The sequence below is a fragment of the Streptomyces griseoviridis genome (genome assembly GCF_005222485.1).
Lineage (GTDB): Bacteria > Actinomycetota > Actinomycetes > Streptomycetales > Streptomycetaceae > Streptomyces > Streptomyces hintoniae.
Map to the genome: position 1 here is coordinate 5554686 of NZ_CP029078.1, position 56776 is coordinate 5611461.

A 56776-nucleotide genomic window follows, 5' to 3' on the forward strand; every position below is an offset into this window, starting at 1 on the left:
CCTCGGCCGCCGCGCGGGCGCCCTCGACGACGAGGTCGCGCAGGGTGCAGGTCTGCACGCCCTCCTCGCCGAGGCTGGGCAGGACGTCCGCCACGTACGCGAGGTAGGGCTGGTGCGGGCCGACGAACAGCACCCCGCCCTTGCGGTGCCCCAGGCGCGGGTCGGAGTAGAGCAGGTGCGCGGAGCGGTGCAGGGCGACGACGGTCTTGCCGGTGCCGGGACCGCCGTCGACGACGAGGGCGCCGCGCGAACCGGCGCGGATGATGGCGTCCTGGTCGGCCTGGATGGTGGCGAGCACGTCCCGCATCCGGGGCGAGCGGTCGCCGCCGAGGCTGGCGATGAAGGCGGACTGGTCGTCGAGGGCCGCGTGGTCCCTGAGGCCGTCGGCGGTGAACACCTCGTCCCAGTAGTCGCTGATCCGGCCGCGGGTCCAGCGGTAGCGGCGGCGGCTGGTCAGGCCCATCGGGTCGGCGTGGGTCGCCGCGAAGAACGGTTCGGCGGCGGGGGAGCGCCAGTCGAGCAGCAGCCTGCGGCCGGTGGCGTCGGTCAGGCCGAGCCGTCCGATGTACACCGGCTCCGAGGTGTCCGCGGGCACGATGTGGCCCAGGCAGAGATCGAGGCCGAAACGGCGCAGGGCGCGCAGCCTGCCGGCCAGCCGGTGCACCTCCAGGTCCCGTTCCATCGCGCCCCTGCCGAGGCCGCCGGGCGCCCGCAGCGTGGCGTCGAGCCGCTCGGTCAGCTCGGCGACGGTCTGCGCGAGGCTCTCCGCGACGGCCTCGAAGTGCCGTTCGTCACGGGCGATCAGCGCCGGGTCCGCCTTGGCGGCGAGCCGCTCGGGCAGGTCGAACGCGCTGGTGGTCAAGGGGTTCATACCGACGGCTCCGATCCGGGGCGGCGCCCGCGGAGACCGGCGCGCGCCCCGCGCGCTCCGGCGTCACGGAAGGATCCATCGACCGACAACAGCGCACGCACGTCGTGAGTCTCCCATTTTTCGTCATTCCTGGTCCGGGCCAGCGATTCTGCGTCACGACGGGGGCCTTGCCGCAAGCCCCCCGGTGCGCTATACGTTGAGAGTGGCAAGGGGCGCGCTCCTTGCCTTTTCTCATGCCCTCGCCCGGTCGCTCAGGGCGCGCTGTGCCAGACCACCGACATGTAGGCGCCGAGGTAGGCGGAGCCGCCGACGGCCGCCGTCAGGACGAGGGCGCGGTGGCGCCGGGAGGCGCGGGCGAGGTGCAGGGCGAGCGGCAGCAGCAGCGGGAAGCCCGGCATCAGGAAGCGGGCGCGCGGGAAGTAGACGCCACCGCTGCCCAGCACGATGACCAGCAGCACCCCCGTGAAGACGAGCAGCGGCAGCGGCTGCCGGTCCGCGACCGCCAGCCCGAACAGCACCGCGGACACCAGCAGCGTGCCCGTCACGACCAGCAGGAACAGCTGCGGTGTCGGGTCGTGGGCGAGCAGCTCACGGAACCGGCGCAGGGTCTCCACCCCGCCGTCCAGGTCGTTGCGCCACAGCCGTTGCACGGCGAAGTAGCCGTCCCAGCGGCCGAGGCGCAGCGCCACCCAGCCGACGTACCCGCACCAGCCGAGCGGCGCGAGGACGACGGCGCCGAGCAGCCGCGGGTCGCGGGGGCGCCGGCGCAGCCGCCACAGCGCCCAGACGGCCACCGCCGCGGCCACCGCCACGCCGGTCGGGCGGGTGAGACCGGCCAGGCAGGCCAGGGCCGCCGCGGTGAGCGGGCGGTCGGTCAGGGCGGCGTACAGCGCCCACGCGGCGAACGCCGTGAACAGCGACTCGGTGTACCCCATCCACTGCACGGGCCCGACCGGCAGCGCGGCCCACAGCACGGTGACGATGATCCCGACCCGGCGCCCGTACAGCCGGTCGCCGACCGCGAAGACCCCCCACGCGGCGGCCACCGACGCGGCCACGGCGATGGCCAGGCCGACCGAGGCGCGGGAGCCGGGCGTGACGGCCGCGACCGCCTTCGTCAGATACGGGTAGAGCGGGAAGAACGCCAGGTTGTTCGAGGAGCGGGCGGTGCCCAGGGTGTGCGCGTAGCCGTGGTCGGCGATGCCGAGGTACCAGTCGGCGTCCCACTTGGTCGCCAGGATCGGCCAGACGCCGTGGTGGCGCCGGTGCGCCCAGAGGCCGAGCAGGGCCAGTCCGAGGCCGCGCACGCCGAGGTAGGCGAGGAGCGCGGGGGCGGCGCGGCGGAGGGGGTGGCACGGTGGCGGGCCGGCGGGCGCGGCGGTCGCGCGGGGTGTCGGCCGGAAGGCGGTCGTGGACACGGCGGCGGCTCCAGGGCGGGCTCGACGGGGACGTTGCCGTCCCACGGTTGCCCGGCGGCCCGGGGCAGACGTGGACCCCCGGTCAAGGGCCCCTCCCAATTCACCCGTTGGGGTGGCAGGGAGGGCCTCACCGACGGCCGCCGTCCCGACCCCGCGACGAGTCGGGGCCGGGCCGGGGCGTGCAAGCCCCGGCCCGGCCCCCGCGTCGACGGTTCTTCCGGTGCCCGCCCGCCGGTCAGATCCCGGCGGCGGCCGACAGGTCCCGCTTGACGGCGGCCAGCAGTTCGGCGCCCCGGGCGCGGGCCGCGGGCAGCTCGGCGTGCGAGCCGACCGGGACGACGACCTCCAGGTAGCACTTCAGCTTCGGCTCGGTGCCCGACGGGCGGACGATGACCCGGGCGCCGTCGAGGGTGTACCGCAGCCCGTCGGTGGGCGGCAGGGTCCCGGTGCCCCGGCTGAGGTCCTCGGCGCGGGTCACGGCGAGCCCCGCGAGCGCCGTCGGGGGCCGCTCGCGCAGCCGCCGCATGGCGTCGGAGATCACCGACAGGTCCGCCACCCGCACCGACAACTGGTCGGTGGCGTGCAGCCCGTGCGTGACGGCGAGATCGTCGAGCAGGTCGAGCAGGGTGCGGCCCGCCTCCTTCAGCTCGGACGCCAGCTCGGCCAGGAGCAGCGCCGCCGTGATGCCGTCCTTGTCGCGGACGCCCTCCGGGTCGACGCAGTACCCGAGGGCCTCCTCGTACCCGTAGCGCAGCCCCTCGACCCGGGCGATCCACTTGAAGCCGGTGAGGGTCTCCTCGTACGGCAGCCCGGCCCGCTCCGCGATCCGGCCGAGCAGCGACGACGACACGATGGACTCGGCGAACGTGCCGACCGCGCCGCGCCGCACCAGGTGCGCGGCGAGCAGCGCGCCCACCTCGTCGCCGCGCAGCATCCGCCAGCCGTCGCCGTCCGCGACGGCCGCGGCGCAGCGGTCGGCGTCCGGGTCGTTGGCGATGACGAGGTCGGGGCGGGTCTCGCGGGCCTGCGCGAAGGCCAGGTCCATGGCCCCCGGCTCCTCCGGGTTGGGGAAGGCGACGGTCGGGAAGTCCGGGTCGGGCTCGGCCTGTTCGGCGACGAGCACCGGCGCCGGGAACCCGGCCCGCGCGAACGCGGCCAGCAGGGTGTCCTTGCCGACGCCGTGCATCGCCGTGTAGACGGTCCGCGCGGTGCGCGGCGAACCGGCGGCCAGCACCGCGTCGGTCCTGGCCAGATAGGCGTCGAGGACGGAGTCGTCGAGGATCTCCCAGCCGTCCTCGGGGCGCGGCACGTCGTGCAGCGACGCGACGGCGTCGATCTCGGCGGCGATCTCCGCGTCGGCGGGCGGCACGATCTGCGAGCCGTCGCCGAGGTAGACCTTGTAGCCGTTGTCCCGGGGCGGGTTGTGGCTCGCGGTGACCTCCACGCCGGCGACCGCGCCGAGGTGGCGTATCGCGAAGGCGAGCACCGGGGTGGGCAGCGGCCGGGGCAGGACGGCGGCGCGCAGCCCCGCGCCGGTCATCACGGCGGCGGTGTCGCGGGCGAAGTCGGCGGACTTGTGCCGGGCGTCGTAGCCGATCACGACGAGCCCGTCGCCCTGGCCCCCCGCACGCAGGTGGGCGGCGAGCCCGGCTGCGGCCCTGATGACGACGGAACGGTTCATCCGCATCGGCCCCGCGCCCAGCTCACCGCGCAGCCCGGCGGTGCCGAACTGGAGGGTGCCGGCGAACCGCTCGGCCAGTTCCGCGTCGTCCCCGGCCTTGATGAGGGCGGCCAGCTCCCCCCGGGTGTCCGGGTCGGGGTCCTCGTCGAGCCAGGCCTGCGCCCGCGCGATGAGTTCGTCGTGCACGTCGGTTCAACCTCCGGTAGAGATCTCTGGGGGACGGACCGTCAGATCCGCTGGAGCACCTGGGCCAGCAGGGACCCCATCCGGGTGGCGGAGTCCCGACCGGCCTGGAGCACCTCCTCGTGGTTCAGCGGCTCGCCGGTCATCCCGGCCGCGAGGTTCGTCACCAGCGAGATGCCCAGCACCTCGGCGCCCGCCTCACGCGCGGCGATGGCTTCGAGGACGGTGGACATGCCCACCAGGTCCGCGCCGATCACCCGGGCCATCCGGATCTCGGCGGGCGTCTCGTAGTGCGGCCCGGGGAACTGGGCGTAGACGCCCTCCTCCAGGCTGCTGTCGACCTCCTTGCACAGCGCCCGCAGCCGCGGCGAGTACAGGTCGGTCAGGTCCACGAAGTTCGCGCCGACGATCGGCGAGGTCGCCGTCAGGTTGATGTGGTCGCTGATCAGCACCGGCTGTCCCGGCCGCATGCCGTCACGGAGCCCGCCGCAGCCGTTGGTCAGCACGACCGTCTTGCAGCCGGCGGCGACGGCGGTGCGCACGCCGTGCGCGACGGCGGCCACCCCGCGGCCCTCGTAGTAGTGGGTGCGGCCGAGGAAGACCAGCGCCCGCTTGTCACCGGTGCGGTACGAGCGGATCCGGCCGCCGTGCCCCTGCACGGCGGGGGGCGGGAAGCCGGGCAGCTCGGTGACCGCGAAGTCGGCCTCGGGCTCGCCGAGTCCGTCCACGGCGGGAGCCCAGCCGGAGCCCATCACGAGGGCGACGTCGTGGGTCTCGGCGCCGGTCAGTTCGCGCAGGCGGGCGGCGGCCGCGTCGGCGGCGCCGTAGGGGTCGCCCTGGATGTCGTCCGGAAGAAGAGATGCGTTCACGGCGTTGAGGGTAGCCGCTTTCCGCCTACGCGCGTAGATGACAGAGCTCACGGGTTGGCGATCGTTGTCTTGTCGTTTCCGACGAAACCTGTGGGACGGGCGGCGCCCGGGTCAGCAGGGGCGCTTGCGCAGCTCCATCACGTAGTCGTGCGGGGCGCCCGCCGACTCCGCCGCGTCGGCGATCTCCCCGAGGTAGCGGGCCGAGGGCAGGCCGCCCTCGTAGCCGTTGAGGACGTACGCCCAGGCCGGCTCCTCGCCCTCCAGGGTGTGCGCCCGCACCCGCGCCCTGCGGTAGATGTCCAGGCCGACGCCCTCCCACCGGTCGAGGGACTCCTCGTCGGCGGGCGCCAGGTCGTACAGGGCGACGAAGACCTGCGACAGCGGGTCCTCGACCAGCGTCGCCAGCGCGCCCTCCCACCCCATGTGCTCGCCCCCGAAGGTCAGCCGCCACCCGTTCAGCCAGCCGGTGGCGCGCATCGGCGAGTGCGGGGCGCGGCGGGTCATCAGCCGCGCGTCGAGGTTGCCGGCGTACGCGGCGTAGAGCGACATGGCTCCGAGGGTACGGCAGTCGGCTCACCCGTCCCTCCCGTCGCACCGGGGGCGGCGCGGACCTGCCCGGAGGAGCCCTTCGCGGGCCCCGCGCGTCGCCCGCGCGGCCCCCGTGCGGTGTCACCTTGAAGGGTGCGGGACAATGGGGTACGTGACTCGGATCGTGATCATCGGCGGCGGACCTGGCGGATACGAAGCGGCGCTGGTGGCCGCGCAGCTCGGCGCGGAGGTGACCGTCGTCGACTGCGACGGCCTCGGCGGGGCGTCGGTACTGACCGACTGCGTCCCGTCGAAGACCCTCATCGCCACCGCGGAGGTGATGACGACCTTCGACTCCTCCTACGAGGAGCTGGGCATCATCGTCGCCGACGACACCCCGCCCGCCGAGCAGGCGGCCCGGGTGGTCGGCGTCGACCTGGGCAAGGTCAACCGACGGGTGAAGCGGCTCGCGCTCGCCCAGTCCCACGACATCACCGCGTCCGTCACCCGGGCGGGCGCCCGCGTCATGCGCGGCCGGGGGCGGCTTGAGGGCATGCAGTCCCTCGACGGCTCCCGCAAGGTCGTCGTCACCGCCGCCGACGGCAGCGAGGAGACCCTCGTCGCCGACGCCGTCCTGATCGCCACCGGCGCCCACCCCCGCGAGGTCCCCGACGCGCAGCCGGACGGCGAGCGCATCCTCAACTGGACCCAGGTCTACGACCTCACCGAGCTGCCCGAGGAACTGATCGTCGTCGGCTCCGGTGTCACCGGCGCCGAGTTCGCCGGCGCCTACCAGGCCCTCGGCTCTAAGGTCACCCTCGTCTCCTCCCGCGACCGGGTGCTGCCCGGCGAGGACCCGGACGCCGCCGCCGTCCTGGAGGACGTCTTCCGCCGCCGCGGCATGAACGTCATGGCCCGCTCCCGGGCCGCGGCCGCCAAGCGGGTCGGCGACCGGGTCGAGGTCACCCTCGCCGACGGGCGGGTCATCACCGGCTCGCACTGCCTGATGGCCGTCGGCGCCATCCCCAACAGCGAGGGGCTCGGCCTGGAGGAGGCCGGCGTCAAGGTCCGCGACTCGGGCCACATCTGGACCGACAAGGTCTCCCGCACCACCGCGCCCGGCGTGTACGCGGCCGGCGACGTCACCGGCGTCTTCGCGCTGGCGTCCGTCGCCGCCATGCAGGGACGTATCGCCATGTACCACTTCCTGGGCGACGCGGTGGCCCCGCTCAACCTCAAGACGGTCTCCTCGAACGTCTTCACCGACCCCGAGATCGCCACCGTCGGCTTCACCCAGGCCGACGTCGACGCCGGCCGGATCGACGCCCGGGTCGTCAAACTGCCGCTGCTGCGCAACCCGCGCGCCAAGATGCAGGGCATCAGGGACGGCTTCGTCAAGCTGTTCGCCCGCCCCGGCACCGGCATCGTCGTCGGCGGCGTGGTCGTCGCGCCGCGCGCCTCGGAACTGATCCATCCGATCTCGATCGCCGTCGACAACAACCTGACGGTCGAACAGATCGCGAACGCGTTCACCGTCTACCCGTCTCTTTCGGGGTCGATCGCCGAGGTCGCGCGACAGCTGCACACCCGCAAGACCGCGGGCGAGGTCTGACGGCCTGAACCGACTCCCCGCTGGTCACGGTGAGTTGTCGAGCATGCGTGCGGCATAGTCGGGCCGGATCGGCCTTATACCACCTGACGTGCCACGGTGCGAACAACTTCGGTTATCCGGCGCATACTGCTGAAAGCAGACGGTCGTTGGGGTTACTGTCAGTTTCGTGTTCGCTGCAGAACGTCGCCAATTGATCCTCGAAATGGTGCGAGCGAACGGGGCCGTGTCGCTCCGTGAGCTCGCCCGCGTCGTCCAGACCTCAGAAGTGACCGTACGGCGGGACGTGCGCGCACTGGAGGCAGAAGGACTCCTCGACCGCCGGCACGGCGGTGCGGTACTGCCGGGCGGGTTCACGCGGGAGTCCGGCTTTCCGCAGAAGTCACATCTCGCGACCGCCGAGAAGACGGCCATCGCCGATCTCGCCGCGGGCCTCGTCGAAGAGGGCGAGGCCATCGTGGTCGGGGCGGGTACCACCACCCAGGAGCTGGCCCGCCGGCTCGCCCGGGTGCCAGGACTGACCGTCGTCACCAACTCCCTGCTGGTCGCCCAGGCGTTGGCCCATGCCAACCGCGTGGAGGTCGTGATGACCGGCGGCACCCTGCGGGGCTCCAACTACGCCCTGGTGGGCAGCGGCGCCGAGCAGTCCCTCCAGGGGCTGCGGGTCTCGCGGGCCTTCCTGTCCGGGAGCGGGCTGACCGCCGAGCGCGGGCTGTCCACGTCCAACATGCTGTCGGCGTCCGTCGACCGGGCGCTCGTGCAGGCCGCGGCCGAGGTCGTCGTGCTCGCCGACCACACCAAGCTCGGCTCCGACACCATGTTCCAGACCGTGCCCACCGACCTCATCACCCGGCTCGTGACCGACGAGCCGCCCGCCCACGACGACCGCGCCGGGACGGAGTTGCAGGCCCTGGCCGACCAAGGGGTGCAGATCGCTGTCGCGGGCGGGGCGGGAGAGCATCCCGGTGCCGCGCCCGCGCCCCGGCAGCAGCCTGCCCGCCGGGACGTGCCGGTGCCCGGTCCCCGACGCGGGGTGCCGGGGGCGGGGCCAGGGCTCCGGTCCGCGACGGTGCTGGGGGACGCGGGGGGCGGGGGGCGTGTGGCGGATATGCGACGACGGTGAAGCGCGGCTGTTGACCGGGGGTGCCGTTCGGGTTGGTGGCGGTGGGTTGGTGCGGGTGGGTTGTGGCTCGGTGCGCCGTTCCCCGCGCCCCTGAAGGGCTGCGCCCCTGAGAGGCTGCGCCCCTGAGAGGCTGCGCCTCTCGTGGCCTGTCGCGCCGTTTCCCGCGCCTTCGGGACGGCGCCGTCGGGGTTGTGGTGGTGGGTCGGTGCTGCGCCGTTGTGGCTGGTCGCGCAGTTCCCCGCGCCCCTGAAAGGCTGCGCCTTTCATGGCTCGTTGCGCCAGTTCCCCGCGCCCCTGAAAGGCTGCGCCCCTGAAAGGCCGCGCCCCTGAAAGGCCGCGCCCCTGAAAGGCTGCGCCCCTGAAAGGCCGCGCCCCTGACGGCCGCGCCTCTCGTGGCTGGCGAAGTTGGAGCCTCAGGGTTGGGTGTTCTTCAGGCCTTTCAGGGTCAGGGTCAGGAGGCGGTCGGCCAGGGTGGGGTCCGTGGGGGACTCCTCCGCTGCCAGGGCGATGGCGTGGGTCAGTTGGAGGAGGTCCGTGATGGTGACGTCCGGGCGGATCGCCCTCGACTCCTTGGCCCTCGCCAGAAGCGCCCCGCCCGCCTCGCGGATCGGGTCGCCGCAGCGGGACGCCAACGTGGACGTCGTGTCCGTCGACATCGTCATCAACGCCCGTGACAGGCCCCGGTACTCGCCCGCGTGCCTGACCATCTCGCGCAGCCAGGTCACCAGCGCCGTGCACGGCTCGGGGGCCGAGAGCAGTTCGCGGGAGCGGGTCAGCAGGTCGCCCACCGCGTCCTCGAAGACCGCGCTCAGCAGGGCGTGCCGGTTCGGGAAGTGCCGGTACAGGGTGCCGATGCCGACCCCCGCGCGGCGCGCGATGTCCTCCAGGGACGCGTCCGCGCCGTGCGCCGCGAAGACCGCGCGGGCCTCGGTGACCAGCCGCGCGTGATTGCGCCGCGCGTCCGCCCGCATGGTGCGCGCGCCGGTTCCCGGTGCGCCAGGCAAGGCCGTGTCCGGCATGACTTCCACCCGCCCTCTCTCGGCCGCGACGTCCCTCCAGGATGCCATCCGGGCCCTGGTGCGAGGGACGGCCCTCGGAACGCGGGACGCCCGGCACCCGGGCTGTTCTGCCGGGTGCCGGGCGTCCGCCGGGAAGTGCGGTGCGGGTCAGTCCTTGATCTCGCAGATCGCCGCGCCCGAGGTGACCGACGCGCCGATCTCCGCCGCCAGGCCCTTGATCGTGCCGGCCCGGTGCGCGTTCAGCGGCTGCTCCATCTTCATCGCTTCGAGGACGACGATCAGATCGCCCGCCTCGACCGTCTGGCCCTCCTCGACCGCGACCTTGACGATCGTGCCCTGCATCGGGGAGGCGAGGGTGTCGCCCGACGCCATCGGGCCTGACTTCTTCGCCGCCCGGCGCTTGGGGCGGGCCCCGGCCGCGAGGCCGGTACGGGCCAGCGACATCCCGAGGGACGTCGGCAGCGACACCTCGAGACGCTTGCCGCCGACCTCGACGACGACCGTCTCCCGGCCGGGCTCCTCGTCCGTCTCACCGTCCGCGGGAGCCGAGAACGGCTTGATCTCGTTGACGAACTCCGTCTCGATCCAGCGGGTGAAGACCGTGAACGGCTCGGTGGAGCCGGTCAGTTCGGGCGCGAACGCCGGGTCCTTGACCACCGCGCGGTGGAACGGGATCGCCGTCGCCATGCCCTCGACCCGGAACGCCTCCAGCGCGCGCGAGGCCCGCTCCAGGGCCTCCTTGCGGGTGCGTCCCGTGACGATCAGCTTCGCCAGCAGCGAGTCCCAGGCCGGGCCGATGACCGAGCCCGACTCGACACCCGCGTCGAGGCGCACACCCGGACCTGACGGCGGCTCGAAGAGGGTGACGGTGCCGGGCGCGGGAAGGAAGTTGCGGCCCGGGTCCTCACCGTTGATGCGGAACTCGAAGGAGTGGCCGCGCAGTTCGGGGTCGCCGTAGCCCAGCTCCTCGCCGTCGGCGATCCGGAACATCTCACGGACCAGGTCGATCCCGGCGACCTCCTCGCTGACCGGGTGCTCCACCTGGAGACGGGTGTTGACCTCGAGGAAGGAGATCGTGCCGTCCAGGCCGACGAGGAACTCCACCGTGCCCGCGCCGACGTACCCGGCCTCCTTCAGGATGGCCTTCGACGACGCGTACAGCTCGTCGAGCTGCGCCTGCGAGAGGAACGGCGCGGGCGCCTCCTCCACCAGCTTCTGGTGCCGGCGCTGGAGCGAGCAGTCGCGCGTGGAGATGACGACGACGTTGCCGTGCGAGTCCGCGAGGCACTGGGTCTCGACGTGCCGCGGCTGGTCGATGTAGCGCTCCACGAAGCACTCGCCGCGCCCGAAGGAGACGACGGCCTCGCGCACCGCCGACTCGTACAGCTCCGGCACCTCTTCGAGGGTGCGGGCCACCTTCAGGCCCCGGCCGCCACCGCCGAACGCGGCCTTGATGGCGATCGGCAGGCCGTGCTCCTCGGCGAACGCGACGACCTCGGCCGCGCTGTCGACGGGGTCGGGCGTGCCGGCCACCAGCGGGGCACCGGCGCGCTGCGCGATGTGCCGGGCGGCGACCTTGTCACCGAGGTCGCGGATGGCCTGCGGCGGCGGGCCGATCCAGATCAGACCCGCGTCCAGGACCGCCTGGGCGAACTCGGCGTTCTCCGAGAGGAATCCGTACCCGGGGTGGACGGCGTCGGCCCCGGCCTCGCGGGCCGCGTTCAGGATCTTGTCCATGTCGAGGTAGCTGGTCGCCGGGGTGTCACCGCCCAGGGCGAACGCCTCATCCGCGGCGCGGACGTGCAGAGCGTCCCGGTCGGGCTCCGCGTAGACGGCAACGCTCGCGATCCCCGCGTCCTGGCAGGCCCGGGCCACGCGGACAGCGATTTCGCCACGGTTGGCGATGAGCACCTTGCGCACGATTGAGGCTCCCTCCTTGAAACAAGCCGATTTTAGGGACTGCCGACACGGCGTATCGACCCGTCCCCTGAGGTGAGCTTGCCCACACGGAGTGTGATACGGGGTCGCTCATCCCGTGAAATCCCTTGTCGCACCAAGGTACGAAGGACTCCTCCCGAAAACCCTAGTCCTCCGATGTGGTGGAGGTCTCTGTGAGGCCGCGCTGCGGGCCGCCGGGTTTCTTTGTGGAGTCCCTACTAATGGCCCAATGATTCTTTGCCCTCGGCCGAACCCTTGTCCCGAGGTTTACTCGTTAGTAACGTTCGCGATGTCTCGAACGTGCTCAGGGAGACCGAAGCCTTGTCCGGTCGCCTCGGGCGTCAGTCGAAAGTGGGTGGGGGCCGGTGACGCGCAGGCCGGTGGCGTGGATCGTGGCGGTCGTGCTGTTCGGCGAGGCACTCTTCTTCGCGGCGTTCAACTGGTTCCTCGGGGTGGTCGTCGACCGCCAGAAGATGTCCCTCGCCGGTCTCGACCCTGAGGTGATGGCCCGCGCCTCGAAGATCGGCGGAATCGTCTTCGGCCTCTACTTCGCGCTCTGCGGCCTGGTCGCCCTGCTCGTCGCGGTCCGCGACCGGCAGCCCGCGGGGCTCGGCCGGGTCCTGCTGATCAGCGTGGCCGTCGTGCACGGGCTGCTCGCCGCGTTCGCGTGGGGACCGATCGGCCCGGCCGTCTTCCTCGGCCTGCTCGTCGTGCTCGCGCTGATCGTGCTGCTCCTGGTCAGCTACGACCGCGCGCCCCGCACCCCCGGGCGCTCAGGACCGGGCGACGGCGGCGGCGACGCGCCCGTCACCCCTGGTCCCGCGCCCACAACTCCGTGATCCCGACGCCCAGTTCGGCCAGCAGCCGGCGCAGCAGCGGCAGGCTCAGGCCGATCACGTTGCCGTGATCGCCGGCGATGCCGTCGATGAACGGCGCCGACCGCCCGTCCAGCGTGAACGCCCCCGCCACGTGCAGGGGTTCGCCCGAGGCGACGTACGCGGCGATCTCCGCGTCCGACGGCTCACCGAAGCGGACGACCGTGGACGCCGTCGCCGACACGTGCCGCTCGCTCGCCGTGTCCCACACGCAGTGCCCGGTCTGGAGGGTCCCGGCCCGGCCGCGCATCGCCTTCCAGCGGGCGGTGGCCTCCTCGGCGTCGGCGGGCTTGCCGAGGGCCTGGCCGTCCAGGTCGAGGACCGAGTCGCAGCCGATCACCAGCGCGCCCCTGACCTCAGGGCGGGCGGCCACCACGGACGCCTTCGCCTCGGCCAGCGCGAGGGCCAGCTCGGCCGGGGTGGGGGCGGTGACGGCGTCCTCGTCGAAGCCGCTGACGATCACCTCGGGGTGGAGGCCGGCCTGGCGCAGCAGGTTGAGCCGGGCGGGGGACTGGGAGGCGAGGACGAGTCGGCGCATGGCGCAAGGGTAGCCGCGGCGGGTCACCTCAGTCCCAGCACGATCATCGCGACCAGCATGGCCAGCGCGAGGAAGAGGCCGAGCCGTCTGAGGGTCTCCTGCATGTCGCGGAGTTCCTTCGGCGGCTCGTTCTCGGGATCGGACCACAGCATGCTTCCCAGCGTGCGCCGGGCCGGTGCGGGACGCCTGAGTACGCGTACTCAGGTTTCCCGCCGACCGGCCCGCGCCCCCGCTCCACCTGGCTGACCAGCCGCCAGGCCGGGCCCGCTCAGCCCGGCCAGTACGTGCGCGCCCAGGACGTCGGGCCCGGCTGCGGCAGCCGCCCGGACGCGATCCTGGCCGGGTCCGACCAGGAGTCCCGGGGCGCCGCGGGCGCCGGCGGCAGGCTCGCCGCCGCGGCGCGCGCCCTGACCACCGCGACCGCGGCCGCCAGCTCCTCCGGGGTCGGGTTGCCCCGCACCACCTTGATGTTCATGACGGCTCCCTTTCGGTCCTGGACGTGCGGTCCTGAACGGGCTCTAGAGGGGGATGTTGCCGTGCTTCTTGGGCGGCAGCGACTCCCGCTTGGTGCGCAGCTGCCGCAGCCCCTTGACGATGTGCGCCCGGGTGTCCGACGGCAGCACCACGGCGTCCACATACCCGCGCTCGGCCGCCACGTACGGGTTCAGCAGCGCGTCCTCGTACGCCTGGATCAGCTCGGCCCTGGTCGCCTCCGCGTCCCCCGTGGCGGCCGCGTCCGCGATCGTGCGGCGGTGCAGGATGTTGACGGCGCCCTGCGCGCCCATCACCGCGATCTGCGCCGTCGGCCAGGCCAGGTTGAGGTCGGCGCCCAGGTGCTTGGAGCCCATCACGTCGTAGGCCCCGCCGAACGCCTTGCGGGTGATGACGGTGATCAGCGGGACCGTCGCCTCCGCGTACGCGAAGATCAGCTTGGCGCCGCGCCTGATGATCCCGTCGTGCTCCTGGTCCACGCCCGGCAGGAAGCCGGGCACGTCCACGAAGGTGACCACCGGGACGTTGAACGCGTCGCAGGTCCGCACGAACCGGGCCGCCTTCTCGGACGCCTTGATGTCCAGGCAACCCGCGTACTGCATCGGCTGGTTGGCGACGATGCCCACCGGACGCCCCTCCACCCGGCCGAAACCGGTGAGGATGTTCGGCGCGTACAGCGGCTGCGTCTCGAAGAACTCCGCGTCGTCCAGGACGTGTTCGATCACCGTGTGCATGTCGTACGGCTGGTTGGCGCTGTCCGGGACCAGCGTGTCCAGCTCGCGGTCCTCGTCGGTGACGGAGAGGTCCGCCTCCTCGGGGAACGCCGGCGGCTCCGACAGGTTGTTCGACGGCAGGTACGACAGCAGCTGCTTGACGTACTCGATGGCGTCCTTCTCGTCACCCGCCATGTGGTGCGCCACACCCGAAGCGGAGTTGTGGGTGCGGGCGCCGCCCAGCTCCTCGAAACCGACGTCCTCACCGGTCACCGTCTTGATGACGTCGGGGCCCGTGATGAACATGTGCGAGGTCTGGTCGACCATCACGGTGAAGTCGGTGATCGCCGGCGAGTACACCGCACCGCCTGCGCACGGCCCGACCACCAGGCTGATCTGCGGGATCACCCCGGAGGCGTGGGTGTTGCGGCGGAAGATCTCGCCGTACGCGCCGAGCGAGGCCACCCCCTCCTGGATGCGGGCGCCCCCGGAGTCGTTGATGCCGATGACCGGACAGCCCGCCTTCAGCGCGAAGTCCATCACCTTGGCGATCTTCTGCCCGTAGACCTCGCCGAGCGCCCCGCCGAACACCGTGAAGTCCTGCGAGAAGACGGCGACCGGACGGCCGTCGACCGTGCCGTAGCCGGTGACCACACCGTCCCCGTACGGACGGTTCGCGTCCAGGCCGAAGTTGTTCGAGCGGTGGCGGGCGAACTCGTCCAGCTCGACGAACGACTCCTCGTCGAGCAGCAGCGCGATCCGCTCACGGGCCGTCAACTTGCCCTTGGCGTGCTGTTTCTCGACCGCGCGCGCCGACCCCGCGTGCGACGCCTCGTGGACGCGCCGTCGCAGATCCGCGAGCTTCCCCGCCGTCGTGTGGATGTCGATCTCTTCGTGCGCTTCAGGCATTTCCGGCTCGGACATCGGGATGCGGCTCCCTGCCTGCTCAAAAGGGGGGACGGTTACTCATCCGTAGAGTAGTGCTGCGCCTACCGATCGGCAGTGCGGTCTTCACCACACCTAGGGTGGAGCGCATGACCCCGCGAGACGCCTCAGACGACAGCCGCTGGTCCGACCTGGAGCGGCCGCCCCTCAACGCCGGCGCGCTGCGCCGCGCGCTGGTGCGGGAGGGCGGGCTCTGGTCGGACGTGCGGGTCGTGCAGAGCACCGGCTCCACCAACACCGACCTGGTCGCCCGCGCGCGCTCGGGCGACGCCGCCGAGGGCGCCGTCCTGGTCGCCGAGGAGCAGACCTCGGCGCGCGGCCGTCTCGACCGGCGCTGGAGCGCCCCGGCCCGCTCCGGGCTGTTCTTCTCCGTCCTGCTCGCCCCGGGCGTGCCGGTCGCCCGCTGGGGCTGGCTGCCGCTGCTGACCGGCGTCGCCGTCGCCACCGGGCTCTCCCGGGCCGCGGGCGTCGACACGGCACTCAAGTGGCCCAACGACCTGCTGGTGACCGTCGACGGCGCGGAGCGCAAGACCGGCGGCATCCTCGCCGAGCGGGCCGGGGACGACGCGGTGGTCGTCGGCGTCGGCATCAACGTCACCCTCAAGGAGAGCGAGCTGCCGGTGCCGGCCGCCGGATCGCTGGCGCTCGCGGGCGCCGCGGGCACCGACCGCGACCCGCTGCTGCGGGCCGTCCTCCGGTCCCTCGAGCAGTGGTACGGACGCTGGCGCGACGCCGAGGGCGACCCGGCGGCCAGCGGCCTCCAGGAGACCTACGCGGCCGGCTGCTCGACCCTGGGCCGCACCGTCCGCGCCGAGCTGCCCGGCGGGCGGGCGCTGATCGGGGAGGCGGTCGCCATCGACGGCGACGGGCGTCTGGTGCTGGCCACCGAGGCCGGTGTGCAGGAGCCGGTGGGCGCGGGCGACATCGTCCACCTGCGGCCCGTCTGAGAAAAACGGGCCCCGCGGGCGTTATGGAGGTCAGGGCCACCGTCGGCGTCACGGGAGTGAGCTACCGCACACCTGCCGTAGAGTTGTGGCCGGTCTATACCTGACCGTGGCAGATCGGAAGGGCAGCAGGCGTGACCGTCGACGACACGGGCTCCGGCACGGGCGCGCACGGCCGGGTGGACCCCCAGGACGCCGATACCGGCGAGGACCCGCTCGCCCTGCGCCTCGAACAGCTCATCCTCGGCGCCGAGCGCCGCTACACCCCCTTCCAGGCCGCCCGCAGCGCCGGTGTCTCCATGGAGCTGGCGTCGCGCTTCTGGCGGGCGATGGGCTTCGCGGACATCGGCCAGGCCAAGGCGCTCACCGAGGCCGACGTGCTGGCCCTGCGGCGGCTCGCGGGCCTGGTGGAGGCGGGGCTGCTCAGCGAGGCGATGGCCGTGCAGGTGGCCCGCTCGACCGGTCAGACCACGGCCAGGCTCGCCGAATGGCAGATCGACTCCTTCCTCGAGGGCCTGACCGAGCCGCCCGAGCCCGGGATGACCCGCACCGAGGTCACGTATCCGCTGGTCGAGCTGCTCCTGCCGGAGCTGGAGGAGTTCATCGTCTACGTCTGGCGGCGCCAGCTCGCCGCCGCGACCGGGCGGGTGGTGCAGGCCGCGGACGACGAGGAGATGGTCGACAGGCGGCTCGCCGTCGGCTTCGCCGACCTGGTCGGCTTCACCCGGCTGACCCGGCGGATGGAGGAGGACGAGCTGGGCGAGCTGGTCGAGGCCTTCGAGACCACCGCCGCCGACCTGGTCGCCGCGCACGGCGGCCGGCTCATCAAGACCCTCGGCGACGAGGTGCTGTACGCGGCCGACGACGCGGGCGTCGCGGCGGAGATCGCGCTGCGGCTGATCGAGACCATGGCGAACGACGAGACGATGCCCGAGCTGCGCGTCGGCATCGCCTTCGGCACGGTGACCACCCGGATGGGTGATGTCTTCGGGACGACGGTGAATCTCGCCTCCCGGTTGACGTCGATAGCGCCTCGTGACGCGGTCCTCGTCGACAGCGCCTTCGCGGAGGAGCTGATCCGCACGGCCGAGGCGCCGAGGTCCGAGGCGGAGGCCGCGGAGGCGGCCGAGGCGGCGCGGAAGGCGGGCGAGGCCCCGCCGACGCACCGCTTCGCCCTCCAGCCGATGTGGCAGCGCCCGGTGCGCGGGCTCGGCGTGGTGGAGCCGTGGCTGCTGGCCCGCAGGGACGGCACGGACCAGACGGCCTGAGCGACCCGGGCCACCTCAGACGACCTCGTCTCAGCGCAGCCCCACACACAGCTTGACGACCGGCAGACAGATCCTGTGACTGGCCGACCCGGCAGATCCGGGTGATCCGGCAGATCCGGGTGATCCGGTCGGCTGCGGCGTGGACGGCGCGGGCGTCGGCGTCGGCCGTGACGGGCGCGGGGTGCTGTGACCGCCGGGCCGCTGGCCCGTGCCCGAGGCGCCGTCCGACGACGTCGACGGCATCGGAGCCGCAGGCTCCCGCGCGGACGGTGCGGACGGCCTGGCGCGGCCGGAGCCGGTGGGCCCCGGGCTCGCGCCTGCCCCTTCGGACGCCCGGCCCGCGCGCCCGCCGCCCGGTGCGGTGCTCACCCCGCCCGGGGCGGAGGTCGCCGACGAACGCGCCCGAGGGGCGGCCGGGAGACCGCCGTCCGACCGGCCGGGGGTGGGCCGGGCGCCGGCCACCTCCGAGGGAACGTTCCGCCCCTGGGCCCGGTCCCCGCCGACCCCGGCGTCGGGCGTGAGCCGCACCAGACTCAGCACACCGGCGGCGACCACCACCCCGACGGCGGTCAGCAGCACCTTGCGCGGCCGAGGCCGGCGGTGGCGCCCACGAGGACGGGACCGGGGGTGGGTCAGGGCCCAGGGGCGCGGGCGCGTCGGCAGGGAGCGCGGGGTGGGGGACGTGGGCGCGGTGGAGGGTCTCGCTCCGTGGGGTGGTGGGTTGCGGGCGGGTGGTGCGGTCGGGTCGTCCCGCGCAGGCGTCGGCCTGGTCCGTGTCTCGCTCATGGCGGCCCCTCCCCGGTACGCGCTGGCGGACGCACGCTATGCGCGGGAGCCGGGCGCCGGTCGGGTGAAGCCGTCGGACATCACTCGAACGAGGTGTTCGGGCGAGGTGCGGGAACTGACAGCTGTGCGATGCGCCCCCTGATGCGGTCACGTGGTCGAACGGCCTTTCCCGGCGCGGCCCCGGCTGCGATGATCGGGGCGGACAGTTAACCCGCGTTAACCGGAGGGCGTCATGAGTGAGGAACGGTTCGGGGAGTTCGTCGTGGTGCGGCGGGCCGGGGACGGGCATGTCGCCGAGCTGGTCCTCGACCGGCCGAAGGCCATGAACGCGGTGTCGTCGGCGATGGCCCGGTCGATCGCCGGGGCCTGTGCCGCGCTGTCCCGCGACCCGGGGGTCCGGGTCACCGTCCTGACGTCCACCCACGAGCGCGCCTTCTGCGTCGGCGCCGACCTCAAGGAGCGCAACGCCCTCAGCGACGCCGACCTGCTCAAGCAGCGGCCCGTGGCGCGCGCCGCCTACGGCGGGGTCCTCGACCTGCCCATGCCGACGATCGCCGCCGTGCACGGCTTCGCGCTGGGCGGCGGCTTCGAACTGGCGCTGTCCTGCGACGTGATCGTCGCCGACCGGAGCGCCGTCGTCGGGCTGCCGGAGGTCTCCGTCGGCGTGATCCCGGGCGGCGGCGGGACCCAACTGCTGCCCCGCAGGGTCGGCGCCGCCCGCGCGGCCGAGCTGATCTTCACCGCGCGGCGCCTCGACGCGGCGGAGGCGGCGGATCTCGGCCTGGTCGACCAACTGGTGGACGTCGGCAGGGACCGGGACGAGGCGCTGGCGCTCGCCGCCCGGATGGCCGCGAACTCCCCGGTCGGCCTGCGGGCGGCCAAGCGCGCCCTGCGGCTCGGACACGGCCTCGACCTCCCGTCCGGCCTGGAGATCGAGGACGCGGCCTGGCGCACGGTGGCTTTCTCGGGGGACCGCGCGGAGGGCGTGGCCGCCTTCAACGAGAAGCGCGAGCCCCGGTGGCCGGGCGAGTGACCCGCCGGCGGAGGCGGCCCCGGTCGCCCCGGTCACCCCACCGCACCGTCAATGTCCCGGATCGCCCGAAAACTCCCTAGCCTGGAGCGATGGGTGAGGACAGGCGGCTCACGGCGGTCGTCGCGCTGGCGCAGGGCATGGCTGCCGCCCAGGGCCCGCGCGAGGCGTGGCGGGCGGCGGCGGCCGGCGCCTGTGACGCGCTGGGCGGCAGCTTCGCCGCCCTCTCCGTGTGGGAGCGGGAGCGGGGCAGACTGCGGGTCCTCGCCAACGTGGGGGAGCGGGCGGCGGGGGAGGAGGAGTTCCCCGAGGACGAGTCGTACCCGGTGCACCAGTTCCCCGAGATCGCCGAGTTCCTGCACGAGCGCTGGGCGGGCGGCGGCGAGCCCAACGCCTGGGTCGAGACGGCGGCGGGTCCCGCCGCGGGCAACCGGCCCGGCTACGTCCACCAGCGGGTCGCCGCCCTGCGCCGACGCGGCCGGGGTTCGTGCGTGGTCGCGCCGATCGTGCTGCACGGCAGGGCGTGGGGCGAGCTGTATGTCGCCCGCCCGGCCGGCGCCCCCGTCTTCGGCCGGGCCGACGCCGACTTCGCCACCGTCCTGGCCGCCGTGGTCGCCGCCGGCATCGCCCAGACCGAACGCCTTGAGGAGGCCACCCGGCTGGCCTTCACCGACGCCCTGACCGGCCTCGCCAACCGCCGTGCGGTGGACGGCAGGCTGGACGAGGCCGTCGAACGGCACCGCGTCGAGGGCGCCGTCGTCAGTCTCGTCGTCTGCGATCTGAACGGGCTCAAGCGGGTCAACGACACCCTCGGGCACGCCGTCGGCGACCGTCTCCTGGAGCGGTTCGGGTCCGTGCTCTCGCTGTGCGGGGCGATGCTGCCCGGGGCGCTCGCCGCGCGGCTCGGCGGCGACGAGTTCTGTCTGCTCGCGGTCGGCCCGCCCGCCGCCGACGTGGTCTCGGCCGCCGGTGAACTGTGCCGCCGCGCGGCCGAGTTGGAGTTGGGCGAGGGGGTGGCCTGCGGGGTCGCGAGCACCGGCGACCCGATCGGTCCGGTGCGCTCGGCCCGCCGGCTGTTCCGGCTCGCGGACGCCGCCCAGTACCGCGCCAAGGCGCTGCGCGCCACCGGCCCCGTGGTCGCAGGGCGCGAGGGCCCCGACGACCCCGTGATCAGGCTCGCCGACGAGCCGCCGCCCGAGGGCGCGGAGGGCGCGGAACGCCGCCGCTTCCGGGGGCGGCGGGGCTGAGCGGGCGGGGTGGTGGCTTCTGGCTTCTGGCTGGTGGCCCGTGACCCGGCCGTCCGGTGGTCCGGCGGCCTGGTCGTCCGGCGGCCCGGTCATCCGTTCGTACACGATCCGGACGTGCGCCGCCGATCACGTCCGCCGGGTTACTTCGCCGTGCCGTCGAACGTGTCGGGCCCCGCTCCTCAGTCGTGCCGTCGAATGTCCCGTTCTTGGTGTGACGAAGCGGTAAGGGGTGGACCCCCGGCCCACTGGTGACATCGTCGAATTCACTGCGTACGCTCCTGAATATGGATATGCACACTGTGGTGGTGGGGACGTCCGGGGTGACCGCGTCCGACGTGCTCGCCGTGGCGCGCGGCGGTGCCAGGGTCGAGCTGTCGGGGGAGGCGGTCGCGGCCCTCGCCGCGGCCCGCGAGGTCGTCGAGGCGCTGGCCGCCAAGCCGGAGCCGGTCTACGGCGTCAGCACCGGCTTCGGCGCCCTCGCGACCCGGCACATCAGCCCGGAACTGCGCGCGACGCTCCAGCGCAACATTGTCCGCTCGCACGCCGCGGGCATGGGAGCGCGCGTCGAGCGCGAGGTCGTCAGGGCGCTGATGTTCCTGCGCCTGAAGACCGTCTGTTCCGGCCGCACCGGTGTCCGCCCCGAGGTCGCGCGGACCATGGCCGACGTCCTGAACGCCGGTATCACCCCGGTCGTGCACGAGTACGGCTCGCTCGGCTGCTCCGGCGACCTGGCCCCGCTCTCGCACTGCGCCCTGACCCTGATGGGCGAGGGCGACGCCGAGGGCCCCGACGGCGTCGTCCGCCCGGCGGGCGAGCTGCTCGCCGAGCACGGCATCGCGCCCGTCGAACTGCGCGAGAAGGAGGGGCTCGCGCTCCTCAACGGCACCGACGGCATGCTCGGCATGCTGGTCATGGCCCTCGCCGACCTCGACACCCTCTACAAGACGGCCGACGTCACCGCGGCCCTCTCCCTCGAAGCCCTGCTCGGCACCGAGAAGGTGCTCGCCCCCGAGCTGCACGCCATCCGACCGCACCCGGGCCAGGGCGCCGCGGCCGCCAACATGCTGGCCGTGCTGAAGGGCTCGGGCCTCACCGGACACCACCAGGACGGCGCCCCGCGCGTCCAGGACGCCTACTCGGTGCGCTGCGCCCCGCAGGTCGCGGGCGCGGGACGGGACACCCTCGCGCACGCCCGGCTGGTCGCGGAGCGCGAGCTGGCGTCGGCCGTGGACAACCCGGTGATCCTGCCCGACGGGCGCGTCGAGTCCAACGGCAACTTCCACGGCGCCCCGGTGGCGTACGTCCTTGACTTCCTCGCCATCGCCGCCGCCGACCTCGCCTCCATCGCCGAGCGCCGCACCGACCGGCTGCTCGACAAGAACCGCAGCCACGGGCTGCCGCCGTTCCTCGCCGACGACGCCGGTGTCGACTCCGGTCTGATGATCGCCCAGTACACGCAGGCGGCGCTGGTCAGCGAGATGAAGCGGCTGGCCGTCCCGGCGTCGGCCGACTCCATCCCGTCGTCGGCCATGCAGGAGGACCACGTCTCGATGGGCTGGTCGGCCGCCCGCAAGCTGCGCACGGCCGTCGGCAACCTCGCGCGCGTGCTGGCCGTCGAGCTGTACGCGGCCACCCGCGCCGTCGAACTCCGGGCCGGCCTCGACCCGGCGCCCGCCTCGCGGGCCGTCATCGACGCGGTGCGGGCCGCGGGCGTCGGCGGCCCGGGGCCCGACCGCTTCCTGGCCCCGGACCTGGCCGCCGCGGACACGTTCGTCCGCGCCGGGGGAGCGGTGGCGGCAGCGGAGACGGTGACGGGACCGCTGCTGTAGGGCGGGCCGCGCACGCCGCGGGCGGGGCCCGGCCGGTCGGTACGGCCGGGCCCCGCCCGCGATGGTGCTACTTGAGCTTGGCCTCCTGGGCCGTGACGATCTCCGCCGGGATGGAGATGTCGGCCTTCTTGCCCGACAGGGCCGCCAGGTTGAGCGAGTAGTACGTGGCGACCGTCGAGCCGTGCCGCACGACCTCGGCGTTCACCTGCGTCTCACCCTCGTCGGTCTTGCCGTTGACCGTGTAGGCGATCGACTCGTCGCCCGACCCCGTGGACTTCCCCGCGGTCACCTTGGTGAACCGCTGGGTCTCCTGGCCCTTCGCCGAGAGCGTGAAGCCGCTCGCGCAGCTGGTGGTGACGGCGTCCTTGACGGCCTTCATGGTCCGCTGCGCGCCGTCCCCGTCGTACGAGGAGAGCGAGACGATCGTGATGGTGGAGCCGAGCAGGTCCATCGCGGCGTCCAGGTCCTCGTCCGAGCCGGCCGACGGGGCGGACGTGGGCGCCGCCTGGGTGGCGACCCGGTTGACGTAGGCGCTCTCGTCGCCGGGCGCGAACCCGGTGAGGACGTAGGCGAGCGGCTCGCACGCGGCGTCCTTCACCGTCAGCGCGTCCTTCGACGGGACGATCTGCTGGGCGGCGCCGGCCGGCTTGACGTCGTAGCCCTTCAGGTCGGCCTTGCCGACGATCAGCTTCTCCAGCTCGGCCGCGCCGAGCGCCTTGGCCGTGGCGGCCGGTGCGGACGGCTTGTCCGCGGTGTTCTTGGTGTCCTTCGCGTCGGTATCCCCGCCGCACCCCGTGATGAGGGCGAGCGACAGCGCACCCACGGACATCGTGGCGGCAGCGCGGGCCCTCGATGATCTCTTCATGAGCGGACTATGAAGTTAGGGTCAAGTGATCGTCAAGTCGATTCAGAACCCGAGGCGTTCGCGGCGCACCGAGTAGACGACGAAGCCCGCTCCGAGCGTGAGGAAGAGGGTGCCGCCGACGACGTACGGAGTGGTGTCGAAGCTGCCGGTGTCGGCCAGTTCGACGTCCCCCGTGCCGTCCTCGGCGGCCGACGCCGTGTCCGACGTCCCCGACTCCTGGGAGAGCGCCCTGGCCTGCGTCGTCGAGGTCGCCGAGGGCCGGTCGGCCCCCGAGGTCCCCGGGGACGCGTTGGCGGACGGGACGAACCACAGGGCGCCCAGGAGGGTCCCCGCGGCGGTGGCGGTCAGCAACGAACGGCGAGCGGATGACACGGAATATCGATCCCCTTGTGGCGCTGGTGAATTGGCCGTGTGGGGCGATGTTAGTGAAAGGCGCGGGTCACGGGAAAGTCACGGGCGCGACGGGCCGTACTCTCCGGGCATGAGCATCGAAGAGACCCCGCGATATGTACGGCTTCGGGTGGAAGTCGTCCTCGAAGTGAACGACGTCGACGCCGTCACGCAGGCCGCGCTGCGCAGGATCACCGACGACGAAGGTGTACCCGACGGCGAGCGGGTACACGCACAGAGTGCTGTGACGGAAGACACCGCGGAGGCCCTCGCCCATCTCGTCGACCCGTTCGACCTGGTCAGCGAGGTGCCGGGGGTGGAACTCGCGCAGGCCTCGTGGTCGAGCGAGGAAATCGAGTACGACCCCGACGCGCCCGACTGGGAGCTGGACGAGGATGATGAGACGGCGGAGTATCCCGAGGACGCCGAGGGCGCCGAGGGGGCCGAGGAGACCGAAGAGGCGGTGCAGGGCGTCCGTTGAGGCGTCCGGGGAAAAACCTGGCCCCGGACGGCAACCGCCGTCCGGGGTTCTCGCGTCTCAGAGATGCACACCGACCGACCGCCGCACCACGCGTTCCCCGGCGACGTGGCGTGCCCCACATGTCCGCGGATCGTGGAACGGGACGCAGCGGTCGTAGCGTTGAAGTGCGTTAACGGGGACTGTTGGGGTTCTGGGTTCGGCAACGATGGAGAAGCGTGTGATGACGGACAGTAAGCGGCGCAGGGGCCTGATGGCCGCGTCCGCTCTGCTCGGCGGTGTGCTGGTGCTCTCGGCGTGTTCGGGCAGCGACGACGCCTCGGGCGGCGGGGGCAAGGACGCCTCGCAGGCCCAGGCGGACGAGGCGGCGGCCAAGAAGACCTCGGCGGCCGATATCAAGATCACGCCGAAGGACGGTTCGGACAACGCCTCCATCAACAACTCGGCCGCGGTCACGGTCAGCAAGGGCACGCTCACCAGCGTCGCCATGAAGACCGCCGAGGGCGCCGCCGTCGCGGGCGAGCTGTCCGCCGACAAGACCAGCTGGAAGCCGACCACCCAGCTGGAGCGCTCCACCACCTACAAGGTGACGGCGGCGGCGAAGGACGCGGACGGCCGGGTCGCGCACGAGAACGCGTCGTTCACGACCGTCTCCCCGACCAACAGCTTCATAGGCAACTTCACGCCGGAGAACGGTTCCACCGTCGGCGTGGGCATGCCGGTGTCGATCAACTTCGACAAGGCGATCACCAACAAGGCCGCGGTCCAGAAGGGCATCACGGTCACCTCCAGCAGCGGTCAGGAGGTCGTCGGGCACTGGTTCAACGCCAACCGCATCGACTTCCGCCCCGAGGAGTACTGGAAGGGCAACTCCACCGTCACGCTGAAGCTCGCGCTCGACGGTGTCGAGGGTGCCTCCGGCGTCTTCGGCGTCCAGCAGAAGACGATCACCTTCCACGTGGCCCGCAACCAGGTCTCCTACGTCGACGCGAAGACCAAGCAGATGAAGGTCACGCAGGACGGCAACACCATCAAGACCATCCCGATCTCCGCGGGCTCCCCGGACAACAAGACGTATGAAGGCGTCATGGTGATGTCCGAGAAGTTCAAGGAGACGCGCATGAACGGCGCGACCGTCGGCTTCACCGACGACGACGGCAAGGGCGAGTACGACATCAAGGACGTGCCGCACGCCATCCGGCTCACCAACTCCGGCACCTTCATGCACGGCAACTACTGGGGCGCCAAGTCCATCTTCGGCAGCGTGAACACCAGCCACGGCTGTGTGGGCCTGTCCGACACCAAGGGTGCCGACGACACCGGCACCCCCGCCTACTGGATGTACAGCCACTCGCTGGTCGGTGACGTCGTGGTCGTCAAGAACACCGGCGACAAGACCGTCGCGCCGGACAACGGCCTCAACGGCTGGAACCTCAACTGGGCCGACTGGAAGGCCGGTTCCGCCGTCTGACGCACCCTCACCCCACAGACTTCCGATGCCGCCCCCAGGGGCGGCATCGGTGTTTGCGGGGTGGTCCACAGCCTTCTCATGATTCTCTTATGCGGGCCTTATCGAGTCGTCACGGTCTGTCCCTACCTTGCGGCCATGTTCTTCACCTACCTGAGGCGCGAACTGCGCCGCCGCAGAAAGGCGGCGCTCGTCGTCGCCTCCGGTCTCGCGCTCGGTATCGCCCTGGTCATCGTGGTCACGTCCGTGTCGTCCGGCATGGGCAAGGCGCAGGACAAGGTCCTCCAGTCGCTGTACGGACTGGGCACGGACATGACGGTCACCAAGGCGGCGGCGCCCTCGACGAGCGCGTCGCAGCGCCCGCGCTTCCAGTTCGACGCGCGCGGCGACGACTCCGACGAGGAGCAGAGCAGCGACCGCGTCATGGTGCAGGGCTTCCAGACGCTGTCGACGGCGACCGTCTCCAAGGTCGGCGCCCAGCACGGCGTCTCGGACGCGGCCGGCGGGCTGAGCCTCCAAGTCATCAAGATCAACGGCCAGTTCACCCGCGGCCAGTTCCAGCAGGACCAGAACGGCGGCGGCCGGCAGGGCGGCCCGGGTGGCGGCAGCGGCCAGCCGCAGGGCGAAGTCCGGGGCGGCGGCGCCGACTTCGACGTCAACAACTACTCCGTCTACGGCACCGACGTCAGCAAGCCCGCCCTCGGCCCGCTGACCTCGTCGAAGATCAGCAGCGGCCGCACCTTCACCACCTCCGAGACCGACGCGAAGGTCGCCGTGGTGGACTCCGCGTACGCCAAGGAGAAGAAGTACAAGGTCGGTTCGTCGATCACCGTCAAGTCCACCAAGTTCAAGGTGATCGGCGTCGCGACCGCCGACAGCGGTGACGCGGCCGCCGACGTCTACATCCCGCTGAAGCGGGCGCAGACCCTCAGCGACTCGAAGGACAAGGTCACCACGGTCTACGTCAAGGCGACCGACTCGCAGCAGATCTCCACCGTCAAGTCCGCGATCCAGAAGAACGTCTCGGGCACCACCGTCACCACCTCCGCCGACCTCGCCTCCACCGTCTCAGGATCGCTCTCCACCGCCTCCTCGCTGGCCACCAGCGTCGGCAAGTGGCTCTCCATCGCCGTGCTGGTCGCCGCGTTCCTGGTGGCCGGGCTGCTGACCTCGTCGGCGGTCTCCCGCCGGGTCCGCGAGTTCGGCACCCTCAAGGCGCTGGGCTGGAAGTCCGGCCGGGTCACCGGGCAGGTGGTCGGCGAGGCCATGGTCAACGGGCTCCTCGGCGGCGCCCTCGGTATCGCCCTCGGCCTCGCGGGCGCCTACGTCGTCACGGCCATCTCCCCCACCCTGAGCGCCCAGTTGGGCGGCGGCGGCGGTGGCGGCGGGGGCGGCATGGGCGGCCCCGGCGGCGGAGGAGGCGGCGGCTTCGGCGGCGGTCCCGGGCGGGCCGCGGCCAAGACCCTGGAGGTCACCCTGACCGCCCCGGTCAGCGTGACGACGGTGGTGACCGCGGTCGCCCTCGCGGTGGCCGGCGGCCTGATCGCGGGCGCCTTCGGCGGCTGGCGGGCCTCACGGCTGCGCCCGGCGGACGCCCTGCGCCGCGTCGAGTAGCCGTCAACTCCCGCCCCGACCACGCACCTTCCAGGAGTCACCGTGTACGAACTCAGAAGTGTCACCAAGCGCTACACCCGAGGCAAGGACACCGTCACCGCGCTCGACGGCGTCGACCTGACCATCGCCGACGGCGACCGCCTCGTCATCCAGGGCCCGACCGGCGGCGGCAAGTCCACCCTGCTCCAGATGCTCGGCGGCCTCGACCGGCCCACGTCGGGCGAAGTCGTCCTGGACGGCACCGACATGGCGAGACTCTCCGAGGGCAAGCTCACCGCCGTGCGCAGCGCCACCATCGGCTTCGTCTTCCAGTCGTTCAACCTGATCCCCACCCTCACCGCGCAGGAGAACGTGGAGACCGCGCTCGTCCCGCTCGGCGCCAAGGCCAAGGAGCGCCGCGAACGGGCCGCCGAGGCGCTGCGCTCGGTCGGTCTCGGCGAGCGGCTCGGGCATCTGCCGTCCGAGATGTCCGGCGGCCAGCAGCAGCGGGTGGCCATCGCCCGCGCGCTGGTGAAGCAGCCGAAGGTGCTGCTCGCCGACGAACCCACCGGCAACCTCGACGAGTCGATGCGTGACGAGATCATGGAGGTTCTGGAACGGATGTGGAAGGAGCTGGGGTTGACCTTCATCATGGTCACGCACGACTCCGCGATCGCGAAGAAGGCGCCGCGGCTGGCGACGATCCGCAAGGGCCGGATCACTGTCAAGGAGAACGCGGGCGCCTGACCCGGCGATCATGTAACAGCCACCCGGCGGTCGCGTAACAGTCGGCGCGAACCACCTCTTACCCTCCTCTCACCTCTTGAGACGGCTGATCGCCCCCCGGCATACTCCAGATCCGGGGGGACGATCGCGCATGTGTACGACAGACCCCTCGGCCGGGTGAACGGGAGGACCGCACCCGGACCTTCGGCGAGGGGGAGTTTTGCGCAGACAAGTCAAGAGAGCGTGCGCGGGCACGATCGCGGCCGCGGCGGCCGTCGCCCTCGCGGCGGGCATGACCAGCCCGGCGCAGGCGAGGACGGAGCGGACGGCCGGTGACCCGGCCGCCTCCGTCAAGGCGAAGCACCGCGTCACACTGATCACCGGCGACCGCGTCGCGGTGGACGCCAAGGGCCGCGTCGTCGGCCTCGAACCGGCCGCGGGCCGGGCCCACATACCCGTGCAGATCCGCAAGGCCGGCGGCCACACCCTGGTCGTTCCCGCCGACGTCTCCCGCATGATCGCGACCGGCAAGGTCGACCGCAGGCTGTTCGACGTCACCGAGCTGAACAAGGCCGCCAACCGCAAGGCCCAGCAGCAGGGCCTCAAGGTCATCGTCGGCTACCAGGGCACCGCGCGGACCGTGAAGGCCGAGGTGCGCGGCGCGGGCAAGGTCCGCCGCAGCCTCACCGCCCTCAACGCGGACGCCGTGCAGACCCCGAAGAAGGACGCGGCCGACCTCTGGTCCGCGGTCACCGACGGCGCCACCACCGCCTCCGGCATCGCGCACATCTGGCTCGACGGCGTCCGCAAGGCCAGCCTCGACAAGTCCGTGCCGCAGATCGGCGCCCCCACCGCGTGGGCCTCCGGCTACGACGGCAAGGGCGTCAAGATCGCCGTCCTGGACACCGGCGTCGACGCGACCCACCCGGACCTCAAGGGCCAGGTCACCGCCGCGAAGAACTTCTCCACCTCCACCTCCGTCACCGACAAGTACGGTCACGGCACGCACGTCGCGTCCATCGCGGCGGGCACCGGCGCCAAGTCGGGCGGCAAGTTCAAGGGCGTCGCCCCTGGCGCCCAGCTGCTCAACGGCAAGGTGCTCAGCGACGACGGCTACGGCGACGACTCCGGCATCATCGCCGGCATGGAGTGGGCGGCCGAGCAGGGCGCCGACGTCATCAACCTCAGCCTCGGCGGCAGCGACTCCCCGGGCATCGACCCGCTGGAGGCCGAGGTGAACAAGCTGTCCGAGCAGAAGGGCATCCTGTTCGCCATCGCGGCCGGCAACGAGGGCGAGTACGGCGACGCCACCGTGGGCTCGCCCGGCAGCGCCGCCGCCGCCCTCACCGTCGGCGCCGTCGACGACAAGGACAAGCTGGCCCCGTTCTCCAGCCGCGGCCCGACGGCCGACGGCACGATCAAGCCCGACGTGACCGCGCCCGGCGTCGACATCACCGCCGCCGCGGCCCCCGGCAGCGTCATCGACAAGGAGGTCGGCCAGAACCCGGCCGGCTACCTGACCATCTCCGGTACGTCGATGGCCACCCCGCACGTCGCGGGCGCCGCCGCGATCCTCAAGCAGCAGCACCCCGACTGGGGTTACGCCGAGCTGAAGGGCGCCCTCACCGGCTCCACCAAGGGCGGCGCGTACACGCCGTTCCAGCAGGGCACCGGCCGCATCCAGGTCGACAGGGCCATCAAGCAGACGGTGATCGCCGACCCGTCGTCCGTCGACTTCGGCACCCAGCAGTGGCCGCACACCGACGACACCCCGGTCACCAAGCAGGTGACGTACCGCAACCTCGGCACCGAGGACGTCACGCTGTCGCTGAAGGCGACCGGCACCAACCCCAAGGGCCAGGCGGCCCCGGCCGGCTTCTTCACGCTCGGCGCGACCACCGTCACCGTCCCGGCGGGCGGCACCGCCTCGGTGGGCCTCACGGCCGACACCCGGCTCGGCGGCACCGTCGACGGCGGCTACTCCGCCTATGTGACGGCGACCGGCGGCGGCCAGAGCGTCCGCACGGCCGCGGCCGTGCAGCGCGAGGTGGAGTCCTACGACGTCACCCTGAAGTTCCTCGGCCGCGACGGCAAGCCGACCAAGAAGTACGACGCCTCCCTGTTCGGGATCTCCGGGCTCGCCCAGGACGCGATGCTCGCGCCCTACGACCCCTCCGGGACCGTCAAGGTCCGCCTGCCCAGGGGCGGTTACACCCTCAGCTCGTTCGTGCTCGTCGACCCGGACAACTGGAACAAGGGCGCCGACTGGCTGGCGCAGCCCAAGCTGAACGTCACCAAGAACCAGACGATCACCCTGGACGCCCGCACCGCCAAGCCGGTCAGTGTCACCGTGCCCGCCACCGGCACCAAGCAGGTGCTCGCCTCGGCCGAGTTCGACGTCGAGACCAGCAACTCCCTCTTCGGCTTCGGCTATGTCGCGGACAGCTGGTCCGGGTTCCGCAGCGCCCACCTCGGCCCGCAGATCACCGACGGTTCGCTGACCCAGCAGTGGCAGACGGTCCTCACCAAGGGCGGCAAGGAGGAGTACAACACCACCAGCGGCGGCCGGGTCAAGCAGCTCGCCACCGGCTACACCAAGAAGTACAAGACCTCCGAGCTGGCCACCGTGAAGGTCGCCCTCGGCGCGGCGGCCGGCGGCAAGAAGGCGTCGATCGGCGCCCTCGGCTGGCTGCCCAACGGCAGCGGCGGCTGGTCGGTCGGCATCCCGCAGGCCACGCCGAGCACCCGCACCCTGCACCTGTCGACGCCGGGCGGCGCCAAGTGGTCGCTGGACTTCGAGCAGTACGGCGGGGTCGACGCGACCGGCTTCCCGATCGTCGACGCCGCGTACACGCTGGGCGCACCGCAGACCTTCAAGGGCGGCAAGAGCTACAGCAAGACGTTCAACACCGCCGTCTTCGGACCGCACCTGAACGCCGACTTCGGCCTCTTCCGCGACGGCAACAGCATCGTGGGCTACGTCCCGCTGTTCTCCGACTCCAACACCCACGCGGGCTCCAGCCTGTTCACGTCGGCCACCACCACCCTCTACCGCAACGGCACCAAGGTCGGCTCCAACCACGACCCGCTCTTCGGCGACGAGGAGTTCAAGGTCCCGGCCGGTGACGCCGAGTACCGGCTGACGACGTCGGTGAAGCGCAGCGCCAAGGTCTCGGCGGCCTCCACCCGCATCGACGCGAGCTGGACCTTCCGCTCGAAGAAGGTCTCCGGCACGGCCAAGCTGCCCGCCTCCATGGCCCGCTTCAAGGCGGTCACGGGTCTGGACAGCAAGGTCGCGGCCGGCAAGACGGTCAGCGTCCCGGTGGTCGTCGAGGGCCCGGCCAAGGGCGGCAACCTCAAGTCGCTCGCGGTGTACACCTCCTACGACGGCGGCAAGACCTGGAAGAAGGTCACCGTCTCCGGCGGCAAGATCAAGGTGAAGAACCCGGCGAAGGGGAAGTCGATCTCCTTCAAGGCGAAGATCACCGACAAGAAGAAGAACACGTCGACGGTCGCGATCTACAACGCCTACTACGGCAAGTAGCGGAACGGCTCGACCAGTTCACAGGGCGGGGCCCGACGGAAGCGGTGACGCTCCCGCCGGGCCCCGCTCCATGTATGTGTGGCGGTGGCTGTGGCTGCCGGGGGGGGGCGGCTGTGGGGGTGGTGGCTGTGGTGTGGGGGTGGCGGTGGTGGCTGTGAGGGTGCCTGTGGCGGCTGTGGTGGCTGTGGCGCTCGGCGCCTTCCGAGCGGACCGGCCCCGATGACCCCGTCGGCTACGACGGCCCCGACGCCTGCGCCGAGGACCCCGCCCGGGTCGCGTCCGCGCCCCAACTCGCCAGCAGCCGCAGCGCCTCGGCCGACGCCGAACCCGGATCCGCGTGATACGTCACCAGTGTCTGGTCGTTGCCCTCGGCGAGGTGGAACGACTCGTAGTTCAGGGCCAGTTCACCGACCAGCGGATGCCGCAGATGCTTCACCCCGTACGTCTTCTCCTTGACGTCGTGCGTCGCCCACAGCTTCCGGAACTCCGGGCTCTTGACGGACAGTTCACCCACCAGCGCGGAGAGCCGGGGATCGTCAGGATGGCAGCCCGCGTCCATCCGCAGGACGCTGACGATGTCGGACGCCTTCTGGTCCCACTCCACGAACAGCTCCCGGTACTCCTCGTTCAGGAACACCAGCCGCGCCCAGTTCCGCTCCGCCGCGGGCAGCTCCGCCCAGTCACCGAAGACCGCCGCCGCCATCCGGTTCCAGGCGAGGATGTCCCCGCGCCGCCCGGTGAGGTACGCCGGCACCGACTCCATCGAGTCGAGCAGCAGCCGCAGCGCGCCCCGCGCCTGCTGGACCCGGGCGGTCTGCTTCTTCCGGTGCTGCTTCGGCTTCGCCAGATGGGTCAGATGCGCCCGCTCGGCGTCGGTCAGCCGCAGCGCCCGCGCGATCGAGTCGAGGACCTCCGCCGACACGTTCCGTCCGTTGCCCTGTTCGAGACGCGTGTAGTACGCCACCGACACCCCGGCGAGCTGCGCCAGCTCCTCCCGCCGCAGCCCCGGCACCCGCCGGTGCCGCCCGAAGTCGGGCAGGCCCACGTCCTCCGGCTTCAGCCGGGCCCGCCGGCTGCGCAGGAACTCACTCAGCTCCGCCCTCCGGTCGAGCGAGGCCGCGGAAGCCGCAGACATGTCATCCATACGACCAGTATTCACCGTCGTACGCCGATCAGTCTGTCCCCGCCAGTGGTAGGCACAGCGAACGTACGCAAAGGCGTGGGATGGGTGGACGCGGCGTTTCGGAGCAGGCTGGAGGCCATGCCCGGCCGACAAGCAGCCGGGTCCGTCCCCCACCGCACGAGGAGAGCCACGGCATGACCACCGTCGCCGCTTACGCCGCACCCGCCGCCAAGGCTCCGCTGGAGCGCACCACCATCGAGCGCCGGGCGGTCCGCGAGTTCGACGTCCTGATCGACATCGAGTTCGCCGGCATCTGCCACTCCGACATCCACCAGGCCCAGGAGGGCTGGGGCAAGGCCATCTTCCCGATGGTCCCCGGCCACGAGATCGCGGGCGTCGTCTCCGAGGTCGGCCCCGGCGTCACGAAGTACCAGGTCGGCGACCGAGTGGGGGTCGGCTGCATGGTCGACTCCTGCCGCGTCTGCGAGAACTGCCTCAAGGGTCTCGAGCAGTACTGCCTGGACGGCAACACCGGCACCTACAACGCCATAGGCCGGGACGGCGAGCCCACCTACGGCGGGTACTCCCAGAAGGTCGTCGTGGACGAGAACTTCGTCGTCCGCATCCCCGACGGCATCCCGCTCGACGTCGCCGCCCCGCTGCTCTGCGCCGGCATCACCACCTACTCGCCACTGCGGCACTGGAACGCGGGCCCCGGCAAGAAGGTCGCCGTGGTCGGCTTCGGCGGCCTCGGCCACCTCGGCGTCAAGATCGCGCACGCGCTGGGCGCGGAGGTGACCGTCCTCTCGCAGTCCCTGCGCAAGCAGGACGACGGCCTGAAGCTGGGCGCCGACCACTACTACGCCACCAGCGACCCGAAGACCTTCGAGGAGCTGCGCGGCACCTTCGACCTGATCCTCTCCACCGTCTCCGCCCCGCTCGACCTCGGCGCCTTCCTGTCGCTGCTGCGCACGGACGGCGCGCTGGTCAACGTCGGCGCCCCCGAGGAGCCCGTCTCCCTGAACCTGTTCTCGGTGATCGGCGGCCGCAAGACCCTCGCGGGCTCCGGCATCGGCGGCATCCAGGAGACCCAGGAGATGCTGGACTTCTGTGCGGAGCACGGGATCGGCGCCGAGATCGAGCTGATCTCCGCGTCCGAGATCAACGAGGCGTACGACCGGGTCCAGTCCAGCGACGTCCGCTACCGCTTCGTGATCGACACGGCGACGATCTGAGCGCGTTGTCGATCGGGACGGCGGGGATCGTCTGGGGCGCTTGAGGGGCGGGCGTCGGCCGTCTGGGGCGTTTGAGGGTCGAGGTGTCGGCCCTCTGGGGCGCTTCGAGTTCGGGGCGTCGACCGTCTCGGGCTGAGGTTCTTCGGGTTCGGGGCGTCGACCGTTTCGGTCTGAGGCGCTTCGGGTTCGGGGCGTCGGCCGCCCGAGGTTCTTCCGGCTCCTTCCGGCTCCTTCCGGGGCCTCCCGGATCCTTCCGGGGTTCTTCCGACGTTCCTCGGGATCGGCAGGGCGCACGGCCCCGTCGGCGTGGTGCTGTCGCCCGCCGGCGGGGCCGTGCGCCGTGTCAGAGCTGTCTGCGGCCGCCGCGTCCCAGCAGCCACAGCAGATAGGGCCCGCCGACCAGTGAGGTGAGGGCGCCGACCGGCACCTCCAGCGGGGGCACCAGCGTCCTCGCGGCCAGGTCGGCGCCCACCAGCACGACCGCCCCCGTCAGCGCCGAGGACACCAGCGGCAGCTGCGGGGTGCGGGTCAGCCGCCTCGCCAGCTGGGGCGCGGTCAGCGCGACGAACCCGATGGGCCCGGCGGCGCCGGTCGCGCAGGCGGCCAGGACCACCCCGAGGACGGTCAGGCCGAGCCGGGTCCTGTCCACCCGGACGCCCAGCGCGGCGGCCGTCTCCGGGTCGAGCCCGAGCGGCCTGGCCGCCCGGCCCGCCCACACCAGCGCGGGCAGACTCAGCAGCAGGACGACGGCCAGCGGGCCCGCCTGCTCCCAGCCCCGGCCGTTCAGGCTCCCGGTCAGCCAGAGCTTCACCTGCTCGGCGGCCTCCAGCTCACTGTCGGTGAGATAGAGCTGCACGATCGCCGAGAGCGCCACCCCGATGCCGACGCCGGTGAGCACGAACCGGCTCGGCTGCATCCCGTGCCGCCACGCCAGCACGTACACCAGCCCGGCGGCGGCGAGTCCCCCGGCGACGGCCACCAGCGGCACCGCGCCCGGCGAGGCGACGGCCCCGGTGGCGAGCGCCAGCACGGTCGCGGCGGCGGCACCGTGCCCGACCCCGATCACGTCGGGACTGGCGAGCGGATTGCGGGTGACGGTCTGCACGAGGGCCCCGGCGAGCCCGAGCGCCGCGCCGACCAACGCCCCGAGCACGATCCTGGGCACCCGCAGCTCGTTGACGACCAGGTCGTACGGGGTGCTCTGGCCGCGCACGGTCCGCCAGACCTCCCCGGGCGCGACGAAGGTCTGCCCGACACAGGCGGCGAGGCCCATCAGCGCGAGCAGCAGGACGAGCAGCGCGACGGCGGTGCGGAGGGAACGCCGGTGCAGCAGGAGGGAGAGCCGGGGGGTGGGCCGCAGCAGCAGGGAGTGGACCGAGGGAAGATCCGCCCCACCCGGACCCTGACTCCCGCGAACCTCGACGCCCTCTGGAATCCCGCTCTTCTCCCGAACCCCGCGCCTCTCCAGAACCTCGCCCTTCTCCCGAACCTCGTTTCTCTCCTCAACCTCGCCCTTCTCCCGAACCCCGCCGCCCTCCCAAGCCTCGCCCCTCTCCCAAGCCTCGCCCCTCTCCCGAGCCTCACCCCTCTCCCGAACCCCGCTCAATTCACGGCCCCCCTGCGTCGCACCAGCACCACCAGCACCGGGACCCCCACCAACGCCGTCATCACCCCGGCCGGGACCTCCGCCGGGGCCCGTACCACCCGGCCCGCGACGTCCGCGGCGAGCAGCAGCCCCGCGCCCAGCAGCGCCGACAGCGGGAGCACCGCCCGGTGCCCGCCGGAGGTGACCAGTCGGCGGGCGAGATGCGGCACCGCGAGGCCCACGAACGCGATCGGCCCCGCGGCGGCCACCGCGGCGGCCGTCAGCAGGGTCGCGCCGAGGGCCGCCGTCACCCGGAGGAGCCCCACCCGGTGCCCGAGCGCCCGCGCCGTCTCGTCGCCGAGGGCCAGCGCGTCGAGGCCGCGCGCGCAGGCCAGCACCAGGACCGCCCCGGCCAGCAGGAACGGCAGCATCCGGCCCACCGTCCCGGCGTCCCGTCCGCTCAACGCGCCGACCTGCCAGAACCGGAACTGGTCAAGGGTGGCCGAGCTGGAGGTGAGGACGACCGTGGTGCCGCCCGCCGTCATCGCGGACAGCGCGGTCCCGGCCAGCGCCAGCTTCACCGGCGATGCCCCGCCCCGCCCGCGCGCGGCGATCCCGTACACCAGGCACGCGGCGACGACGGCCCCGGCGAACGCGTACCAGACGTAGCCGGCGAAGCCGCTCGCGAGGCCGGACGCGATGGCGAGGACGACTCCGGCCGCCGCGCCCTGGCTCAGCCCGAGGATGCCCGGGTCGGCGAGCGGGTTGCGGGTGACGGCCTGGAGCGCCGCCCCGGCCACGCCGAGCGCGGCGCCCGCGGTGAGCCCGACCTCGGTCCGCGGCAGCCGCAACGACCGTACGACCAGCGCGTCCGGTGAACTCCCGCCGTGCAGCAGGGCGTCGAGGACGGCGGCGGGCGGCACCGGGCGGGTGCCGACGGCGAGACTGAGCAGCACGGCGACGGCGACGGCGGCGACCGCCGCGGGCCAGGCGAGGCGTCGGCTCACGTGCCCAGGTGCTCGGCGAGCTGGCGTACGACAAGGCGGGCGGCGGTGGGACCGGCGTTGAGGTACCAGGGGTCGTCGTCGACCTTGACCGCGTGGTCGGCCGCGACCGCCTTCATCGACTTCCACAGCGGCCCGGCGAGCACGCTCGACGCGTCGGTCTTGGAGGCGTCGCCCTGCACGGAGTAGAAGATCCAGTCGGCGTCGGCGGTGTCGATGCTCTCCGAGCCGATGTCCTCCGAGATCGCCTTGAATTGCTGCGACTTGGGCCGTTCGAGCCCCATGTCGACGGCGATGGAGCCGGTGAAGGAGGAGACGCCGAACATCCGGGTGCGGTCAGGGGTGAACCGCACCATGGAGACGGTCGGGCCGCCGAGGTCGGCGCCCTTGGCACCGGCGTCGGTGACGATGTCGTCGAGCAGCTTCCTGGCGGCCTCGCCCTTGCCGACGGCGTCGCCGACCAGCAGCAGGTCGCGCTTCCAGTTGACGCCGTTGCCCGCGGTGATCACGGTGGGGGCGATCTTCGACAGCTTGGGGTAGAGGTCGCCGAGCGAGTCGTTGGCGAGGATCAGGTCGGGCTTGGCGGCGGCGAGGGTCTCCAGGTTGGGCGCCTGCCGGGTGCCCGCGTCGGTCATCTTGGCGAGCTTCCCCTTGTACTGCGGGAAGGCGTCGCCGAGGTAGCCGGGGACGAGGCCGGCGTTGTCGGCGCGGGTGGTGGCGGCCGGGACGACACCGAGGGAGAGCAGGTCGTCGAGCTGACCGGTGCTGAGCGCGGCGATCTTCAGGGGCGCGGCGGCGAGGGTGGTCTTGCCCTCGAAGTGCGTGACGGTCCGAGGAAACGTTCCGTCCTTGGCCTCGCTCGACCCCATCCCGGCGGCGAGGTCACTGGGCGCGGCGGACGGGCCCTCGCTGGCGCCGATGACCTGGTTGCGCCCGGCGGCGGACTTCCCGGAGCCCTCCGTGCCGCTGCCGCTGCCGCCGTCCGAGGACGAGCAGCCGGCCAGCAGCCCTCCGACGACCACGACGGCCAGACCGGCCTTCACACCCACAGCACGCACAACGACTCCGATCATCGACTAAGGCAAGCCTTACCTTAACCGGTCGGGGTTGGGGTGGGATATGGCGGGTGATGGGGGGAGGGGAGGCAAAGGGAGGGGAGGGGGCGGGACCCCGGGGCCGGCGGGGGGCGGGGGCCCCGAGGCCGGCTGACGGGTTGGCGGGACGACGGGTTGGCGGGTTGGCGGGTTGACGGGCTGGCCGGACCCTCACGGACCGTCGAGGAACTCGCCCGCCGAGAAGGACCGCACGAGAACGCCCGCGCGCCCGCTGCCGCCCTCACTCTCGTTGCCGTTGCCGTTGCCGCTGCTGTTCCCGTTCCCGTCGCCGTTCCCGTTCGTCAACAACCTTACGGAGTGGGCGCGTCCGAGCCCCGCCACCCGGGCCCGTCCGTCAGGGCCGACCTCCAGGAGGGTGTTCTCGTCGACGGCGACCGCGTGCGCGAGCCCGAACCGGGGTACGGCGGCGGTGAGTCGGGCCAGGGTGCCCCACTGGGCCGCGTGCACGTCCACCGCGAACGGGACGAGCCCGAGCCCGTCCCGCACCTCGATCTCCCCGAGGTCCTCGGCGCTGTCCTCCGGGCAGACCGGCGTCCCGCCGTCGAGCCACCCGCCGACGACGGCCCGCCGCGCGGCGACGGCGGCCCCGGCGGAGAACCCGGCGTAGGGAATCCCCGACTCCCGCACCCAGGCGCCGATGCCGACGCCCGCGAACGACTCCTGGTAGGCGGGCGTCAACCCGCCGCAGACCAGCAGCCCGTCCAGATCCCGCAGCGGTCCGACGTCGAACCGCTCGCCCAACGGCACGAGCAGCGGCACGGGTTCGCAGTCGCCGACCGAGCGCAGCACGGCGTCCCACCGCGCGAACTGCTCGCCCCCGTCCCCTTCGTCGACGACGACACAGCCGACCCGAGGCGCACCGACACCCCGCACGGCCGAGGCGGCACGCAGAAAGGGCCCGTGCACGACGGGAGCGGCGGCGGGGTCCCACCCACCCCCGACAAGAAACACCGACGCGGCACTCATCCGAACTCCCTTGCTCATAAACACAGTCGGGACGACCACCGCACATCACGTGCACAGCCCGTCTGCTGCAGCGTCCCGTGGGTACCGTCGCATGGACGGCGTCGCGGGCCAAGGAGTGGGGACGGGCATGCCATCTACTGCGTCCGGAAGCAGAGGAGCCGGCTTCACGGCGGCCCGCGCGGCGGAGGTGCTGGAGCGGGCCTGCCGACGGGCGGGTCTCGCCGGGGACGGCGCCCGCCTGCTCCGGCTGGGCGAGAACGCGCTGTTCCGCCTGGCCGCGCACCCTGTGGTGGTGCGGATCGCCCGCTCCACGGAGTACTTGGAGTCGGCGCGGGGCGAGGTACAGGTCTCGCGCTGGCTGACGGGCGAGAGCTTCCCGGTCACGCGGGTGATCGACGACCTCGAACAACCGGTGGTGGTCGACGGCCATCCGGTGACGTTCTGGCACCTGATCGAGGAAGGCGACCGCAAGGCGACGTACGGAGAACTCGGCGGGATACTGCGCGACCTGCACGTGCTGAGCCTCCCTGACACGCTGACGCTGCCGCCGTACCCGGTTCTCGACCGGACGGACCGGCGGATCGACGCGGCCGTTGGGGTGTCGGAGGACGACCGGGCGTTTCTGCGCAAGCGCGCGCGTGAACTGCGGGACCGGGTGGGATGCCTCCGCTTCGACTCCGCGAAGGGGCCGGTGCACGGGGACGCCCATGTGCAGAACCTCATGGTGGACAGGGACGGCCGGGTGATCCTGATCGACCTGGAGAGGTTCAGCCACGACGTCCCCGAGTGGGATCTGATGGTCACGGCCACCGAGCACCACAGCCTGAGGTGGCAGACCCAGGAGGAGTACGGGGCCTTCGTCGGGGCGTACGGACGGGATCTGCGCGCCTGGCCGGGATTTCCCACGCTGCGGGCGGTGCAGGAGTTCAACATGACGACATGGCTCATGCAGAACGTCGCCCAGGGCCCTGGGACAGCGGCCGAGTACGCCCGCCGCATCTCGTCTCTCCGGAACGACGACGCGCCACGCAACTGGAATCCGGGCTGACCGATGGCTATTCGTCGTCCAGGTGCTCCAGCGCCTCCCGCACCTGCCCGTTCAGCTGCTGGACGATCGGAAGCGCCCCATGGACGGAGACCTCGCGCTGGAAGTCGCGCACGTACCGCTGGAACCGGGCGGACTGGAGAGCGTCTCCGTCCTCGACCGCACGACGGGCGGTCGTCACGGCGGCGTCGAGGTCTCCGTCGAGCAGGTGGCTCTGAGCGAGGACCATCCGGCAGAAGCCGAGCGTACGGGCGTACTTGGGGTCGGTCAGCGCCACGGCGCGCTCGGCGAACCGCACCGCATCGGAGCCCTGCCCGAGGTCCCGGAAACAGTGGCAGAACTCACCGACCAACTCGGCTTCGTCCATGTAGGCGAGCCATTCGGGGTCGTCGGCGCCGTCAGCCTGCTCGAAGTACCTCTCGGCGTCGTTCATCGCGCGGGCGACGCCCTTGTGGTCCCGCGCGGTCGAGAGCGCGCGAGCCTCGTGAGCGGAGAAGAGGGCCATGGCCCGTGGGGTCGAGCTGCTTCTTCCACCCTCCACTGACGCACGGGCGAGCGTGACGGCCCGGGACGCTCGGCCCAGATAGTTGGCCTGGTGGCTCATGTTGGCGAGGATGCGCGCGCCCATCATGCGGTCGCCGGACACCTGTGTCAGACGCAGTGTCGCCATCAGATAGCGGTCGGCGAGCGCGTGGTTTCCGCAGTCGTACGCGCTCCAGGCGAGCAGCTGCGCCATCTCGGACGCCGCAGCGAACAGCGCGTTCCCGACCTTCGTGCTGTAACCGGCCCCGAGGAGCGGCAGTACGTCCTCGCGGAAGTAGTGGCGGAACGCCTTGTGTCCGTGGCCGCCGCCGAACCGGAAGTCGAGTTGCATGAAGAACCCGACGGCGGTACGGATCGCGGCGACGTCGCGCATGCTGACGCGGCGGGTGGCGAGGGTATCGGTGGGAAGACCGTCCGGACGGGACACCAGCCACGACAGAGCCGCGGCGTGAACATCACTGTCCGGGAGCGGTGGTTCATGCCCGGGACCGTCCTCCGGGCGTTGGAGGGTCAGGCTGTCGAGGGCGTCGACCGCCTCGGCCAGGGAACCGGCGTGAGTCGGCCCGACCACGGATCGGGGAACAGGTGCCGTAGCGGGGAACCCCAGATCCCTGGGCACGATTCTCCTGCCCAGCTTCCCGCTCAGCGCTTCGGCGACGAACAGCGCCGTCTGACGCTGGATCCCGCCCCCGTTCAGCCAGCGCTGCACAGCGACATGCGTGGTCCCCACCTGCTCGCCGTGACGCCGCGCGACCTCGCGGACGCGCTTGGCCAAGCCCTTGTTCGAGGAGCCTGCCTCCGCCATCACGGCGGCCAACCGATGGTTCGGCTCTCTGCCCACGTCCCGCCGACACCTCCAACATCACGCCAAGCGTTCATCGTGTCACAGACGGTGTCGAAGGTGAGGGGGTTCGCGGTGAACCCCCCCTGCCCACACCGGTGAACCCACGTGTGCACGTGCACCCCTCCATGGACACTGCCGCACGGACGGAGAGGCCCGTTGACTGTCGGGACAAGACACCCCGGTGGCGCGTGACGGCACCCCCGGGGCATGCCCCACCTGGGAAAGCAGGTAGACATGCGGAACCCCGTCGCCAGGATCTTCACGAGGCCGCCAAGACAGCCGCTGCCCGCCCCGAGCCGTGCCGCCCACCGGACGGCGGTGGTCCGATGAGCGAGAACCCGCGCCTCCTGCCGTGGCCCGGCCCGGCCGGACAACGCTCCTACCTGGTCACGGACGGCGGCGGCAGGAGCCGCCTCTCCCGACTCGCCGACCAGTTGGAGGAGGCACAGCTCCAAGCCGGTGACATCCTCCTCGGCCACGCGGCGGACATGCTCAAGGACGTCGACGTCAACCCGTGGGAACTGCGCTACCTGAGCGCCTGTCTGCACGAGGCGCTGCGTGACGCGCTGCGGGTGGCGGAGAGCAGGGGCGACCGGCTCCCCGTTCCCGAGGACGACGACACCGACAACAACGGCACTTCGCCGCATGCTGAGGAGGCGGCCTCATGAGGCGCACCGCGCACAAGACACCCGAGTGGCAGATCGAACGGGCAGCGGACCGCCCCGTCACCCGAGATCAGGACGGCACCCTCACCGTGCCCCTGCGCCTCGCCCACTTCGGCGAGCACATGGCCAGCCCTTCGCTGCTCCTGACGGTGGCCGAGGCCGAGAATCTCCATGCCTCGCTCTGCTATGCCCTCGACGGCGAACCCGCGCCCGACGACGCCCCCGACTGCCGCAAGCCCATCCAGTACCCGGGCGGCCGACAGCGCTTCTGACCTGAGAAACAGCCGACCACCTCTCGAACCAGTGCGGGCGACGGGCGGTCCGGCTGAGAAGAGCACACGGACAAGCGTGCCGTGCAGGCCCGACGGTGCCGGGCCTGCACGGCACGACGTCACACCGCGCGAACTGCCCTGCCCTGCCCGCCTCGTGGGCGACGGCACACCCGCCCCGAGGCATTCATGCGAACTCCCCTGTTCGCGGGATCAGTCGGGACGACAGTTCGTCCGCGAGGGGATGAGGCCGCTCCGGCGGCAGCAGCCGGGCCGTGGCATCGAGGTCGATCGGCGTGCACACCACGGACCAGCCTCGACAGGCAGGTGTGCCGCAACGCTCACTCGAACCCGTCCCGGGTGATCTCGGCGGCGAGCACCGTCTCCTGCCGCGTCCACAGACCTCCGACCGGTGTCCGTCCGCACGAACCGGGTCCGTCGCCGCTCCGCATGGGTGATGCCTGTCGCGCAGACCGAGGTCCCTCAGGAGCTGTCTCCGGAGGGGCTCGCGGTCTCCGGAGGGGCCGATCGCGAGGCGTGGGAGGCGGCCGGTGCGCAACTGTCCGGCGCTGTCGCGAGTCTGACGACGAAGGAAAGCACACCTGCGAAAAACCGTCCGTCCGCCCGCGCTTCGACAGAGGTTCTCTCCATGCCGTTGCTCCCGCACAACCGTCGCGCCTCCCGAGCCGCTGTCGCCGCCCTCGGCGCTGCCGGCCTCATCGCGCTGGCCGGGTCCCCCGCCGCCCTCGCCGACGAAACCGCACCCGAACTGGTCGTCGGAGGCATCGAGCCGGTCGACGGGCTGAAACCGGGGGGCACCTTCGAGCTGCCGGTCACCGTGGCGAACAAGGGCACTGCGACCGCCGGGAAGACATGGATCTACTACGGCGTCACCCGCGGACTCGACTTCGCGGACGTGCCCTCCAACTGCCGTGCGCAGTACGTCCGTTCCTATGACGAGATGCCCGAGCTGTGGACCGTGGTGTGCGGGTTCGACCAGGCGGTGGAGCCGGGCGCCGTCTACACGCCCGACAGGCCCCTCGTCGTCAAGGTCCTGGACCGCGCGCTCGACGACGAACTGCGGGTCCGTGTCCTGGAGAACGACCCGGGGGAGGACGAGAACGGCACCGCTCCGGTGGCGGGCACCGGACCGGCGGTGAAACTGGTCGAGGGACGGGCCGGGGACAAGGGGTCCGCGCCCGTCGTCCATGTGCCCGTCACCTCCGTCAACACGGCGGACTTCCAGGTGAAGGGCGCCGCCTTGAAGGGCCGCATCGGTGAAACGGTGCCGATGGAGGTGGAGTTCACCAACGCCGGACCCGCCTGGGTCATGGGCAGGCTGAAGTCCGACTCCGTCAGTGTCGTCGTCACCCCGCCCGCCGGAACGTCGGTCGTCAAGACCGCCACGTTCTGCAAGGCCAAGGGCGGAGCGTACCGGTGCGGCATGCTCGCGGGGGCGCTCGACGAGGGCGGCCGACAGCCCTACACCTTCAGGCTGAGGATCGACAAGCGCGTCGCGCACGCCACGGGCACGGTGGCCCTGACCACCGAGGCGCGGCCGTTCGACCCCGATAAGGCCAATGACAGGGCCGACATCACGCTGGACGTCACCGGCGCGGAGCCGACCGGTTCGGCCACCGGCTCTGCCACCGGTTCGGCCACTGGCTCGGGCGGACCGACCGGCGGGTCGTCGACCGGCGGATCGTCGTCGACTGGTGGGTCGTCGTCGATCGGTGGGTCGTCCTCGACCGGCGACGCGGGGAGCGCGGCGTACGGAGGTCACCTGGCCGAGACCGGGTCCTCGGCGCGGGGGACCACGGCCGTGGCCGCCGCCGCGGTGGTGACGGGCGCGGGCGTGCTGGTCATCGTGCGCCGCCGCCGGGCCCACCACCGCGGCTGACGTCTCTCCGTCGCGCGCGCTCACCGGTCCCGGACCACGGGCCCGGGACCTCCGCCGCTTTCTGCCTCAGCGCGCTCCGTGCCGCGGCGCGCTCAGTGCGGCAACGACGCCGGGGTGCCTCCGTTCGCCTCGTAACCCGCCACCGCCAGCGCGCGGTACACCGCGAACTCCGCCGCCGGGTCCGGGGACAGCGTCCACGGCAGGGCGCCGACGTGGCCGTCGATGTGCACGAGCTGGCTCATCGCCTCCGACCAGCGCTCCGCCCGGACCAGGAAGAAGATCAGCAGGTGGCGGACGTGCGCCAGCATCGGGTCGTCCGGGCGGGCCGCCTGCACCGCGAACAGGGCGCCGTGGATCGCCTTGCGCACCACCTCGCTCTGGTAGAACCCGCGCACCAGGTTCACCTCGGGGAGGTGCTCGAAGACCGCGAACAGGGGCATCGCCGCGAGCAGCGAGCCCTGCGGGGCGCGGGCCGCGGCGGCCTCCGCGAAGGAGTTCGCCAGCTCCCGGGAGCCGTGCCACTTCTCGCACCAGTAGTGCAGCGCCGCCAGATGCGCGCCCATGTGCGCCGGCGCGCGGTCCAGGATCTTCAGCCAGAGCTGCTCGAACTCCTCGCGCGGGTACGCCAGTCCGCGCGCCACCGACAGCTCCACGATGTACGGGATCGGGTCACCGGGGGCCAGCAGCGCCGCGTCACCGCACGCCGATCTGGCCTCCTCCATGATGATCCGGAAGTCGTCGGTGCCCGGCGTCGCCGTCCGCCACGCCTGCTGGACCAGGAACTCCGCGTGCACCGCCGCGCCCCCCGCGTCCTTGGGGTGCTCGGCACGCCACACCCGCAGCCACTGCCCGCCGGGTGACTCGCTGACCCCGCCGGGACGCTGCGCCAGTTCGAGCGACGCGGCGCCCGCGAACGCCTGCACGCGCTGCCAGCGCAGCTCGCCCGCCGCCTCGGTGCCGGCCAGCAGCTGCGAGGCCGCCCGGTAGTCCTGGGAGCGCTGGACCACGTCCAGGACGTCCAGCAGGTCCTGGTCGGGGCCCGGCATCCGGACGTCCAGCTCCTCCTGCGGCGTGAAGCCGTAGTTCGCCGGGTCCGCCGCGTCCGGGTGGCCGGGCGGGACCTGCTCGATCATGCCCCGGCGGCGCCGCATGACCGGCAGCAGCACGAAGCCGATCATGACCAGCGCGATCAGGACCCACAGAATCTCCATGCGACAAGCGTTCCAGACACCGCCGACAATTGGCCAACCCGGTCCCCGAACCTGTGGAAAACCCCGCACCGAACAGGGCGGGAGCCTGTGGAAAACCTCGTCCGCATGGTCGTCGGCCGGTCGGACGTCCCACGGCGTCCGGCACCACCCCGCCGGGCACACTACGCTCGGTGCCCATGAGCGACAGGCACACCAGTCAGCACTTCGAGACCCTCGCGATCCACGCGGGCAACACCGCCGATCCCCTGACCGGCGCGGTCGTCCCGCCGATCTACCAGGTCTCGACCTACAAGCAGGACGGCGTCGGCGGACTGCGCGGCGGCTACGAGTACAGCCGCAGCGCCAACCCGACCAGGACCGCCCTCGAAGAGAACCTCGCGGCCCTCGAAGGCGGCCGCCGGGGTCTCGCGTTCGCGTCAGGACTGGCGGCCGAGGACTGCCTGTTGCGTACGCTGCTCAGCCCCGGCGACCACGTGGTCATCCCGAACGACGCGTACGGCGGCACGTTCCGGCTGTTCGCGAAGGTCGTCGCCCGCTGGGGCGTGGAGTGGTCGGTCGCCGACACCAGCGACCCCGCCGCCGTGCGGGCCGCCCTCACCCCGAAGAGCAAGGTCGTCTGGGTGGAGACCCCCTCCAACCCGCTGCTCGGCATCACCGACGTCGCGGCCGTCGCCCAGGTCGCCCGCGAGGCCGGCGCCCGGCTGGTCGTCGACAACACCTTCGCCACCCCGTACCTCCAGCAGCCGCTGGCGCTCGGCGCGGACGTCGTCGTGCACTCCCTGACCAAGTACATGGGCGGCCACTCCGACGTCGTCGGCGGCGCCCTCGTCGTCGCCGACCAGGAACTCGGCGAGGAGCTGGCCTACCACCAGAACGCGATGGGCGCGGTCGCGGGACCGTTCGACTCGTGGCTGGTGCTGCGCGGCACCAAGACGCTCTCCGTGCGCATGGACCGGCACAGCGAGAACGCCGGGAAGGTCGCCGAGATGCTCACCCGGCACGCGCGCGTGACGCACGTGCTCTACCCCGGTCTGCCCGACCACCCGGGCCACGAGGTCGCCGCCAAGCAGATGCGGGCCTTCGGCGGCATGGTGTCGTTCCGGGTGCAGGGGGGCGAGGAGGCGGCCGTCGAGGTCTGCAACCGCGCCAAGGTGTTCACCCTGGGCGAGTCCCTGGGCGGCGTCGAGTCCCTGATCGAGCACCCCGGCCGGATGACGCACGCGTCGGCGGCGGGCTCCGCCCTGGAGGTGCCCGGCGACCTCGTCCGCCTCTCCGTCGGCATCGAGAACGTCGACGACCTGCTGTCGGACATCCAGCAGGCGCTCGGCTAGCCGACGCCCGCGCTCACCAGCCGGTGAGCGGTGGAGTCGTCTGCGAAGGCGGCTCCACCCAGGGGCGCGCGGTCAGCGCCCAGACGGCGAAGGCGAGCGCCGCGGTCAGCAGGAACAGCCACAGCAGCCGGCGCGCGGCCCTGCGGCGGCGCAGCATCCGGTCACCGCGCCGCACGGCGTCCCCGTACAGCCCGGACGGCACCGTCGGGGCCCGCCGCTCCATGATCTGCCGCACGGCGGCCTCGCGCTGGCTCCGGTTCACCGGCGGCCCCCGCGTCCCGTGGCGGCCCCGGCCCTCATGACGGTGCCACCTCGGCCGTCGTCGACGCCGGTACCCGGGGCGGGTGGAGCAGGGTGGCCGTCGCCCGGTCGCAGACCGCGCGGACGTGTTCCACGGGGAGCCCGAGCAGGGCCGCCGTCTGCTGCTCGGCGACGCCCTCGTAGAGCCTCAGCACCAGGATCAGCCGCTCCCGCGGAGTCAGCGGGGCCAGCGGGCCGGCCGGGCGGGTGCGGGAGCGGACGACTCCGCCGTACCGGTACCAGGCGCCCCGCGCGAAGCGGGCGGCCAGATACCGGCGGGCGCCGTCGTAGGGGTCCTCGCCGCGCGCCAGGTCCCAGCACGCGTACGTGTGCGCGAGGGCGAGCGTCAGCAGCCGCCGCGCGCGCGGGTTGCCGTCCGGGGGCTCGGCGGTGAGCAGCGTGGCCGTCTGCAACAGCCGTCCCGCGGCGCCCGCCACGAACGCCTCGAACTCCCGTGCCCGGCGGGCGTCCCGAGACGCTTGCCGTGTACGCACCGCGCCTCCCTCCTGACGCGCCCCAGCCTCCCCGGCGACAGGGCCGGGTCTTCATATGAGGGCAGCGGCGACCCGTCGGTCAAGAGTTCGCGCGGTACGCGCGCGTACCGCGCGGGAAGCCGCAGGAGAAGACGGCGGCCGTCAGGGCCGAACGGGAGAGCGCCCCGGGCGGACGGCTCAGGAGGCGGACGGCGTCTCGTCCGGGCCCGCCCCGCCCTGGGTGGACATCCGCGCGGACAGCCCGGTGTTGAAACGGGTCAGCAGCGCGCAGAACGTCTCCCGCTCCTCGGGCGTCCACCCCTGGGTCAGCTCCGCCATCAACTGGCGCCTGGAGGACCGCACTTCATCGAGGCGGGCGAGCCCGCGCGGGGACAGCTGGAGGACCACCGCGCGGCCGTCCTCGGGGTGCGAGGTCCGCTTGACGAGCCCGGTGTCCACGAGCGGCGCCACCTGGCGGGTGACCGTGGACGAGTCGATGCCCATGCTGGCCGCGAGCGCCTTGACGCCCATCGGGCCTTCCTTGTCGAGACGGTTGAGCAGCAGGTACGCGGCGCGATCCATGGAGTTGCGCACCTGGCCGACCCCGCCGAGCCGGGTCTGTTCGGCACGGCGGGCGAAGACCGCCACCTCGTGCTGCAACGTGTCGAGGAGACCGGTGTCACCGAGAGTCGTCATGTCCATCGACATTTCAGGTGTTGTGGGCATGGCCGGAGGCTCGCTTCATGAAGGGGCTGCTGGGATGGGGGACAGGGTACGCGGCCGGGGGGCGGGCCGTACCGGCGCTGCGCAAACCAGTCTCGGGGACTGGTCACACAGGCGGCGCCCGGGAGTGAACTGCGATGCTGGAGTCATGAGCTACAGCACGGCCGACCCCCTGCGGCCCGTGACCCTCGACGACGTACGAGGCGCGGGGAAGATGCTCGCGGGCGTGGCGCGGGTGACGGCGATGGAGGGCAGCAGGCACCTGTCCCAGCTGGTCGGGGCGCCGGTCCACCTCAAGTGCGAGAACCTCCAGCGGACCGGTTCGTTCAAGCTGCGCGGCGCCTATGTGCGGATCGCCGGGCTGCTGCCCGAGGAGCGGGCCGCCGGGGTGGTCGCGGCGAGCGCGGGCAACCACGCGCAGGGCGTCGCCCTCGCGTCCGCGCTGCTCGGCGTGCGGGCGACCGTGTTCATGCCCATCGGGGCGCCGCTCCCCAAGATCAGCGCCACCCGCGACTACGGCGCCGAGGTGCGCCTGCACGGCCAGGTCGTCGACGAGACACTGGCCGCCGCCCAGGAGTACGCGGCCGAGACCGGCGCGGTCTTCATCCACCCCTTCGACCACCCGGACGTCATCGCGGGCCAGGGCACGGTCGGCCTGGAGATCCTGGACCAGTGCCCGGAGCTGCGCACGCTCGTGGTGGGCATCGGCGGCGGCGGGCTCGCGGCCGGCATCGCGGTCGCCGTCAAGGCGCTCCGGCCCGACGTGCGGATCGTGGGCGTGCAGGCGGAGGGCGCCGCGGCGTACCCGCCGTCGCTGACCGCCGGGCATCCGGTGTCGATCGCGCACCCGGCGACGATGGCCGACGGCATCAAGGTGGGCCGCCCCGGCGAGGTGCCGTTCCGGATCGTCGCCGACCTGGTGGACGAGGTCCGCACGGTCAGCGAGGACGAGCTGTCGGCCGCGCTGCTGCTCTGCCTCGAACGGGCCAAGCTGGTGGTGGAACCGGCCGGGGCGAGCCCGGTGGCGGCGCTGCTCGCCAGGCCGCGGGAGTTCGAGGGCCCGGTCGTGGCCGTGCTGTCCGGGGGCAACGTCGACCCGCTGCTGATGCAGCGCATCCTGCGCCACGGCATGGTCGCGCAGGGCCGCTACCTGGCCGTCCGGCTGCGTCTGACGGACCGCCCTGGGGCGCTGGCCTCGCTGCTCGGGGCGTTGACCGTGGTCGACGCCAACGTCGTCGACGTGAGCCATGTGCGGACCGACTCCCGGCTCGGGCTCACGGAGGCCGAGGTCGAGCTGCACCTGGAGACGAAGGGCCCCGAGCACTGCGCCGAGGTGGGCCGGGCCCTGCGCGAGGCCGGGTACACGATCATCGCCTGAGGCAGGGGGCGTGCCGCCGCCCCCGGCCCTCCGGCCCTCCGGCCCTCGGCTCTCTGGCCCTCGGCTCTCTGGCCCTCGGCTCTCCGGCGCCCGGCCGCCCGGTCCCGGCCTGCCGCTCCCCGGCCTGCGGCTCCCCGGCCTGCGGCTCTCCGGCCTATGGTTCCCCGGCTCCCCGGCCCCCGGCCTGCCGCTCTCCGGATCTCGGCGCCCGGCCCCCCGGCGCCCGGCCCCCCGGCGCCCGGCCCCCGGCGCCCGGCCCCCGGCCCCGCGGCCCCCCGGCCCCTCGGATCTCCGCCACTTCGTCCCGCCACTTCGTCCCGTCACTCGTTCGGGGAAATCCGTTGAGGGACGCGATACATCGCGTTATGGTGTGTCTCGCGTCACTCGCAAGCGGGGCAACCCGTGCAAACTGGCCTTTTCCCGACGACGTGGAGACAGATATGCCGGGCGCCATCTATGCCGAGGCTCTGGTCAAGACCTTCGGTGACGTAAGGGCACTGGACGGCGTCGACCTCGATGTCCCCGAGGGCACGGTCCTCGGCCTGCTCGGGCCCAACGGCGCGGGCAAGACGACAGCCGTCCGCTGCCTGACGACCCTCCTCCGCCCGGACAGCGGCAGAGCCGTCGTCGCCGGTATCGACGTGCTGCGCCGGCCCAACGAGGTACGGCGCTCGATCGGCCTGTCCGGCCAGTTCGCCGCCGTCGACGAATACCTGACCGGCCGCGAGAACCTCCAGATGGTCGGCCAGCTCTACCAGATGCGGTCCAGGGCGGCGAAGGCGCGCGCCGTCGAACTGCTCGACCAGTTCAGTCTCACGGACGCCGCCGACCGCCCCGCCAAGACCTACTCGGGCGGGATGCGCCGCCGCCTCGACCTCGCGGCGGCCCTGGTCGTCTCCCCGCCCGTGATGTTCATGGACGAGCCCACCACCGGGCTCGACCCGCGCAACCGCCAGCTGCTGTGGGAGGTCATCAAGGGGCTCGTCTCCGGCGGTACGACACTGCTGCTGACCACCCAGTACCTGGAGGAGGCCGACCAGCTCGCGCACGACATCGCGGTCGTCGACCACGGCCGGGTCATCGCCCGCGGCACCTCGGACGACCTCAAGGCCCGCACCGGCGGCGAGCGCGTCGAGGTCGTGGTGCACGCGCGCGAACACCTGACGGACGCCGCCGAGGTCCTCCGCGGCTACGGCAAGGGCGCCGTCTCCGTCGAACAGCACACCCGCAAGCTCACCGTGCCCGTCACCGGCGGCCCGAAGCTCCTCGCCGAGGTCATCCGCGACCTCGACGGACGCGGCATCGAGATGGACGACGTCGGGCTGCGCCGCCCCACCCTCGACGACGTCTTCCTCTCCCTCACCGGACATGCCACCGAGGACGGCGAGCCGGCGGCCGACACGGCGGACGGCGGCACCCCGCAGCACCCCAAGGCAGGCAGACGCGGCCGGGGCAGGGCCCGCGGCCCGCAGAAGGAGGCAGACCAGTGAGCGCCGCCACCGAACCCGCACCCGCCCCCGCGCCCCCGCCCGCCGCCACCGGCAGCGCCCTCGGCCAGTCGGTCCGCGACTCCATGGTCGTCGCCAGACGGAACCTGATCCGGATGTCCCGGATTCCCGAGATGCTGCTGTTCGCGGTCATCCAGCCGGTGATGTTCGTGATCCTGTTCACCTACGTCTTCGGCGGCTCGATCCAGGTCGGCGGCTCCACCAGTCCCGACGTCTACAAGAACTTCCTGATGGCCGGGATCTTCGCCCAGACCGTCACCTTCGCCACCGCGGGCGCGGGCGCCGGGATCGCCGACGACATGCACAAGGGCCTCATCGACCGGTTCCGCTCACTGCCCATGGCGCGCGGCGCCGTCCTCACCGGGCGCACGGTCGCGGACCTCGTGCAGACCTCCATCACGCTGGCCGTCCTCGCGGTCGTCGCGCTGATCGTGGGCTGGCGCCCCGGCTACGCGGAGCCGACCAACCTCGGCAAGATCCTCGGCGGGTTCGGCCTGCTGCTCCTGCTGGGGTACGCCTTCACCTGGATCGGCGCGCTGATCGGCCTGTCCGTGCGCACCCCGGAGGCGGCGACCTCGGGCGGCCTGGTCTGGCTGTTCCCGGTCACGTTCATCTCGAACGCCTTCGTGGACTCCAGCCGGATGACGCCGTGGCTGCGGCACATCGCCGACTGGAACCCGTTCAGCGCGACCGTCCAGGCGTGCCGCACCCTCTTCGGCGACCCCGGGGTCTCCACCTCCACGGCCTGGCCCATGCAGCACCCGGTGTGGGCCTCGCTGATCTACTCGGTGCTGATCGTCGTCGTCTTCCGGACGCTGGCGGTGCGCAAGTACCGTTCCGCGACCGCCTGAGCCCCACCGGACATGACGAAGCCCCCGGCGTCCAGGACGCCGGGGGCCCGCCAGAGGCGTGCGGAACATCGGCCCGGACGGGGCCGGGCGCGGGTCAGCCGTTGTACGGCTCGGCCTTGATGATCTTCACGGAGGCCTTCTTGCCGTTCGGCAGCTCGTACTCCGCGTCCTCGCCGACCTTGTGGCCGATCACGCCGGAGCCGAGCGGGGACTGCGGCGAGTAGGTCTCGATGTCGGAGCTGGCGTACTCGCGGGAGGCCAGAAGGAAGGAGAGGGTGTCGTCCTCGTCGCCGTCGAAGGCGATCGTGACGACCATGCCCGGTGCGACGGCGCCGTCGGCGGATGCCGGGGCCTCACCGACCTTGGCGTTCTCCAGGAGCTGGGTCAGCTGGCGCACCCGGAGCTCCTGCTTGCCCTGCTCCTCCTTCGCCGCGTGGTACCCGCCGTTCTCGCGCAGGTCCCCTTCCTCACGCGCGGCTGCGATCTTCCCGGCGATCTCCGTACGCGCGGGACCAGACAGGTACTCCAGCTCGGCCTTGAGCTGGTTGTACGCCTCCTGGGTCAGCCAGGTGACGTTGTCGCTGGTCTGGGTCACAGGTGCTCCTCGTAGGTACTGGGAATACAAAGCATCGCCCTACCCAGAAGGATGTTCCTTCATGGAAGGGCGAAACCACGAGCCTAACAATTCACCGGCCGAAGGGGGAGGACATAAGCCGTCAGAAACCCGTCGACGCAGGTCAGCGGTGACGTATTCGCAGAGTCCCGGCGGGTCAGTCGGCGTGGCAGCCGAGCAGTTCCGCGGTGGTCCCGGGGGAGGTGGTGCGCAGGGTGACCAGCTTGTCGATGCGGGTGGCGTCCCCGCCGAAGCGGAAGTCGGCCCGGCCCACCTCGGCGCCGTCCTCCGACTGGGAGCGGACGGTGCAGTAGCCGCTCGCGCCCGCGTCCTTGCGGACCTCCAGATGGACCTTCACCGCGTGCTCGCCGACGTCGAAGGTGATCACCTCGGCGCTGATCTTGTTCTGGGCGACGTAGTGCCAGGCGAACCAGCCGAGCAGCGCCAGCATCAGCACGCCGAGCACGGAGCCGAGGACCTTGAGCTTGTGGTCGGCCCGCTCGTCCGAGGAACGGCCGTACCGGCCGTCGGGCAGTCGCGTGCTCACGGCGCTCATGATCGGTCCTCTCGCGCGGCGCGGGACCGAAGTCCCGAAAGGGGCTCCCGAAGCGGACCCCGGAATTATTCGCCCCCCGATTCGGTCACTATAGAAGCCGCCGATCGCACTCCCGCTCGCGGGGGCGCCGACTGACTGAGGATTGAGTCTTGACTGACCAGCTGCGACTGATGGCCGTGCACGCCCACCCCGACGACGAGTCGAGCAAGGGCGCGGCCACCATGGCGAAGTACGTGTCCGAGGGGGTGGACGTGCTGGTGGTGACCTGCACGGGCGGGGAGCGCGGCTCCATCCTCAACCCGAAGCTCCAGGGCGACGCGTACATCGAGGAGAACATCCACGAGGTGCGCAGGAAGGAGATGGACGAGGCCCGCGAGATCCTCGGCATCAAGCAGGAGTGGCTCGGCTTCGTCGACTCGGGACTGCCCGAGGGCGACCCGCTGCCGCCGCTGCCCGACGGCTGCTTCGCCCTGGAGGACGTCGACAAGGCGGCCGGTGAGCTGGTCAAGCAGATCCGCTCGTTCCGTCCGCAGGTGATCACCACCTACGACGAGAACGGCGGCTACCCGCACCCCGACCACATCATGACCCACAAGATCTCGATGGTCGCCTTCGAGGGCGCCACCGACACCGAGAAGTACCCGGAGTCGGAGTTCGGCCCGGCGTTCCAGCCGCGGAAGCTCTACTACAACCAGGGCTTCAACCGCCCCCGCACCGAGGCCCTCCACCACGCGATGCTGGACCGCGGCCTGGAGTCGCCGTACGGGGACTGGCTCAAGCGGTGGGCGGAGTTCGAGCGGGTGGAGCGCACCCTGACCACGCACGTCCCGTGCGCGGACTTCTTCGCCGTCCGGGACCGGGCGCTGCTCGCGCACGCCACCCAGATCGACCCCGAGGGCGGCTGGTTCCGGGTGCCGCTCGACCTCCAGAAGGAGGTCTGGCCGACCGAGGAGTACGAGCTGGCGAAGTCGCTCGTCGACACCTCCCTCCCCGAGGACGACCTCTTCGCGGGCATCCGCGACAATGCATGACATGAGTGCAAGCGTGAGCGTGGCAATGGCGCACCTCGTCCCCCTCGCCAAGGAGGTGGACGAGAACAAGGTCACCCCCGGAGTCCTCGGGTTCATCGTCTTCGCGGCGATGGCCCTGGCGGTCTGGGGGCTTATGAAGAGCATGAGCCGGCACATGAACCGCGTCGACTTCAAGGAGCCCGGGACCGAGCAGGCGTCCGGGGCCGAGCGGGCTTTGGGCACCGAGCGGCCCACGGCGGCGAAGTCCGAGGAGAGCACGGCCGGGGGCCGCACACCGCAGGGCTGACACCGTCCGCGCGGGCCCCGGGGCCGCCGCCCCGGGACCACCTCCCGCCCGGCACGCCCGGCGTCACGCTCCGACGGACACCTCGACCCCCATCACCTCGCGCGCGTGCCGGCTCGGCACCATGCCCAGCCGCCAGGCCTGCCAGCCGGCGTCCAGGTCCACGCCGCGTTCCAGCAGGAGCTGGTAGGCGGCCAGGTACTCGGTCAGCTTCTCGTCCCGCAGCGGATGAGCGGCGCGGGACAGCTGGGCCAGCTCCTCCTGGGCGACCGCCGTGCCGACCTCGGTGCCGCCGGGCGCCGCGTACGGCAGCAGCGTGCAGCGCAGGAAGCGCGACCAGTCCTCGCCGCGCCGGTCGCCGTACGACGCGAACAGCGTCGCCGCCTCGTCGCAGAGGGCGAGCGCCTGCTGCGCCCGCCCGTTGCCCGCGTCCACCACCGCCAGCTCCAGGCACGTCCACGCCTCGCCGTGGGCGACGCCGATGCGCTGGAAGTCGGCGCGCGCGTCGACCAGGAGCTGACGGGCGAACCCGGAGTTGCGCAGCGAACCGGTCTGCGCCGCCCGCTGGTCGCGGGTCACCCGGGCCGAGTGGTGCCGGGCGCAGGCCAGCCCGTACACGTCCCGCATCCGGGAGAACATCGTGCGTGAGCGCTCCAGCTCCCGCACCGCCCGGTCCAGGTCGCCGGTCTCCTCCAGGGCCTGGCCCAGGTAGTACACCGTCCACGCCTCGCCGCGCGCGTCCTCGTTCTCCCGGTGCCTGGCCGCCGCCCTGCGCAGCTCCTCCACCGCCGGCGCGGCGTCCCCGTCGAGGAGCCCGGCGCGGGCCAGCTGGGTCAGCGCCCACGCCTCGCCGCGCGCGTCCCGGGTGCGGCCGTACAGGTCGAGGGCGGTGCGCAGCTCGCGGTCGGCGCGCGGAACGTCGCCCATCCGCAGCGCGAGCTGGCCGAGCTGGAAGTGCGCCCACGCCTCGCCATGCACGGACTCGCCCGCCCGGTGCAGGACCAGCGAGTCGGTGAGCAGGGTCAGCGCCTCCGCGAGGTGCGCGCGGTCCCGCTCCACCGCCGCGAGCGCGTGCATCGTCCACGCCCGGTCCGTCGCCAGCTCGGGTGCCGCCTGGAGGTCGAGCGCCTCCCGCAGCTTCGCCGCCGCCTCGGTGAGACCGCCCTGGTGGTGCAGGGTGATGCCGAGCGAGCAGAGGGCGCGGGCCACACCGGCGTCGTGATGGGCGTCCCGGTACAGGTCGACCACGGACGTCAGGGTCGCCCGCGCCTTGTCCAGCTCACCGAGCTGACGGGCCGCGATACCGGTGCGCCACTGCACCGACCTGACCAGCAGCCCCTGGTCGACGGCCTGCGCCAACTCGCTTATCTCGCCCAGCCGGTAGAGGTCGCCGCGCAGCAGGCAGTAGTCGCACAGGGCGCCCAGCAGGTTCAGGACGGACGCCTGGTTGACGCCCTCCGCGTGCCGCAGGGTGGAGGTGATGAAGCTCGACTCGTCGTCCAGCCAGCGCAGCGCCTCGTCGAGCGAGGTGAAGCCGTGCGGGCTGAACCGGTCCGAGCGGGTCGACATGTTGCCGTCGACCAGCCGCAGCACCGAGTCGGCCAGCTCGGCGTAGTTCACGATCAGCCGTTCCTGCGCCGCCGTCCGCTGTGTCTGCTCCTCCTCGTCGAGGAGCCGGGCGTGCGCGAACGCCCTTACCAGGTCGTGCAGTCGGTAGCGGCTGCCGCGGACATGGTCGATCAGCCCCGCCCGGGAGAGCGCGGTCAGCTGACGCCGTGCCTCCGTCTCGTCGGTGCCGAGGAGTGCGGCGGCCGCCGCCGTGCCCAGCGACGCCCGCCCGGCGAGCGCCAGCCGGCGCAGCAGCCTGCGGGCCGGATCCGTCTGGTCGCTGTACCGCAGCCACAGCGCCCGTTCGATCGGCTCGACCGGCCCGTACACCCCGAGATCCGCGGCCAGTTGACGTGGTGAGCGCGGACCGAGCGCCGACCCCGCGACGCTCAGCGCCAGCGGCAGCCCACCGCACAACTCCCTTATCCGGTCCGCGGATTCGGCGTCGTAGGGCCCGGTGCTCTCCTGTGCCGCCGCCTCCAGAAGCTCCTCGGAGCCCGCCGCGTCCAGCGCCTCGACGGGCAACTGGTGGACGTCGCCCGGGAGATCGGCCGGTTCGAGCGGCTGCCGCGCGGTGACCAGGACCAGGCTGTCGGACCGCTCCGGGATCAGCGCGCGCACCTGCGCCGGGTCCGAGGCGTCGTCCAGGACGACGGTGACGGCGACCCGGGTCAGATGCTGCTGGTACAGCTCGCTCAGCCGCTTGACCTGCTGGTCGGGGGAGGAGCGCTCCCGGAACAGGAGCTGCTCGCGGGGCGCGCCGAGGCGGTTCAGCAGATGCAGCAGGGCGTCCCTGGTGGGCAGCGGCGGCTCCTCGGGGCTGCCGCCGCGCAGGTCGACGACGCAGGCGCCCCGGAAGTGGTCCTTCAGCTCGTGCGCGGCCCGCACGGCGAGCGTGGTGCGGCCGCTGCCGGGCGGGCCGTGCAGCACGACGACCGTCGGACGGGTGCTGGTGCTGGCCCGGGACGCCTGGACCCACTGTCTGATGCGGCCCATCTCCACCCGGCGGCCCGCATACACACCATCCATGTCAGGCAGTTGAGCGAACGACTGGGCCAGCACGGTACGGCCGCGGGCCGCGCCGCTCTTGTCCGCGCCGCGCAACCGCGGCCCGGCCTTCTTCGGCCCGGTCGACGCGGCCAGCACCCGCTGCTGGTCGAGGAACGGCCGGATGCCGCGCACTTCGAGGGCGGTCAGCCACTGGAGCCGCAACTGCTCGGGGCCGCCCGGCTGGCCCGCCGCGCCGGCGCGGTGATGGGCGGCGGGCAGATGCGAACCGGCCACCTTGACCACCGTCGCCGCCGCGGCCACCACCCCCACGGTCACCCCCACGCCCAGCGCGGTCTGGGTGTCGGTGCCCACCACCAGGTCGGACACCGCGGCGGCGACCGCGGCCACGGCCGCCACCAGCAGCGGGGTACCGGCACCGTCCCTGGCGTACCGCTGCGCGAAGCTCAGCCGGCCGGCCTCCGCCGCGTCCAGCGCGTCCGTGTAGGCGCGGTACTCCTCGGCCGCCGTCTCCGCCATCGTGTCCAGGGCACCCCGGGCCCGTGACAGCAGCACGCTCGCGTCGCCGCGCCCGCCCGACCGCCGTACCTCCTCCTCCACGGCTCGGGCCAACACCCGTTCGGCATCCGTCCGATGAC

Annotated in this window: 50 protein-coding genes (2 of these 50 only partly in view); 24 read left to right on the forward strand and 26 right to left on the reverse strand. The window is 72.5% G+C overall.

Annotated features, from left to right (window positions below):
- From helR to DDJ31_RS24140, 5 genes are all read right to left on the reverse strand, one after another.
- Window positions 1-871 carry the beginning of an RNA polymerase recycling motor ATPase HelR gene (helR, locus tag DDJ31_RS24120; RefSeq protein ID WP_127178286.1) on the reverse strand. 1277 nt of this gene lie to the left of the window's left edge, so only the first 871 of its 2148 coding nucleotides appear in the window; the start codon lies at window positions 869-871; the stop codon falls past the left edge of the window.
- 251 nt (window positions 872-1122) lie between these two features.
- Entirely contained in the window at window positions 1123-2289 is a 1167-nt protein-coding gene (locus DDJ31_RS24125; RefSeq protein ID WP_127178285.1) for a glycosyltransferase family 39 protein, read from the reverse strand.
- 235 nt (window positions 2290-2524) lie between these two features.
- A complete protein-coding gene (locus DDJ31_RS24130) occupies window positions 2525-4156 on the reverse strand; it encodes a phospho-sugar mutase (RefSeq protein WP_127178284.1) in 1632 nt (543 codons plus the stop codon).
- Window positions 4157-4197: 41 nt separating this feature from the next.
- Window positions 4198-5022, reverse strand: coding sequence for a purine-nucleoside phosphorylase (locus DDJ31_RS24135; RefSeq protein WP_127178283.1), 825 nt, complete (start codon window positions 5020-5022; stop codon window positions 4198-4200).
- Between the two features lie 111 nt (window positions 5023-5133).
- Window positions 5134-5571, reverse strand: coding sequence for a gamma-glutamylcyclotransferase (locus DDJ31_RS24140; RefSeq protein ID WP_127178282.1), 438 nt, complete (start codon window positions 5569-5571; stop codon window positions 5134-5136).
- A gap of 142 nt (window positions 5572-5713) precedes the next feature.
- Here DDJ31_RS24140 and DDJ31_RS24145 point away from each other — a divergent pair, with 142 nt between their 5' ends.
- Both DDJ31_RS24145 and DDJ31_RS24150 read left to right on the forward strand, forming a co-directional pair.
- Window positions 5714-7162: an NAD(P)H-quinone dehydrogenase gene (locus DDJ31_RS24145; RefSeq protein WP_127178281.1), complete on the forward strand. Its 1449-nt coding sequence runs from the start codon at window positions 5714-5716 to the stop codon at window positions 7160-7162.
- A 166-nt stretch (window positions 7163-7328) separates the two neighbouring features.
- Window positions 7329-8282 carry a DeoR/GlpR family DNA-binding transcription regulator gene (locus DDJ31_RS24150; protein WP_127178280.1) on the forward strand — a complete coding sequence of 318 codons (954 nt, stop codon included), beginning with the start codon at window positions 7329-7331 and terminating at the stop codon, window positions 8280-8282.
- 413 nt (window positions 8283-8695) lie between these two features.
- Here DDJ31_RS24150 and DDJ31_RS24155 read toward each other — a convergent pair whose 3' ends face one another.
- Window positions 8696-9301: a TetR/AcrR family transcriptional regulator gene (locus DDJ31_RS24155; RefSeq protein WP_431027385.1), complete on the reverse strand. Its 606-nt coding sequence runs from the start codon at window positions 9299-9301 to the stop codon at window positions 8696-8698.
- A 147-nt stretch (window positions 9302-9448) separates the two neighbouring features.
- Complete coding sequence (locus tag DDJ31_RS24160; protein ID WP_127178279.1) at window positions 9449-11221, reverse strand: acetyl/propionyl/methylcrotonyl-CoA carboxylase subunit alpha; 1773 nt, start codon at window positions 11219-11221, stop codon at window positions 9449-9451.
- Between the two features lie 383 nt (window positions 11222-11604).
- Between DDJ31_RS24160 and DDJ31_RS24165 the strand changes: the two genes are divergently transcribed.
- On the forward strand, window positions 11605-12078 hold the full coding sequence (locus tag DDJ31_RS24165; protein ID WP_127178278.1) for a hypothetical protein: 474 nt from the start codon (window positions 11605-11607) through the stop codon (window positions 12076-12078).
- On the opposite strand, the gene DDJ31_RS24170 is transcribed toward DDJ31_RS24165, so the two are convergent.
- From DDJ31_RS24170 to DDJ31_RS24180, 4 genes are all read right to left on the reverse strand, one after another.
- Window positions 12047-12652: a nucleoside triphosphate pyrophosphatase gene (locus DDJ31_RS24170; protein ID WP_127178277.1), complete on the reverse strand. Its 606-nt coding sequence runs from the start codon at window positions 12650-12652 to the stop codon at window positions 12047-12049. The two genes, DDJ31_RS24165 and DDJ31_RS24170, sit on opposite strands and share 32 nt — an antisense overlap.
- 23 nt (window positions 12653-12675) lie before the next feature.
- Window positions 12676-12804 (reverse strand): morphogenic membrane protein MmpB, encoded by a 129-nt coding sequence (mmpB, locus tag DDJ31_RS39705; protein WP_127178276.1) that lies wholly within the window; start codon window positions 12802-12804, stop codon window positions 12676-12678.
- A gap of 116 nt (window positions 12805-12920) precedes the next feature.
- Window positions 12921-13127 (reverse strand): acyl-CoA carboxylase subunit epsilon, encoded by a 207-nt coding sequence (locus tag DDJ31_RS24175; protein WP_127178275.1) that lies wholly within the window; start codon window positions 13125-13127, stop codon window positions 12921-12923.
- A gap of 43 nt (window positions 13128-13170) precedes the next feature.
- Window positions 13171-14781 (reverse strand): acyl-CoA carboxylase subunit beta, encoded by a 1611-nt coding sequence (locus DDJ31_RS24180; protein WP_127178274.1) that lies wholly within the window; start codon window positions 14779-14781, stop codon window positions 13171-13173.
- Between the two features lie 110 nt (window positions 14782-14891).
- Here DDJ31_RS24180 and DDJ31_RS24185 point away from each other — a divergent pair, with 110 nt between their 5' ends.
- The 5 genes from DDJ31_RS24185 to hutH all read left to right on the forward strand — a co-directional run bounded on the left by DDJ31_RS24185 (window position 14892) and on the right by hutH (window position 21906).
- A complete protein-coding gene (locus DDJ31_RS24185; RefSeq protein WP_127178273.1) occupies window positions 14892-15749 on the forward strand; it encodes a biotin--[acetyl-CoA-carboxylase] ligase in 858 nt (285 codons plus the stop codon).
- A 131-nt stretch (window positions 15750-15880) separates the two neighbouring features.
- Window positions 15881-17014: an adenylate/guanylate cyclase domain-containing protein gene (locus DDJ31_RS24190; RefSeq protein WP_127178272.1), complete on the forward strand. Its 1134-nt coding sequence runs from the start codon at window positions 15881-15883 to the stop codon at window positions 17012-17014.
- Window positions 17015-18032: 1018 nt separating this feature from the next.
- Window positions 18033-18833, forward strand: a complete 801-nt coding sequence (locus DDJ31_RS24195; protein WP_127178270.1) for an enoyl-CoA hydratase/isomerase family protein — start codon at window positions 18033-18035, stop codon at window positions 18831-18833.
- Between the two features lie 89 nt (window positions 18834-18922).
- Complete coding sequence (locus DDJ31_RS24200) at window positions 18923-20077, forward strand: GGDEF domain-containing protein (protein WP_127178269.1); 1155 nt, start codon at window positions 18923-18925, stop codon at window positions 20075-20077.
- Window positions 20078-20367: 290 nt separating this feature from the next.
- Window positions 20368-21906, forward strand: a complete 1539-nt coding sequence (gene hutH / locus DDJ31_RS24205) for a histidine ammonia-lyase (protein ID WP_127182626.1) — start codon at window positions 20368-20370, stop codon at window positions 21904-21906.
- Window positions 21907-21973: 67 nt separating this feature from the next.
- Here the strand turns inward: hutH and DDJ31_RS24210 are convergent, their stop codons facing one another.
- Entirely contained in the window at window positions 21974-22771 is a 798-nt protein-coding gene (locus DDJ31_RS24210; RefSeq protein WP_127178268.1) for a hypothetical protein, read from the reverse strand.
- A gap of 42 nt (window positions 22772-22813) precedes the next feature.
- A complete protein-coding gene (locus DDJ31_RS24215) occupies window positions 22814-23143 on the reverse strand; it encodes an LPXTG cell wall anchor domain-containing protein (RefSeq protein WP_171480893.1) in 330 nt (109 codons plus the stop codon).
- Between the two features lie 109 nt (window positions 23144-23252).
- Between DDJ31_RS24215 and DDJ31_RS24220 the strand changes: the two genes are divergently transcribed.
- The 5 genes from DDJ31_RS24220 to DDJ31_RS24240 all read left to right on the forward strand — a co-directional run bounded on the left by DDJ31_RS24220 (window position 23253) and on the right by DDJ31_RS24240 (window position 30970).
- Window positions 23253-23642, forward strand: coding sequence for a hypothetical protein (locus DDJ31_RS24220; protein ID WP_240678095.1), 390 nt, complete (start codon window positions 23253-23255; stop codon window positions 23640-23642).
- Window positions 23643-23847: 205 nt separating this feature from the next.
- Window positions 23848-25110 carry a L,D-transpeptidase gene (locus tag DDJ31_RS24225; RefSeq protein WP_127178266.1) on the forward strand — a complete coding sequence of 421 codons (1263 nt, stop codon included), beginning with the start codon at window positions 23848-23850 and terminating at the stop codon, window positions 25108-25110.
- A 135-nt stretch (window positions 25111-25245) separates the two neighbouring features.
- Window positions 25246-26721, forward strand: a complete 1476-nt coding sequence (locus DDJ31_RS24230; protein WP_127178265.1) for an ABC transporter permease — start codon at window positions 25246-25248, stop codon at window positions 26719-26721.
- Between the two features lie 42 nt (window positions 26722-26763).
- Window positions 26764-27447, forward strand: a complete 684-nt coding sequence (locus DDJ31_RS24235) for an ABC transporter ATP-binding protein (RefSeq protein WP_127178264.1) — start codon at window positions 26764-26766, stop codon at window positions 27445-27447.
- A gap of 271 nt (window positions 27448-27718) precedes the next feature.
- Window positions 27719-30970: a S8 family peptidase gene (locus DDJ31_RS24240; RefSeq protein WP_127182625.1), complete on the forward strand. Its 3252-nt coding sequence runs from the start codon at window positions 27719-27721 to the stop codon at window positions 30968-30970.
- 232 nt (window positions 30971-31202) lie between these two features.
- On the opposite strand, the gene DDJ31_RS24245 is transcribed toward DDJ31_RS24240, so the two are convergent.
- Entirely contained in the window at window positions 31203-32114 is a 912-nt protein-coding gene (locus tag DDJ31_RS24245; RefSeq protein WP_127178263.1) for a helix-turn-helix domain-containing protein, read from the reverse strand.
- Window positions 32115-32287: 173 nt separating this feature from the next.
- On the opposite strand from DDJ31_RS24245, the gene DDJ31_RS24250 reads away from it, so the two are divergent.
- Complete coding sequence (locus tag DDJ31_RS24250; RefSeq protein WP_127178262.1) at window positions 32288-33328, forward strand: NAD(P)-dependent alcohol dehydrogenase; 1041 nt, start codon at window positions 32288-32290, stop codon at window positions 33326-33328.
- A gap of 343 nt (window positions 33329-33671) precedes the next feature.
- On the opposite strand, the gene DDJ31_RS24255 is transcribed toward DDJ31_RS24250, so the two are convergent.
- The 4 genes from DDJ31_RS24255 to DDJ31_RS24270 all read right to left on the reverse strand — a co-directional run bounded on the left by DDJ31_RS24255 (window position 33672) and on the right by DDJ31_RS24270 (window position 37998).
- The gene (locus DDJ31_RS24255) at window positions 33672-34694 is read right to left on the reverse strand and encodes a FecCD family ABC transporter permease (protein ID WP_240678399.1); all 1023 of its coding nucleotides are present in this window, start codon (window positions 34692-34694) and stop codon (window positions 33672-33674) included.
- Window positions 34695-34930: 236 nt separating this feature from the next.
- Window positions 34931-35920 carry a FecCD family ABC transporter permease gene (locus tag DDJ31_RS24260; protein WP_127178261.1) on the reverse strand — a complete coding sequence of 330 codons (990 nt, stop codon included), beginning with the start codon at window positions 35918-35920 and terminating at the stop codon, window positions 34931-34933.
- On the reverse strand, window positions 35917-36990 hold the full coding sequence (locus DDJ31_RS24265) for an ABC transporter substrate-binding protein (protein WP_127178260.1): 1074 nt from the start codon (window positions 36988-36990) through the stop codon (window positions 35917-35919). The genes DDJ31_RS24260 and DDJ31_RS24265 overlap by 4 nt, the downstream gene beginning before the upstream one ends.
- A gap of 192 nt (window positions 36991-37182) precedes the next feature.
- Window positions 37183-37998, reverse strand: coding sequence for a hypothetical protein (locus DDJ31_RS24270; protein WP_127178259.1), 816 nt, complete (start codon window positions 37996-37998; stop codon window positions 37183-37185).
- 127 nt (window positions 37999-38125) lie between these two features.
- On the opposite strand from DDJ31_RS24270, the gene DDJ31_RS24275 reads away from it, so the two are divergent.
- Window positions 38126-39046, forward strand: a complete 921-nt coding sequence (locus DDJ31_RS24275; RefSeq protein ID WP_127178258.1) for a phosphotransferase enzyme family protein — start codon at window positions 38126-38128, stop codon at window positions 39044-39046.
- 7 nt (window positions 39047-39053) lie between these two features.
- Here DDJ31_RS24275 and DDJ31_RS24280 read toward each other — a convergent pair whose 3' ends face one another.
- Complete coding sequence (locus tag DDJ31_RS24280; protein ID WP_346656272.1) at window positions 39054-39959, reverse strand: regulator; 906 nt, start codon at window positions 39957-39959, stop codon at window positions 39054-39056.
- Window positions 39960-40756: 797 nt separating this feature from the next.
- Here DDJ31_RS24280 and DDJ31_RS24285 point away from each other — a divergent pair.
- From DDJ31_RS24285 to DDJ31_RS24295, 3 genes are all read left to right on the forward strand, one after another.
- Window positions 40757-41098, forward strand: a complete 342-nt coding sequence (locus DDJ31_RS24285) for a hypothetical protein (protein WP_127178256.1) — start codon at window positions 40757-40759, stop codon at window positions 41096-41098.
- Window positions 41095-41367, forward strand: a complete 273-nt coding sequence (locus DDJ31_RS24290; RefSeq protein WP_240678094.1) for a hypothetical protein — start codon at window positions 41095-41097, stop codon at window positions 41365-41367. The genes DDJ31_RS24285 and DDJ31_RS24290 overlap by 4 nt, the downstream gene beginning before the upstream one ends.
- 646 nt (window positions 41368-42013) lie before the next feature.
- Window positions 42014-43264 carry a DUF11 domain-containing protein gene (locus DDJ31_RS24295; RefSeq protein ID WP_171480894.1) on the forward strand — a complete coding sequence of 417 codons (1251 nt, stop codon included), beginning with the start codon at window positions 42014-42016 and terminating at the stop codon, window positions 43262-43264.
- A 92-nt stretch (window positions 43265-43356) separates the two neighbouring features.
- Here the strand turns inward: DDJ31_RS24295 and DDJ31_RS24300 are convergent, their stop codons facing one another.
- The gene (locus tag DDJ31_RS24300; RefSeq protein WP_127178255.1) at window positions 43357-44475 is read right to left on the reverse strand and encodes a hypothetical protein; all 1119 of its coding nucleotides are present in this window, start codon (window positions 44473-44475) and stop codon (window positions 43357-43359) included.
- Between the two features lie 176 nt (window positions 44476-44651).
- Between DDJ31_RS24300 and DDJ31_RS24305 the strand changes: the two genes are divergently transcribed.
- Complete coding sequence (locus tag DDJ31_RS24305; RefSeq protein ID WP_127178254.1) at window positions 44652-45806, forward strand: cystathionine gamma-synthase; 1155 nt, start codon at window positions 44652-44654, stop codon at window positions 45804-45806.
- Window positions 45807-45819: 13 nt separating this feature from the next.
- Here DDJ31_RS24305 and DDJ31_RS24310 read toward each other — a convergent pair whose 3' ends face one another.
- From DDJ31_RS24310 to DDJ31_RS24320, 3 genes are all read right to left on the reverse strand, one after another.
- Complete coding sequence (locus DDJ31_RS24310; RefSeq protein WP_127178253.1) at window positions 45820-46068, reverse strand: hypothetical protein; 249 nt, start codon at window positions 46066-46068, stop codon at window positions 45820-45822.
- A 34-nt stretch (window positions 46069-46102) separates the two neighbouring features.
- Entirely contained in the window at window positions 46103-46600 is a 498-nt protein-coding gene (locus DDJ31_RS24315) for a sigma factor-like helix-turn-helix DNA-binding protein (RefSeq protein ID WP_127178252.1), read from the reverse strand.
- A 177-nt stretch (window positions 46601-46777) separates the two neighbouring features.
- Complete coding sequence (locus tag DDJ31_RS24320; RefSeq protein ID WP_437184209.1) at window positions 46778-47287, reverse strand: MarR family winged helix-turn-helix transcriptional regulator; 510 nt, start codon at window positions 47285-47287, stop codon at window positions 46778-46780.
- A gap of 163 nt (window positions 47288-47450) precedes the next feature.
- Between DDJ31_RS24320 and ilvA the strand changes: the two genes are divergently transcribed.
- The 3 genes from ilvA (at window position 47451) to DDJ31_RS24335 (ending at window position 51039) form a co-directional block, all read left to right on the forward strand.
- Window positions 47451-48680, forward strand: a complete 1230-nt coding sequence (gene ilvA / locus DDJ31_RS24325) for a threonine ammonia-lyase (protein WP_127178251.1) — start codon at window positions 47451-47453, stop codon at window positions 48678-48680.
- 440 nt (window positions 48681-49120) lie between these two features.
- Window positions 49121-50170 (forward strand): ATP-binding cassette domain-containing protein, encoded by a 1050-nt coding sequence (locus DDJ31_RS24330; RefSeq protein ID WP_240678398.1) that lies wholly within the window; start codon window positions 49121-49123, stop codon window positions 50168-50170.
- Window positions 50167-51039, forward strand: coding sequence for an ABC transporter permease (locus DDJ31_RS24335; protein WP_127178250.1), 873 nt, complete (start codon window positions 50167-50169; stop codon window positions 51037-51039). Before DDJ31_RS24330 ends, DDJ31_RS24335 begins: the two co-directional genes overlap by 4 nt.
- A 94-nt stretch (window positions 51040-51133) precedes the next feature.
- On the opposite strand, the gene greA is transcribed toward DDJ31_RS24335, so the two are convergent.
- Together greA and DDJ31_RS24345 are read right to left on the reverse strand one after the other, a co-directional pair.
- Window positions 51134-51634 carry a transcription elongation factor GreA gene (greA, locus tag DDJ31_RS24340; RefSeq protein WP_093827109.1) on the reverse strand — a complete coding sequence of 167 codons (501 nt, stop codon included), beginning with the start codon at window positions 51632-51634 and terminating at the stop codon, window positions 51134-51136.
- A 175-nt stretch (window positions 51635-51809) separates the two neighbouring features.
- Complete coding sequence (locus DDJ31_RS24345; RefSeq protein WP_127178249.1) at window positions 51810-52208, reverse strand: DUF4307 domain-containing protein; 399 nt, start codon at window positions 52206-52208, stop codon at window positions 51810-51812.
- A gap of 170 nt (window positions 52209-52378) precedes the next feature.
- On the opposite strand from DDJ31_RS24345, the gene mca reads away from it, so the two are divergent.
- Together mca and DDJ31_RS24355 are read left to right on the forward strand one after the other, a co-directional pair.
- Window positions 52379-53239 carry a mycothiol conjugate amidase Mca gene (mca, locus tag DDJ31_RS24350; protein WP_164785116.1) on the forward strand — a complete coding sequence of 287 codons (861 nt, stop codon included), beginning with the start codon at window positions 52379-52381 and terminating at the stop codon, window positions 53237-53239.
- A complete protein-coding gene (locus DDJ31_RS24355) occupies window positions 53232-53525 on the forward strand; it encodes a hypothetical protein (protein ID WP_240678093.1) in 294 nt (97 codons plus the stop codon). Before mca ends, DDJ31_RS24355 begins: the two co-directional genes overlap by 8 nt.
- 63 nt (window positions 53526-53588) lie before the next feature.
- Here the strand turns inward: DDJ31_RS24355 and DDJ31_RS24360 are convergent, their stop codons facing one another.
- On the reverse strand, window positions 53589-56776 hold the 3' portion of the coding sequence (locus tag DDJ31_RS24360) for a tetratricopeptide repeat protein (protein WP_127178247.1). It continues 10 nt past the right edge of the window; the window shows 3188 of its 3198 coding nt (coding positions 11-3198); its start codon lies off the right edge, out of view; its stop codon occupies window positions 53589-53591.

Bases quoted from the DNA above. Each gene is read 5' to 3' on its own strand.
- mca (WP_164785116.1), top strand. From the start codon at position 52,379: ATGGCCGTGCACGCCCACCCCGACGACGAGTCGAGCAAGGGCGCGGCC.
- DDJ31_RS24170 (WP_127178277.1), bottom strand. From the start codon at position 12,652: ATGCGCCGACTCGTCCTCGCCTCCCAGTCCCCCGCCCGGCTCAACCTG.
- DDJ31_RS24195 (WP_127178270.1), top strand. From the start codon at position 18,033: ATGAGTGAGGAACGGTTCGGGGAGTTCGTCGTGGTGCGGCGGGCCGGG.
- hutH (WP_127182626.1), top strand. From the start codon at position 20,368: ATGCACACTGTGGTGGTGGGGACGTCCGGGGTGACCGCGTCCGACGTG.
- DDJ31_RS24210 (WP_127178268.1), bottom strand. From the start codon at position 22,771: ATGAAGAGATCATCGAGGGCCCGCGCTGCCGCCACGATGTCCGTGGGT.
- DDJ31_RS24265 (WP_127178260.1), bottom strand. From the start codon at position 36,990: ATGATCGGAGTCGTTGTGCGTGCTGTGGGTGTGAAGGCCGGTCTGGCC.
- DDJ31_RS24240 (WP_127182625.1), top strand. From the start codon at position 27,719: ATGACCAGCCCGGCGCAGGCGAGGACGGAGCGGACGGCCGGTGACCCG.
- DDJ31_RS24290 (WP_240678094.1), top strand. From the start codon at position 41,095: ATGAGGCGCACCGCGCACAAGACACCCGAGTGGCAGATCGAACGGGCA.
- DDJ31_RS24280 (WP_346656272.1), bottom strand. From the start codon at position 39,959: ATGCGCGACGTCGCCGCGATCCGTACCGCCGTCGGGTTCTTCATGCAA.
- DDJ31_RS24220 (WP_240678095.1), top strand. From the start codon at position 23,253: ATGAGCATCGAAGAGACCCCGCGATATGTACGGCTTCGGGTGGAAGTC.
- ilvA (WP_127178251.1), top strand. From the start codon at position 47,451: ATGAGCTACAGCACGGCCGACCCCCTGCGGCCCGTGACCCTCGACGAC.
- DDJ31_RS24180 (WP_127178274.1), bottom strand. From the start codon at position 14,781: ATGTCCGAGCCGGAAATGCCTGAAGCGCACGAAGAGATCGACATCCAC.
- mmpB (WP_127178276.1), bottom strand. From the start codon at position 12,804: ATGCTGTGGTCCGATCCCGAGAACGAGCCGCCGAAGGAACTCCGCGAC.
- DDJ31_RS24295 (WP_171480894.1), top strand. From the start codon at position 42,014: ATGCCGTTGCTCCCGCACAACCGTCGCGCCTCCCGAGCCGCTGTCGCC.
- DDJ31_RS24270 (WP_127178259.1), bottom strand. From the start codon at position 37,998: ATGAGTGCCGCGTCGGTGTTTCTTGTCGGGGGTGGGTGGGACCCCGCC.
- DDJ31_RS24140 (WP_127178282.1), bottom strand. From the start codon at position 5,571: ATGTCGCTCTACGCCGCGTACGCCGGCAACCTCGACGCGCGGCTGATG.
- DDJ31_RS24275 (WP_127178258.1), top strand. From the start codon at position 38,126: ATGCCATCTACTGCGTCCGGAAGCAGAGGAGCCGGCTTCACGGCGGCC.
- DDJ31_RS24355 (WP_240678093.1), top strand. From the start codon at position 53,232: ATGCATGACATGAGTGCAAGCGTGAGCGTGGCAATGGCGCACCTCGTC.
- DDJ31_RS24145 (WP_127178281.1), top strand. From the start codon at position 5,714: ATGGGGTACGTGACTCGGATCGTGATCATCGGCGGCGGACCTGGCGGA.
- DDJ31_RS24320 (WP_437184209.1), bottom strand. From the start codon at position 47,287: ATGTCGATGGACATGACGACTCTCGGTGACACCGGTCTCCTCGACACG.
- DDJ31_RS24185 (WP_127178273.1), top strand. From the start codon at position 14,892: ATGACCCCGCGAGACGCCTCAGACGACAGCCGCTGGTCCGACCTGGAG.
- DDJ31_RS24250 (WP_127178262.1), top strand. From the start codon at position 32,288: ATGACCACCGTCGCCGCTTACGCCGCACCCGCCGCCAAGGCTCCGCTG.
- DDJ31_RS24345 (WP_127178249.1), bottom strand. From the start codon at position 52,208: ATGAGCGCCGTGAGCACGCGACTGCCCGACGGCCGGTACGGCCGTTCC.
- DDJ31_RS24330 (WP_240678398.1), top strand. From the start codon at position 49,121: ATGCCGGGCGCCATCTATGCCGAGGCTCTGGTCAAGACCTTCGGTGAC.
- DDJ31_RS24245 (WP_127178263.1), bottom strand. From the start codon at position 32,114: ATGGATGACATGTCTGCGGCTTCCGCGGCCTCGCTCGACCGGAGGGCG.
- DDJ31_RS24200 (WP_127178269.1), top strand. From the start codon at position 18,923: ATGGGTGAGGACAGGCGGCTCACGGCGGTCGTCGCGCTGGCGCAGGGC.
- DDJ31_RS24300 (WP_127178255.1), bottom strand. From the start codon at position 44,475: ATGGAGATTCTGTGGGTCCTGATCGCGCTGGTCATGATCGGCTTCGTG.
- DDJ31_RS24175 (WP_127178275.1), bottom strand. From the start codon at position 13,127: ATGAACATCAAGGTGGTGCGGGGCAACCCGACCCCGGAGGAGCTGGCG.
- DDJ31_RS24155 (WP_431027385.1), bottom strand. From the start codon at position 9,301: ATGCCGGACACGGCCTTGCCTGGCGCACCGGGAACCGGCGCGCGCACC.
- DDJ31_RS24305 (WP_127178254.1), top strand. From the start codon at position 44,652: ATGAGCGACAGGCACACCAGTCAGCACTTCGAGACCCTCGCGATCCAC.
- DDJ31_RS24285 (WP_127178256.1), top strand. From the start codon at position 40,757: ATGAGCGAGAACCCGCGCCTCCTGCCGTGGCCCGGCCCGGCCGGACAA.
- DDJ31_RS24230 (WP_127178265.1), top strand. From the start codon at position 25,246: ATGTTCTTCACCTACCTGAGGCGCGAACTGCGCCGCCGCAGAAAGGCG.
- DDJ31_RS24225 (WP_127178266.1), top strand. From the start codon at position 23,848: ATGGAGAAGCGTGTGATGACGGACAGTAAGCGGCGCAGGGGCCTGATG.